The 57,671-nt window shown below is 40.3% G+C and carries 50 protein-coding genes and 1 riboswitch (2 of these 51 cut by a window edge); of the genes, 6 read left to right on the plus strand and 44 right to left on the minus strand.

Annotated features, from left to right (window positions below):
- Nucleotides 1-1,474 carry the 5' portion of a sigma-54-dependent Fis family transcriptional regulator gene (locus tag BW986_RS18905; protein WP_076369628.1) on the minus strand. Its footprint begins 359 nt before the window's first position, so the window shows 1,474 of its 1,833 coding nt (coding positions 1-1,474); the start codon lies at nucleotides 1,472-1,474; its stop codon lies off the left edge, out of view.
- A 508-nt stretch (nucleotides 1,475-1,982) separates the two neighbouring features.
- On the opposite strand from BW986_RS18905, the gene BW986_RS18910 reads away from it, so the two are divergent.
- Entirely contained in the window at nucleotides 1,983-3,464 is a 1,482-nt protein-coding gene (locus tag BW986_RS18910; RefSeq protein WP_076369630.1) for an aldehyde dehydrogenase family protein, read from the plus strand.
- Between the two features lie 193 nt (nucleotides 3,465-3,657).
- Here BW986_RS18910 and BW986_RS18915 read toward each other — a convergent pair whose 3' ends face one another.
- The 4 genes from BW986_RS18915 to BW986_RS18930 all read right to left on the minus strand — a co-directional run bounded on the left by BW986_RS18915 (nucleotide 3,658) and on the right by BW986_RS18930 (nucleotide 8,821).
- Nucleotides 3,658-4,362, minus strand: a complete 705-nt coding sequence (locus BW986_RS18915) for a TerC family protein (protein WP_076369632.1) — start codon at nucleotides 4,360-4,362, stop codon at nucleotides 3,658-3,660.
- A gap of 310 nt (nucleotides 4,363-4,672) precedes the next feature.
- The gene (locus BW986_RS18920) at nucleotides 4,673-6,175 is read right to left on the minus strand and encodes a tagaturonate reductase (protein ID WP_076369634.1); all 1,503 of its coding nucleotides are present in this window, start codon (nucleotides 6,173-6,175) and stop codon (nucleotides 4,673-4,675) included.
- Nucleotides 6,176-6,257: 82 nt separating this feature from the next.
- Complete coding sequence (locus BW986_RS18925; protein WP_076369636.1) at nucleotides 6,258-7,271, minus strand: zinc-binding alcohol dehydrogenase family protein; 1,014 nt, start codon at nucleotides 7,269-7,271, stop codon at nucleotides 6,258-6,260.
- A 44-nt stretch (nucleotides 7,272-7,315) separates the two neighbouring features.
- A complete protein-coding gene (locus BW986_RS18930; RefSeq protein ID WP_076369638.1) occupies nucleotides 7,316-8,821 on the minus strand; it encodes a UxaA family hydrolase in 1,506 nt (501 codons plus the stop codon).
- A gap of 197 nt (nucleotides 8,822-9,018) precedes the next feature.
- Here BW986_RS18930 and BW986_RS18935 point away from each other — a divergent pair, with 197 nt between their 5' ends.
- Complete coding sequence (locus tag BW986_RS18935; protein WP_076369640.1) at nucleotides 9,019-9,888, plus strand: AraC family transcriptional regulator; 870 nt, start codon at nucleotides 9,019-9,021, stop codon at nucleotides 9,886-9,888.
- 99 nt (nucleotides 9,889-9,987) lie between these two features.
- Here BW986_RS18935 and BW986_RS18940 read toward each other — a convergent pair whose 3' ends face one another.
- The 8 genes from BW986_RS18940 to BW986_RS18975 form a co-directional block, all read right to left on the minus strand.
- Nucleotides 9,988-11,229, minus strand: a complete 1,242-nt coding sequence (locus BW986_RS18940) for an MFS transporter (protein ID WP_076369642.1) — start codon at nucleotides 11,227-11,229, stop codon at nucleotides 9,988-9,990.
- Between the two features lie 158 nt (nucleotides 11,230-11,387).
- On the minus strand, nucleotides 11,388-12,389 hold the full coding sequence (locus BW986_RS18945; RefSeq protein ID WP_076369644.1) for a LacI family DNA-binding transcriptional regulator: 1,002 nt from the start codon (nucleotides 12,387-12,389) through the stop codon (nucleotides 11,388-11,390).
- Nucleotides 12,390-12,573: 184 nt separating this feature from the next.
- Entirely contained in the window at nucleotides 12,574-13,410 is an 837-nt protein-coding gene (locus BW986_RS18950; RefSeq protein WP_076369646.1) for an SDR family oxidoreductase, read from the minus strand.
- Nucleotides 13,407-14,483: a mannonate dehydratase gene (gene uxuA, locus BW986_RS18955; RefSeq protein WP_076369648.1), complete on the minus strand. Its 1,077-nt coding sequence runs from the start codon at nucleotides 14,481-14,483 to the stop codon at nucleotides 13,407-13,409. The genes BW986_RS18950 and uxuA overlap by 4 nt, the downstream gene beginning before the upstream one ends.
- Nucleotides 14,484-14,495: 12 nt before the next feature.
- The gene (locus BW986_RS18960; RefSeq protein ID WP_076369650.1) at nucleotides 14,496-15,116 is read right to left on the minus strand and encodes a bifunctional 2-keto-4-hydroxyglutarate aldolase/2-keto-3-deoxy-6-phosphogluconate aldolase; all 621 of its coding nucleotides are present in this window, start codon (nucleotides 15,114-15,116) and stop codon (nucleotides 14,496-14,498) included.
- 13 nt (nucleotides 15,117-15,129) lie between these two features.
- Nucleotides 15,130-16,149 (minus strand): zinc-binding alcohol dehydrogenase family protein, encoded by a 1,020-nt coding sequence (locus BW986_RS18965; protein WP_076369652.1) that lies wholly within the window; start codon nucleotides 16,147-16,149, stop codon nucleotides 15,130-15,132.
- A 9-nt stretch (nucleotides 16,150-16,158) separates the two neighbouring features.
- A complete protein-coding gene (gene allD / locus BW986_RS18970) occupies nucleotides 16,159-17,169 on the minus strand; it encodes an ureidoglycolate dehydrogenase (protein WP_076369654.1) in 1,011 nt (336 codons plus the stop codon).
- 26 nt (nucleotides 17,170-17,195) lie between these two features.
- Entirely contained in the window at nucleotides 17,196-18,152 is a 957-nt protein-coding gene (locus BW986_RS18975) for a sugar kinase (RefSeq protein WP_076369656.1), read from the minus strand.
- 399 nt (nucleotides 18,153-18,551) lie between these two features.
- Between BW986_RS18975 and BW986_RS18980 the strand changes: the two genes are divergently transcribed.
- A complete protein-coding gene (locus BW986_RS18980; RefSeq protein WP_076369658.1) occupies nucleotides 18,552-19,469 on the plus strand; it encodes a DMT family transporter in 918 nt (305 codons plus the stop codon).
- Between the two features lie 389 nt (nucleotides 19,470-19,858).
- Here the strand turns inward: BW986_RS18980 and BW986_RS18985 are convergent, their stop codons facing one another.
- From BW986_RS18985 to BW986_RS19095, 23 genes are all read right to left on the minus strand, one after another.
- Nucleotides 19,859-20,497, minus strand: a complete 639-nt coding sequence (locus tag BW986_RS18985) for an urease accessory protein UreH (RefSeq protein ID WP_142244683.1) — start codon at nucleotides 20,495-20,497, stop codon at nucleotides 19,859-19,861.
- Nucleotides 20,494-20,970, minus strand: a complete 477-nt coding sequence (larC2, locus tag BW986_RS18990) for a nickel pincer cofactor biosynthesis protein LarC2 (RefSeq protein WP_076369662.1) — start codon at nucleotides 20,968-20,970, stop codon at nucleotides 20,494-20,496. Before larC2 ends, BW986_RS18985 begins: the two co-directional genes overlap by 4 nt.
- The gene (larC, locus tag BW986_RS18995) at nucleotides 20,967-21,857 is read right to left on the minus strand and encodes a nickel pincer cofactor biosynthesis protein LarC (protein ID WP_076369938.1); all 891 of its coding nucleotides are present in this window, start codon (nucleotides 21,855-21,857) and stop codon (nucleotides 20,967-20,969) included. The genes larC2 and larC overlap by 4 nt, the downstream gene beginning before the upstream one ends.
- Nucleotides 21,838-22,608, minus strand: a complete 771-nt coding sequence (larB, locus tag BW986_RS19000) for a nickel pincer cofactor biosynthesis protein LarB (protein WP_076369664.1) — start codon at nucleotides 22,606-22,608, stop codon at nucleotides 21,838-21,840. The genes larC and larB overlap by 20 nt, the downstream gene beginning before the upstream one ends.
- Complete coding sequence (larE, locus tag BW986_RS19005; protein WP_076369666.1) at nucleotides 22,605-23,420, minus strand: ATP-dependent sacrificial sulfur transferase LarE; 816 nt, start codon at nucleotides 23,418-23,420, stop codon at nucleotides 22,605-22,607. Before larE ends, larB begins: the two co-directional genes overlap by 4 nt.
- 181 nt (nucleotides 23,421-23,601) lie before the next feature.
- The gene (locus tag BW986_RS19010; protein ID WP_076369940.1) at nucleotides 23,602-24,234 is read right to left on the minus strand and encodes a bifunctional 4-hydroxy-2-oxoglutarate aldolase/2-dehydro-3-deoxy-phosphogluconate aldolase; all 633 of its coding nucleotides are present in this window, start codon (nucleotides 24,232-24,234) and stop codon (nucleotides 23,602-23,604) included.
- Between the two features lie 13 nt (nucleotides 24,235-24,247).
- Nucleotides 24,248-25,204 (minus strand): sugar kinase, encoded by a 957-nt coding sequence (locus BW986_RS19015; RefSeq protein WP_076369668.1) that lies wholly within the window; start codon nucleotides 25,202-25,204, stop codon nucleotides 24,248-24,250.
- A gap of 21 nt (nucleotides 25,205-25,225) precedes the next feature.
- Nucleotides 25,226-26,089, minus strand: a complete 864-nt coding sequence (locus BW986_RS19020; protein ID WP_076369670.1) for a fumarylacetoacetate hydrolase family protein — start codon at nucleotides 26,087-26,089, stop codon at nucleotides 25,226-25,228.
- A 15-nt stretch (nucleotides 26,090-26,104) separates the two neighbouring features.
- Complete coding sequence (locus BW986_RS19025) at nucleotides 26,105-27,064, minus strand: C-terminal binding protein (RefSeq protein ID WP_076369672.1); 960 nt, start codon at nucleotides 27,062-27,064, stop codon at nucleotides 26,105-26,107.
- A gap of 41 nt (nucleotides 27,065-27,105) precedes the next feature.
- The gene (locus BW986_RS19030) at nucleotides 27,106-28,053 is read right to left on the minus strand and encodes a U32 family peptidase (protein ID WP_076369674.1); all 948 of its coding nucleotides are present in this window, start codon (nucleotides 28,051-28,053) and stop codon (nucleotides 27,106-27,108) included.
- On the minus strand, nucleotides 28,050-28,961 hold the full coding sequence (locus BW986_RS19035) for a dihydrodipicolinate synthase family protein (RefSeq protein WP_076369676.1): 912 nt from the start codon (nucleotides 28,959-28,961) through the stop codon (nucleotides 28,050-28,052). The genes BW986_RS19030 and BW986_RS19035 overlap by 4 nt, the downstream gene beginning before the upstream one ends.
- Before the next feature lie 17 nt (nucleotides 28,962-28,978).
- Nucleotides 28,979-30,127: a galactonate dehydratase gene (gene dgoD, locus BW986_RS19040; RefSeq protein WP_076369942.1), complete on the minus strand. Its 1,149-nt coding sequence runs from the start codon at nucleotides 30,125-30,127 to the stop codon at nucleotides 28,979-28,981.
- A 68-nt stretch (nucleotides 30,128-30,195) separates the two neighbouring features.
- Entirely contained in the window at nucleotides 30,196-31,665 is a 1,470-nt protein-coding gene (gene gucD, locus BW986_RS19045; RefSeq protein ID WP_076369944.1) for an alpha-ketoglutaric semialdehyde dehydrogenase GucD, read from the minus strand.
- A gap of 22 nt (nucleotides 31,666-31,687) precedes the next feature.
- Nucleotides 31,688-32,845 (minus strand): UxaA family hydrolase, encoded by a 1,158-nt coding sequence (locus BW986_RS19050; protein ID WP_076369946.1) that lies wholly within the window; start codon nucleotides 32,843-32,845, stop codon nucleotides 31,688-31,690.
- Nucleotides 32,846-32,849: 4 nt separating this feature from the next.
- On the minus strand, nucleotides 32,850-33,149 hold the full coding sequence (locus BW986_RS19055; RefSeq protein WP_076369678.1) for a UxaA family hydrolase: 300 nt from the start codon (nucleotides 33,147-33,149) through the stop codon (nucleotides 32,850-32,852).
- A gap of 11 nt (nucleotides 33,150-33,160) precedes the next feature.
- Entirely contained in the window at nucleotides 33,161-34,048 is an 888-nt protein-coding gene (locus tag BW986_RS19060; RefSeq protein ID WP_076369680.1) for a fumarylacetoacetate hydrolase family protein, read from the minus strand.
- A 31-nt stretch (nucleotides 34,049-34,079) separates the two neighbouring features.
- Entirely contained in the window at nucleotides 34,080-34,847 is a 768-nt protein-coding gene (locus BW986_RS19065) for an IclR family transcriptional regulator (RefSeq protein WP_076369682.1), read from the minus strand.
- 63 nt (nucleotides 34,848-34,910) lie between these two features.
- Nucleotides 34,911-37,115: a dihydroxy-acid dehydratase domain-containing protein gene (locus tag BW986_RS19070; RefSeq protein WP_076369684.1), complete on the minus strand. Its 2,205-nt coding sequence runs from the start codon at nucleotides 37,113-37,115 to the stop codon at nucleotides 34,911-34,913.
- A gap of 61 nt (nucleotides 37,116-37,176) precedes the next feature.
- Nucleotides 37,177-38,427: a nickel pincer cofactor-dependent isomerase, group 22 gene (locus BW986_RS19075; protein ID WP_076369686.1), complete on the minus strand. Its 1,251-nt coding sequence runs from the start codon at nucleotides 38,425-38,427 to the stop codon at nucleotides 37,177-37,179.
- 24 nt (nucleotides 38,428-38,451) lie between these two features.
- Entirely contained in the window at nucleotides 38,452-39,498 is a 1,047-nt protein-coding gene (locus BW986_RS19080; RefSeq protein ID WP_076369688.1) for a TRAP transporter substrate-binding protein, read from the minus strand.
- Nucleotides 39,499-39,557: 59 nt separating this feature from the next.
- On the minus strand, nucleotides 39,558-40,835 hold the full coding sequence (locus BW986_RS19085; protein ID WP_076369690.1) for a TRAP transporter large permease: 1,278 nt from the start codon (nucleotides 40,833-40,835) through the stop codon (nucleotides 39,558-39,560).
- Nucleotides 40,832-41,404, minus strand: coding sequence for a TRAP transporter small permease (locus BW986_RS19090; RefSeq protein WP_081395692.1), 573 nt, complete (start codon nucleotides 41,402-41,404; stop codon nucleotides 40,832-40,834). The genes BW986_RS19085 and BW986_RS19090 overlap by 4 nt, the downstream gene beginning before the upstream one ends.
- A gap of 36 nt (nucleotides 41,405-41,440) precedes the next feature.
- Nucleotides 41,441-42,469 carry a TRAP transporter substrate-binding protein gene (locus BW986_RS19095; RefSeq protein WP_260320898.1) on the minus strand — a complete coding sequence of 343 codons (1,029 nt, stop codon included), beginning with the start codon at nucleotides 42,467-42,469 and terminating at the stop codon, nucleotides 41,441-41,443.
- An 829-nt stretch (nucleotides 42,470-43,298) separates the two neighbouring features.
- Between BW986_RS19095 and BW986_RS19100 the strand changes: the two genes are divergently transcribed.
- Entirely contained in the window at nucleotides 43,299-45,035 is a 1,737-nt protein-coding gene (locus tag BW986_RS19100) for a methyl-accepting chemotaxis protein (protein WP_076369694.1), read from the plus strand.
- 70 nt (nucleotides 45,036-45,105) lie between these two features.
- Here BW986_RS19100 and BW986_RS19105 read toward each other — a convergent pair whose 3' ends face one another.
- The 5 genes from BW986_RS19105 to BW986_RS19125 all read right to left on the minus strand — a co-directional run bounded on the left by BW986_RS19105 (nucleotide 45,106) and on the right by BW986_RS19125 (nucleotide 52,273).
- Nucleotides 45,106-46,065 (minus strand): DUF4822 domain-containing protein, encoded by a 960-nt coding sequence (locus BW986_RS19105; RefSeq protein WP_076369696.1) that lies wholly within the window; start codon nucleotides 46,063-46,065, stop codon nucleotides 45,106-45,108.
- Between the two features lie 82 nt (nucleotides 46,066-46,147).
- The gene (locus tag BW986_RS19110) at nucleotides 46,148-46,849 is read right to left on the minus strand and encodes an ankyrin repeat domain-containing protein (protein ID WP_081395693.1); all 702 of its coding nucleotides are present in this window, start codon (nucleotides 46,847-46,849) and stop codon (nucleotides 46,148-46,150) included.
- Between the two features lie 261 nt (nucleotides 46,850-47,110).
- Nucleotides 47,111-47,797, minus strand: a complete 687-nt coding sequence (locus BW986_RS19115; RefSeq protein WP_076369698.1) for a response regulator transcription factor — start codon at nucleotides 47,795-47,797, stop codon at nucleotides 47,111-47,113.
- A complete protein-coding gene (locus BW986_RS19120; protein ID WP_076369700.1) occupies nucleotides 47,794-49,242 on the minus strand; it encodes a sensor histidine kinase in 1,449 nt (482 codons plus the stop codon). The genes BW986_RS19115 and BW986_RS19120 overlap by 4 nt, the downstream gene beginning before the upstream one ends.
- A 769-nt stretch (nucleotides 49,243-50,011) precedes the next feature.
- Nucleotides 50,012-52,273 (minus strand): metallophosphoesterase, encoded by a 2,262-nt coding sequence (locus tag BW986_RS19125; protein WP_076369702.1) that lies wholly within the window; start codon nucleotides 52,271-52,273, stop codon nucleotides 50,012-50,014.
- A gap of 659 nt (nucleotides 52,274-52,932) precedes the next feature.
- Nucleotides 52,933-53,111: riboswitch (Lysine riboswitch) on the plus strand.
- Between the two features lie 134 nt (nucleotides 53,112-53,245).
- Here BW986_RS19125 and dapA point away from each other — a divergent pair.
- Nucleotides 53,246-54,133 carry a 4-hydroxy-tetrahydrodipicolinate synthase gene (gene dapA, locus BW986_RS19130; protein WP_076369704.1) on the plus strand — a complete coding sequence of 296 codons (888 nt, stop codon included), beginning with the start codon at nucleotides 53,246-53,248 and terminating at the stop codon, nucleotides 54,131-54,133.
- A 372-nt stretch (nucleotides 54,134-54,505) separates the two neighbouring features.
- Here the strand turns inward: dapA and BW986_RS19135 are convergent, their stop codons facing one another.
- On the minus strand, nucleotides 54,506-54,997 hold the full coding sequence (locus BW986_RS19135) for an Lrp/AsnC family transcriptional regulator (protein ID WP_076369706.1): 492 nt from the start codon (nucleotides 54,995-54,997) through the stop codon (nucleotides 54,506-54,508).
- 253 nt (nucleotides 54,998-55,250) lie between these two features.
- Between BW986_RS19135 and BW986_RS19140 the strand changes: the two genes are divergently transcribed.
- The gene (locus BW986_RS19140; RefSeq protein ID WP_076369708.1) at nucleotides 55,251-56,165 is read left to right on the plus strand and encodes a DMT family transporter; all 915 of its coding nucleotides are present in this window, start codon (nucleotides 55,251-55,253) and stop codon (nucleotides 56,163-56,165) included.
- A 134-nt stretch (nucleotides 56,166-56,299) separates the two neighbouring features.
- Here the strand turns inward: BW986_RS19140 and BW986_RS19145 are convergent, their stop codons facing one another.
- Nucleotides 56,300-57,007, minus strand: coding sequence for a DNA alkylation repair protein (locus BW986_RS19145; RefSeq protein ID WP_076369710.1), 708 nt, complete (start codon nucleotides 57,005-57,007; stop codon nucleotides 56,300-56,302).
- A 391-nt stretch (nucleotides 57,008-57,398) separates the two neighbouring features.
- Nucleotides 57,399-57,671: the end of an L-serine ammonia-lyase, iron-sulfur-dependent, subunit alpha gene (gene sdaAA, locus BW986_RS31265; protein ID WP_076369712.1), read on the minus strand. Its footprint extends 1,290 nt past the window's final position; 273 of the gene's 1,563 nt are visible here — the last part of the coding sequence; its start codon lies beyond the right edge, outside the window; it ends in the stop codon at nucleotides 57,399-57,401.

Raw genomic sequence — 57,671 nt, forward strand, 5'->3', positions numbered from 1 at the left:
AAGGTAATTCCGCTAAAATGTATTCTGCTAACAGCAATAAATCTTTGCGACTCCTCAGATTTGGTAGTTTTAAAGATAATCCACAAAGGCGGAAAAATAGGTCTGCACGGAATTCTCCAGCTTCAATTTCTTTTTGTAAGTCTTTGTTGGTGGCGGCAATGACCCTTACATCGATTGGAATGGAAGCATGTCCGCCTACACGCGTCACACATCGTTCCTGAAGCACGCGAAGCAAAGTCGCTTGAGCTTGAAGCGGCATGTCCCCAATTTCATCCAAAAAAAGGGTTCCGCCATCCGCAGCTTCGAACTTCCCCTTATGCCCGCCGCTTTTTGCGCCAGTAAAGGCACCCTTTTCATACCCAAACAACTCACTTTCCAATAAATTTTCGGGAATTGCGCTGCAATTGATGGCGATGAATGGCTTATCACTTCTTAAGCTAAACCCATGAATGGATTGAGCGAACAGTTCTTTTCCCGTTCCGCTTTCTCCTGTAATTAGCAGGCTGATATCAAGCGCTGCAGCTCTTTTGGCAATGGATATGGTTTGATTCATTTGCGGATCGTTACTTAGTATATCTGAAAATTGATAACGATTAGTTGTTACACCATCAATCAATTTTTGTTTTTTTAACCGAACGATCACGGATGACTGATGTTCCATATTTTCGCTAAGGGTTTGCACCAAAAATTCCTGGTCTTTAATTGAAACCCTCTGTTCCAAAACAAGTGGGTCTGTTCCTGATATTATATTCGATACCGGTTTTTTCATTGTGCCGATAACATGTGACGCCGCTATATTGAGATCTGTAACTTTCCCCTCTTTATCAAGGGTAATTAACGGATCAGGGTATGAATCATATATATAATAAAGGTTTTTCTCCCTTTTTTGTGTATGGGACAATAAGAGTGCTTGTTTGATGCTATCAGCCACCCTTTGAACTAAGCTAATGGAAAAAGGATGATAATTCTGTTGATGGCTGCTTAAGTTCAAAACACCAAGCAAATGCCCATCAGGGTGATAAATGGGCGATGCGGCACAAGTGAGGAAATGGTTATCCTGATGAAAGTGTTGACTGCCATGAATCAATACAGGATTTTTCTCTACTATGGCTGTTCCTATTGCATTTGTTCCTTTTGATTCCTCTAGCCAATTGGCCCCTTTCCTTAGGGAAACATTATCAGCATGGCGAATGAAAGCTGGATCCCCAACTGTTTCGATGATATATCCTTCAGGAGCAGCAAGTAATAAAATGGACTCCAAACCATTAATCGAGCGATAAACTTCCTCTAAAATGGGGGAAGAATGATACAGGAGTTCAGCATATCGATCGTGGTATTCGGCCAACTCAAATCCACCAAGCATATCTTCCTTATCCATCATGCTTGGCTGAAGTCCCTTTGAAATGCACCGCTGCCATGATTCTTGAATAAATGCCGGTATGGTACCTTTATCCGCGTTTATATTAACAGACATTGAATAATCCTCCCGTATGTATAATCGAGTAATTCGGCTACTGTTTATTATTCAATTTTTATAAATGAAACACTATATAATTCAAAGTTTCAGAGCATTCAGGGTTCGTTCATTCAGTTTAATTATAACAGAAAATTCAGATATTCACCAAAATGAAAACGCCCTTATGCGAACTGCTAAACTTTTTTGTTCCATATTGGATCACCTGCCTGTTCCAATATGGAACAGTATGGCACATTCCCATATCGCTCTGCCATCTTTTAACTGTTTTCATCGGTTTTTTGTTATGGCATAACTCTTGCATAGTAACATGTCGAGAAATTGATTCCTTTTGTATAAGGGGGGAAAGAATCAAGTAATCCAGTTTTTAAAATATTCTGCCTTACTGCAAGTCAGCCAAAGAGAATTGTATCAAAAACATAAGATCATGCCTGATCCTTTACTTAGAGGAACGCCATTGTCCGAACAGATATCGAATTAAAATTCCAAATGAAAAGGGGTATTATACATGGAACAAACTATTAAACTTAATCCACGAGTGCAAGAATTCTTGAAGGGCACTAAAAAGCTTTTGATTAATGGGGAATTGGTGGAAGCTGCTTCTGGAAAAACCTTTGAAACTCTCGATCCTTCTAACGGCAAGGTTTTAGCTGTTGTGAGTGAAGCAGGTCCGGAAGATGTAGATAAAGCAGTTAAAGCAGCCCGTAAGGCATTCGACGATGGACCTTGGAAAAAAATGAGTGCATCGGAACGTAGCCGCCTCATTTATAAATTAGCGGACCTCATGGAGGAACATAAAGAAGCCTTAGCACAATTGGATACCTTGGATAATGGCAAGCCAATTGGCGAAACAACCAATGCCGATGTCCCCCTTGCAATCGATCACTTCCGTTATTATGCTGGGTGGTCAACTAAGATAGTAGGACAAACAATACCTGTTGCTGGGAATTACTTTAATTATACCCGTCATGAAGCAGTTGGTGTGGTAGGACAAATCATCCCTTGGAATTTCCCTCTTCTTATGGCTGCATGGAAATTAGGAGCAGCCCTTGCAACCGGATGTACGATCGTTTTAAAACCAGCGGAGCAAACGCCGCTTTCAGCATTATATTTAGGTCAATTGGCGCTTGAAGCAGGTTTTCCTCCTGGCGTTCTTAATGTCATCCCTGGGTTTGGGGAAACAGCAGGGTCACCACTTGTAGACCATCCAGATGTCGATAAAATTGCCTTTACCGGTTCAACCTCAGTAGGGAAAATGATCATGCGCCAAGCTTCGGGAACTGTGAAAAAAATCTCGTTGGAGTTAGGCGGGAAATCACCTAATATCATTCTACCGGATGCAGATATGAGTAAAGCCATTCCTGGTGCTTTAATGGGCATCATGTTTAATCAAGGGCAAGTTTGCTGTGCCGGTTCCCGCCTGTATATTCAAAAGAAATCCTATGACAACGTGGTAGCTGACTTAGTGTCTCATGCAAAAAACATTAAACAAGGGGCTGGTCTTGATCCATCCACCCAGATAGGGCCATTGGTTTCCAGTGAACAATTGGAACGCGTGGGCAGTTATATTGAAAAAGGAAGGTCTGAAGGAGCTGAAGTGGTTACCGGGGGCAAATACGGACAAGGAGAGGGTTATTTTGTAACACCTACAATATTTGCAGGCGTTGAAGATGAAATGACAATCGCTAAAGAAGAAATCTTCGGTCCTGTTGTAGCTGCAATGCCTTTTGATGATTTGGATGATGTGATAAACCGTGCAAATAACTCAGAATATGGATTGGCTGCAGGTTTATGGACACAAGATGTAAAAAAAGCCCATTATGTGGCTAATGAATTAAAAGCAGGTACAGTTTGGGTAAACTGCTATAACGCCTTTGATGCAGCTTCTCCATTTGGCGGTTATAAACAAAGTGGAATTGGTCGGGAAATGGGCAGTTATGCATTGGAAAATTATACGGAAGTCAAAAGTGTATGGATTAACTTAAACTAAATAAAAGAGTGAACGCCCGTATGATCGTTTGGCTCAGATATCGTAATTGAAATGCATGTTATTGTTTCCTTGAATATTTACAAAAAGGCTGTACCAAAGTGTGGACTTTGGTACACCTTTTTCTTTTTTTGTATCTTATAGGACTTAAACAAAAAGAGAGACCTTTCATATTCGAAAGGTCTCTTTGTGTCCATTATCCATTACGTTCAATTTGCATTTTTTCTCTGTTTGCTTTTTCTTTTTCGATATTTTTCTGTCTTGAAGTCCCGGCAACCAGGATTCCAATCACCACTATCGCTTCAAATCCATATTTAATGAAGGGATTTGCAAAGTAGTCGTGCATGAAAGGTTCAGCTACGATCATTTTAGAAGCAGTCCAGCCTAGTATTCCCGCACCAATTATTATGATGAATGGGAAGCGTTCTATCAGTTTCAGGATTAATGTGCTTCCATACATCACTACTGGGATGGATACAAGCAAACCGATTACCACTAAAGCGAAGTTACCATGCGATGCACCTGCCACAGCTAGGACGTTATCCAATCCCATCAAAGCATCTGCAATAATGATCGTTTTTATGGCAGCCCACATCGAGTCTGCTGGCTTCACATCATGTTCTTCTTCATCAATAAGGAGCTTATAAGCAATCCATACAAGAAGTAATCCCCCTATTAAATGCAGTCCAGGCACCTCTAAGAGCCAAACGACCAGCAGCGTTGCAATGATCCTTATCACTATTGCCCCGACCGCTCCCCATATAATCACCTTTTTTTGCTGTTCTTTTGGAAGCTTTCTTGCAGCCAATCCAATAAGGATCGCATTATCACCGGCTAGAACCAAATCTATCATAATGATCGCTAAAAGTCCTGAAATGAATTCACCTGTTAAAAAATCCAACACAATTTCCTCCTTTTTTACAAAAATAAAGAGACCTCCGCCATATGATGGCAAAGGTCTCGCTAAGCACTAAATGAATTAGGGCCAATAAAGCCGGTGGATTTCCCACGTAATGACGACTTTATTTCAGGTTATCCCTGACGCTACTCCCCTTTACGGGAATAAAGAATATGTAATTCTTTTAATATCTTTTCATTAGGAAACTACTAAGAAAAAATATCACTCATTCAGTATACCAAAAATACAAATAAAATAAAGAAAAAAATAAGAGATAGGAACAATATTCGTGAACTTAACCTTGCCCAAATCCTTACAACGGATGATTTTTGTCAATCATCCTTTCTAGATATTGGCATAATTCGTTTCCTAGGTTCGGGATATCGCTCAAATCCTTCCCCCATAGATATTGATTACTTAAGATGGCCTCTATCAATTGTCTAAGCGGGATTTCTCCCTGATCATAACGAAGCCATTGTTCCTTGAAAAATTCAATTGTCTTTATATCATCTTTAACGACATAAACTTTTCCCGCAAAGCTTTTACCCATATAACTCCCCTTCACTTCGTGAACCTTATAAAATCGGATCAGGGCCGAAAAACCTCGTACGATACATTCAGGCAGCCTGCCTTGCGCCTTATGATATTCCTCTAAGGTCGGCAGGAGACGAACCTTGAACTTCGAAATGCTATTCAGCGAAATATCGGCCAGGAGATGATGTACAAAAGGATTCTTAAATCGCTCAAGAACACTTTCCCCATATAACATCATCTCTTTTTGATCAAAAGGTAATGAAGGAATTATTTCCTTTTCGATGGCATTGTTCAGAAATTGGTTGAATTCCGGATGATCGATTGCCTGTTTTACTTCTTCCATTCCAGATAAAATCCCTAAAGGAGCCATCAAGGTATGTGAACCATTAAGAATCCGTACCTTCCTCATTTGATAAGGTGTTAAATCTTTTACCCAACGCACATTTAAGCCGGACTGTTGTAAAGGTAGACGTTGATCAATACAAGGGTCACCTTCAATAGCCCATAAATGATAGGGTTCTGCCGTATTTAGCAGAGTATCCTTATATCCCCATGCCGTAAATAGTTTTTCCGACTCATTGGCTGGGAATCCTGTAACGATACGGTCTACAAGCGAGTTTAGGAATAGGTTGTCCCGGTCCACCCACTCCATGAATGGCTTTGGTAAATCCCAATCCCTGCTATGCTTAAGAACACATTGTTTCAATGAATCACCATTTCTCTCTAAAAGCTCACATGGCAGCATGATCAGTCCTTTTTTCGCATCTCCGTTGAAATGGAGATAACGATGATACAAAAAAGCAGTTAGTTTTCCTGGAAAAGATTCAATTGGCTTTCCTTCTTCCAAAGGAATCGGCTGGTATTTGAGCCCCGCTTCAGTCGTGTTGGAAACTACAAATTCCAATTCAGGATTTTCTGATAATGCTAAAAAATCCACCCATTCTTCATATGGATCAATTACCTTCGAAAAAACGGAAATGATCTCCGTTTGTTCCACTTCCTCCCCTTGGTGCAAACCACGTAACATTAATGTATACAGTCCATCTTGCCGTTTCATCTCCTCTATTTTCCTTTTTCCGGCGGGACGAGGCTGGGTAACTGCAATACTTCCCATGAAATGACCTTGTTTATTACATTCATGAATCATCCAATCAAAGAAGCCTCGAAGAAAATTCCCCTCCCCAATCTGCAATACTTTTATGGGAAAATCCAACATATGTGGATATTGGACAGCTTTTATATCCTTACTCAAACTCTTTAGTTGACTTTTATTTATGTTCATGATCAAAGAACCCCTTTCTTATTGAAATATCCAATTCGGAGTGCAATTAAAGAGGTTGCCCTTACGAGAGCATACCTAATGCTTATATTTCGACAATAGCCTTGATCACTTTAGCTTCAGGAGTTAACCACCCTTCAAACTGATTGATCATTTCATCCAAATGTGTGCGGTGTGTAATATACTGGCCCATATCCAGCTTGTCATTCTTCAGCGTATTCACGACATAATCAAAGTCTTCCCTTGTTGCATTACGGCTTCCCATTAATGTAAGCTCTTTACTGTGGAATTCAGGATCATTAAAGGTAATATCCGCTTTAACTAAACCAACATAAATCAGCCTTCCGCCGTGAGCAGGATATTTAAATGAATCCATCATTGACTTAGCATTACCTGTCGCATCAAAAACCACGCTTGGCATATCTCCATTCGTCAATTGGACTAATTTCTCTATTGGATTCTCCAAAACGTTCAAAGTGTAATCGACATTTGCCCATTTGCCAGCAAACGCAAGGCGTTCATCATTTACATCCATTGCGATCACCTTCGCACCCTGTTCTTTAGCGAATGCCATGACTCCCAAGCCAATTGGACCAGCACCAATTACCAGTGCAAATTCCCCTTTATGAATAGCAGCGCGCCTAACTGCGTGAGCCCCTATACTTAAAGGCTCTATCATTGCGGATTGGTCAAGTGTAAGACCTTCTGTTCTCACCAAATGATTATAAGGCACCGTCATCCACTCACTCATGCCTCCTTCAGCATGAACACCCAAAACTTTCATATCCGTACAGCAGTTCGTTTTTCCACTCCTGCAAGCCAGGCATTTTCCACATTCCATATAGGGGATGATCGATACTTGATCTCCGACATTCAGCCCAGATTCATTCTCCGGTATGGATTCAATATAACCGGATAATTCATGTCCAAGTATTCGAGGATAGCTAAAAAAGGGTTGGTTACCACCATAGGCATGAATATCCGTACCGCATATTCCTATGCGGCGGACACGAATCAAAGCTTCTCCTGAGTTTGGAACCGGTTTTTCCGACTCGATCATCTTAAATTCAAAAGGTTGTTCACAAACAATACTTTTCACTGAATAACACTCCTTTTTAATAACTTAATAGATATGTACACCTGTTAGAGAATGACGCCTTCTTTAAAAATGCTTATCTCCCTAAAACCGAATTTTTCATTATTCGTTTGCTTTTTACCAGATGAAAGTTCAAGAATGTATTGGAATAAATCTTCCTTTAATTCCTCGATCTTTCGACCTTCAATCAACTGCCCTGCATTATAATCAATCCAGTGTTTTTTACGATTGGCTAAATCTGAATTCGTTGCTATTTTCACAGTTGGCACCGGTCCGCCAAATGGTGTACCCCTTCCCGTAGTGAACAAAACGATATGTGCACCCGCTGCTGCCAAAGCCGTCACCGAAATCAGGTCATTTCCAGGAGAATTGATTAAATTCAAACCATGCTTCACTACCCGTTCACCATATGGGCTAACATCCACTACAGTGGCATGGCCGCCTTTTTGCGTGCACCCAAGTGATTTTTCCTCCAGCGTACTTATGCCGCCTTCCTTGTTTCCAGGTGAAGGGTTTTCATAAATTTCCTGATCATGGCGAATGAAATACTGTTTGAAATCATTAATAAGGCCAACGATTTTATTAAAGGTTTCTTCATCTCTTGCCCTGTTCATCAATATCGTTTCCGCTCCAAACATCTCAGGAACCTCTGTCAATATCGAGGTACCTCCATTGTCTACAATAAGGTCGGAAACAGCACCAACCAATGGATTAGCGGTAATGCCTGAAAAACCATCAGAACCCCCGCACTTCAAGCCTATTTTCAGCTTTGAAACCGGTACGGGCGTGCGTACGAACCCTTCCGCATACTCCACTAATTCTCCCATCAAACGTAAGCCGCTCTCCAATTCATCTTGAACCTCCTGGGCTTTTAAAAATTTAATGCGATTTGGAGGAAATTCACCAATGACATCTTTAAATGCTTCGATTTGATTGTTCTCACATCCTAATCCTACAACTAAAACCCCTGCTGCATTTGGATGTTGAGCCAAGGCAGCCAAAAGATTCTGTGTATGGGTCAAATCATCTCCCAATTGAGAACAACCGTATGGGTGCGAAAAGTGAAGAACCCCATCTATTTGTCGATCTTTAAACTGCTCATTTCCCATTTTAGCGAGAACTTCACATGTTTTATTGATGCAACCAACCGTGTTGATGATCCAGATTTCATTACGGATACCCACTTCCCCATTTTCACGGATATATCCTTGGAAGGTATGAATTTGACTTGGCTCATTTGTATTTTGACTGCTAGGTTGATAGGAATAATCCAATATACCATGCAAACCGGATGCTAGATTATGAGTGTGAACCCAATCGCCGATGGAGATATCTTCTTTAGCTTTTCCGATCGAGTAGCCGAATTTGATTACATCCTCTCCTCGGTTTACCGGTTTCACTAACATTTTATGCCCTTTAGGAATGTCATCACTTGCCTTGATATGGATCATTCCCCTGTCTTCCGTTTGAATCTGGAGGCTCTGTCCTTTATGAATTCCCTCCAAGGAAATAACAACATCATCATTTGAATGCAATTGAACAAATTTATTCATTTTGTCCCCTCCTTATCATGAGTGAAGACGTTCAAAACCAAACGTCAATCCATTCAGAAAGCCCTTTCATTTTTCGTGTGAATTTTTTAATTTTTAAATCTATTTTAATTTTAACATCAATTTTTGAAATATAAATTGCATATTTTGCTATAAATATACTCATTCTTGTTGTATTATACTTTCAGGAGATGAACGAAATGAAAAAAATTCATAATGCATTAAATCATGATTTACTCTTCCCATTTTCTTTTGTCTATCAGGATACGAAAAGTCCCCAGAATGAATTGTCCGATCATATGCATGACTATTATGAAATTGTTTATGTTTATAACGGTAAGGGGACCTTTTTTATCGGTGATGTGTTTTATGATATGCAGCAAGGGGATGTATTTTTGATCCCTAATAATACGATTCATAGGGCTTTACCCAATAAGGACGACCCTGTTACCTCCACCATTATCTTTTTCAGTCCCACATTGATATACAAAGATATGGTTGATGATTCTTTTTCATATTTACATTTGTTTGACCTGACAAAAAAGAGTAAGAATTATAAAATATCATTGCCGCAAAAGAAACAAGAAAAGATGGAGGAACAGCTACAACTCATCCTGCAAGAAACATCTAGCCAATCAATTGGCTCGAGGCATGCTTGTTTGCTGACCGTTCATCAAATCATACTTGATTTATACCGTACTCGGATAAATGGCAAAGAAGATTTACCAGAGGGCAATAGCTATAGTTCAGAATGGATCAAAGATATTTTAATCTATATCAATGAACATATCGATGAAGCATTGACTTTGACGACTCTTGCACAAAAAGCTTTGGTCAGTCCCGCTCATTTCAGCAGAGTTTTTAAGGAAACGACTGGAATTGGCTTAATAGTATATTTAAATACGAAAAGAATCATCAAGGCAAAGGAACTTTTACTGGAAACGAATCACACCATTGCTCATATTGCTGAAATGTGCGGTTTTGAAAGCATGCCCCAATTTTTTCGCACCTTTAAAAAATACAATGAAAAGACGCCAGCAACATTTCGAAAAGAAAATCGGATGCGGTAAGCATGCCTAGTAAACATGAAAAATATTAATTCATTAAAAATGGAAGTGTCTTCCCTTGATATTCCTTTGGGAGACACTTCCATTCTAACAATCAATCTATTACGCAGGCTTTACTATCGGTCTAACAAAACGGATGACTGCAAGCGATGCAACGATGGCCAATCCACCTGCAAGCAAGAATGCAACTGTGTATGTGCCTGAGGTATCGACAATATATCCTGTTAACGTCGGTCCGATGATTCCTGCTGTATTAGCCAAGAAATGCATAAACCCTCCAACAGATCCAACATTACCAGGGTCGACAACATCGTTGACGATTGCCCAGTAAATGGCACCAGTCAAATATAGGAAGAAGACGGAAAGTGCCACAAGCGTTACCGCACTGACCGTTGTGGATACAAGTCCGGCAAAACCGATACATACCGCCGATAAGAACAAACATGTTACAAGCACGAGCTTACGTGAGAATAAAACACCTTTTTGAGCGAATTTTTTAGAGAAGAAATCCGACACGAATCCACCCAGAGCAAGTCCGATGAATCCAAAAATCCAAGGAATCACAGTAATGATGCTCATATTTTCTACACTTAGGCCGCGTGCATCCACCAAATAGCTTGGGAACCAAGTTAAGAAAAAGAAGAGAATATAGTTGTAAGAAAAAAAGGCTAGAGCTGTAAATAAAACCGTTTTTTGTTTTAAATAAAAGGTGAATTTCACCTTCCCTTCCGATGTTGCCGCTACATAAGATTTCCCCGTATGTTTCTGTTCTTTTGACTCTGCTGGTTTTTCTTTAACGAACTTCCACCAGCAAATCGCCCATATAAGACCAATCACCATTATGGCAATGAAAGAAACTCTCCATCCATATGAGATGGCAATAAATCCAACAATCGGACCTGCTATGGCGCCGCCAAGCGGCGTCCCGCTATTCGTCAAACCAACGACAGATGCCCGTTGATTCGCTGGAAACCAGTTATTCACCATCTTATTGATGGTTGCCGAAAGAGGGCCTTCGCCCATACCAAACAAGATGCGGATGACGATCATACTGGCAAAGCCGACAGCCAATACAAGTGCACCACTGAATAAAGACCAAACGATCATCGCCACAAAAAGCGTAAGCTTTGCACCCCATTTATCGGACGCCATTCCACCAAGGAAATTAAATATGGCATAACCAACTGAAAAGCTACTAAAAATAATCCCCATCTGTGTTGCTGTTAAGGATAAATCATCTTGGATGAACGGAGCTGCAATGGACAGTGCAGATCGGTCCAGATAATTAATCACCCCTGCCAAGAACAAGAAAACGATAACCATTCCTCTACCATTTGAAAACATAAAGTACCCCCCTATTCGTTTCTATAAATGCAGCAGCATCTTTGGAAACGTTTCCATTTAATAACCAAGAGTAAAGCCTATATGACCTTTAACTAAATCGGTTTAGAATTCCCGTAAAAAAAGCGCTTTCTTTTTCACAGGAATTCTTACAACCGGTTCTAGCAGGAATTCCTTGCAAGCAAAGTCGGTGTCAAGCGATGAACGCTTGTATCCTCTTTTCCTGTTTTATTGATTTGACTAAGCAGTAACTCTGCTGCCAAGTTGGCCATTTCAATGGCTGGCTGATTAACCGTTGTGATGGTCGGTGTATAGAAACTGGCATAGGGTACATCATCGATTCCTATTACCGCTATGTCATCAGGTATACTGATTTCGTGCTGTTTCATATAACGCAACACTTCATTAAGTACGATATCATTTCCTGCCAATATGGCGCGAGGCGGCTTTTCCAATTCGAAAAATTCTGAAAGCGCAACCGGAATTTCATCTGCGTTCACTGTTTTAATATATTCTGAATTGAATGGTATCCCATGTGACGCGAGGGAATCCTTGTACCCTTGAATCCGTTCGATACGGGGACTGATATCGCGTATGATTGAAGTGGTTATGATTGCAATGGTTTCATAACCCTTTTCAATAAACCTGTCGATCGCTAATTTGGAAGCAAGGTGATTATCGAGCATGACAGTTGCAATATCCAATTCTTCGATCGTCCTATCCATGAATACAATCGGGAAATGATCACTCTTCATACGTTGATATAAATCAAGATTGTCCCCTGTGGGGAAAATGATGATCCCATCCACTTGTTTAGCTCTTAGCATTTCAATATAATTCTTTTCCTTTTCAGGATTGTCATCTGCATTGCATACGATAATATGGAACCCTTGTTCGTAAAAGTAGTTTTCTATAGCTCTAATAACTTGCGTTGAAAACGTATGAAGGATATTGGCAACCACTACCCCAACGGTAAAAGTGGATTTTTGCTTTAAACTGCGTGCTATTATATTAGGCTGATAGTTTAACTCTTCTATTGTTTCTTCAATCTTTTTCCTGGTTTTTTCACTCATATATTCGTAACGTTTGTTAAGGTATTGGGAAACTGTGCTTTTAGATACTTTAGCGTGATTGGCGACATCAGTAATTGTAATGGTTTTCAATTCATTCATTCCTGTCGTATGGTTTCAAATCTCTAATACCAAAATGGCTTAGATATATAAGGAATATTCTAATATAATAAGGAAAGCTTTACAATCACCTTCTGATGCAGTAAAAAGTCAATTTCCCATACCGTGGAACAAATTTAATCACGGTCACTTGTTTACCTTTTTATTGGACCTGAATTCAGACACCTGAGTATGCCATGAAACCACCATCGACTGGTACCGTAATTCCTGTGACAAAGCCCGAATAGGATTCATCAACGAGCCAAAGCAAGGTACCAAGTAAATCTTCAGGCTGCCCAAAGCGCTTCATAGGTGTTGAAGTAATGATTTTATTAGATCTTGCCGTCAGGCTGCCATCTTCATTAAGCAGAAGATCCCGATTTTGCTTCGTTAAAAAGAATCCTGGAGCAATGGCATTCACCCGTAAACCTTCCTCGGCAAAATGAACAGCCATCCACATGGTAAAATTATTTATTGAAGCTTTGGCAGCACTATATGCTGGTACTTTAGTCATTGGAGAGTAGGCGCTCATGGAAGATACATTTACTATGACTGGTGCTTCCACTTGCAATAACTCTTTCCCAAAAACCTGACTGGCCAAAAATGTACCGGTGAAATTACTGGCAAAAACCTGGGAGAAACCATCTTCATCCAAATCAAAAAAGGATTTTCCTTCTGCTTCTTCCCCATATTTCTCTGGAGCTGTAATGGCATCAGGGTGATTGCCTCCTGCACCATTTATTAATAGATCCACTCTTCCGAACGATTCTATTATTTTCCCTTTTGCATTTTCCAATGAGGTTCTATCCAAAACGTCTGCCGCGATGGATATCGCAGTACCCCCAGTTTGTTCAATGAGTTCGACCACTTCTTGCCCTTTTTCCGCCGTTCTGTTCAATATGGCTATCTTGACACCATGACGGGCCAATTCCACCGCCATTTTAGAACATAAAACACCGCTGCCTCCAGTGATCACTGCCACCCTGTTCGATAAGTTTTCATGAATGGGAATCATGATTTTTCACCTAATTTAGTAGCTTCATATGCATCCCATAATCCGAGCAAATACATGATTCCCAATGCTCGGTCATATAAACCGTAACCTGGGCGGCAAACTTCACCCCATATATGGCGGCCATGATCCGGTCTGACATAACCAGTATAATTTTGCTTATTCAATTCTTCCACAACGCCCTGTATATTGATCGATCCATCCTGGGTATGATGGGATGTTTCCACAAAGTCACCGTTTTCATAAATCTTCACATTGCGTATATGGGAGAATGGCGAACGGTTTGCATACTTTTTAGCCACCTGGACCATATCATTTTCAGGGTTTGCCCCCATCGATCCTGTACACAAGGTAAACGCATTCGATGGTGAATCCGAAATCGAAATCAGTTTTTCATAGCTCGACTCTCCGGTGATGATTCTTGGCAAGCCAAAAATGGACCATGGCGGATCATCCGGGTGTATTGCCATTTTTATACCGCAAGCCTCGGCAACAGGTAATATTTCTTTTAGGAATATTTCAAGATTCGCCCATAGCTGCTCTTCGTCCACAGTTTTGTAAGCTTCGAATAATTCAGAAATTCGATCCATCTTTTCTGGTTCCCAACCTGGTAAAGTTAAATCTGAAGCTTCCGTTACAGTACGAATTAAATCTTGCGGATCTAACGTATCCACTTTCGCCTTTTCATAAAACAGGGCAGTTGAGCCATCTTCCAAAGGATGGAACATTTCCGTCCGAGTCCAATCAAAGATCGGCATGAAGTTATAACAAATGACTTTCACTCCAGCTTCTGAAAGATTCCGGATCGTCTCTTTGTATTTCTCTATATATATCATGCGCTCTTCGTTACCCAATTTAATCGATTCATGGACGTTTACACTCTCTACGACATCCGTGTGAAAACCAAATGATTGGATATACTCAATTTCTTCTTGAATTTCTTCCTTTTCCCAAACCTCACCAACAGGTTTTTGGTGAAGTGCCCAGACAATCCCTTTCACTCCAGGAATCTGTTTAATGTGCTCCAACGTAACGGTATCATTGTCTTTCCCGTACCATCTAAATGTAATGTTCATCATGCACCTCCATTATTCCGCAATTTTTTGCATGTATTTTCGGCTTAATTCCACTGCGGCTTCATAGCCGCCATTTTGATAGGCTTTGTTCAAGTCACTGCCGATCCCGATTGCTACCGCGCCTGCATTCAGCCAGTCCTTCATGTTATCCAAATTAATTCCGCCAGTTGGCATGATTCTTACATTGGGCAATGGACCATTAACCGACTTGATGAAAGAAGGCTTAAAATGGTTTGCCGGAAATAACTTCAAAACATCACAACCTGCTTCCAATGATGTAGCCATTTCTCTAATTGTCATGCATCCAGGCATATAGGGAATGCCGTATCGATTGCAAAGTTCGGCTACGCCATTGACAAAATAGGGACTGACGATAAATTTGGCGCCAGCTAAAATCGCATGCCGAGCCGTTTCAGAATCAAGTACAGAACCTGCTCCCAATAGTGCATCCGTATTTTGCAGTTCTTTGAAAGCTTCTTCAATTCCCGGTGTTGTATAAGTCAATTCGATTGCCTGAATCCCGCCTTCCACAGCTGCTTTAGATAGTTGCGCCGCCTCCTTTGCATCCTGTCCCCGGATAACAGCTACAACTTTCGTTTCCGTTATTCGATGTATGATTGAATGTTTATCCATAACTCCTACCCCCTTAATTAAAAACGATGATCGCTTTTCGAACTTGTTCGGGATGATTTTCAACAAAATTAAATGCTTCCTGGATATCATCGAGCGAAAATGTATGGGTAACTAAACCTTCATGTCTGAGTTTTCCTTCATTTAAAAGTTTTACCACTTTTGGGAACTGATCGGTTTGCAATCTAGACCCTTTCACCGATACTTCCTTTTTTGTGATTGGTAACTGGGAAACCGCTGAAGGACGTTCATCAAAACCGAGTACGACAATCCGCCCCGCCGTTGACACGACATCGAAGGACAATTCAAATGTCATCGGCAAGCATACTGCATCAATGACGACGTTGGCCCCTTCGCCATTTGTCCATTCTTCCACTCGTTTTTGAACATCTTCTTTTCCCGCATGGACGGTGATATCGGCGCCGCTTTCTTTAGCGAATTCCAAACGCTCATCACTTAAATCCGTGATCATCACTGATGCTCCTTGAAGCTTTGCCATCTTTAATATGCAAATCCCAATAGGCCCAGCTCCCTGGATAAGCACTGTTTCCCCTTCCTCCACTTCGCCCCTCCATACGGCCTGTGCGCCGATAGTGTATGGCTCAGCCAATACTATTTCTTCCCAAGCTAAAGCGGAATCCACAACATGTAATTGTTTCTCCGGAAGGACGAACCATTCCCTCATTCCACCATCTTCATGCACGCCAAAAACGGACAGTTTTTCACAAACATTTTGGCGGCCTTTGCGGCAGGCATAACACTCCCCGCAATAACTGATGGGCTCAATAACAACGTGGTCCCCCACTTTTATGCCCGAGACACCTTGACCTATCTCCACAACCTCTCCCGCTACTTCATGCCCAACGACTCGCGGCAGTGTAGCAAGAGGATTCGTACCATGGTAAATATGCATATCCGATCCGCAAATCCCGACTCTTTTTACTTTTACAAGGACATCCGTCGAGTTCGAAATCCGTGGTTTTTCTACTTCTTGAATGATAAGTTCATGAGGTTGCCGTACTTGAACCGCTTTCATTTCTCCCACCTACTTTGTAAGAAATTCATAAACACTTGATGCTATCGTAATGCCTTGTTTCAGGTTTTTTTCTTCATTGATTTGTTCAATCTCACCCGGTACATATACGCGATCAAACCCTGGAGCAGGTTCAACCTGTTGCAGCTCTTCGATCATTTGATCCATTTGCTCTAAAAATATATCAGTATCCGTAAAGAACGAAGGATTAATTACACAAAAATAATGTCCCAGCTTCCTTTTCTTATCAAGGTCGTCATACATTTTCCCAATGTGCGGACCAAATGCCGCACCGGCCAATAATCCAGAAAACACATCCACAATTACGGATAGACCATAGCCTTTCGGGCCACCGAAAGTGGAAAGGGAAACGACTTTATTCGGGTCTGTGACATTAGCTCCATTTTCATCCACTCCCCATCCTTCAGGGATTTCCTTTCCTTCTTCGCGTGCCTGGAGGATTTTCCCCAGCGCAACATTGGATGTTGCCATATCAAGAATAAAGGGTTTCTTCGTTTTGGCAGGAACACCGTAAGCGATTGGGTTGGTACCAAGAAATGATGTTTTTCCTCCGAACGGGACCACAATTTTATCGGTATGTGACATCGCGATGCCAATTAACTTTGCATCAGCGGCTTTTTGAACGAAATAGCTTAGTGCTCCGCAATGGCTGCTATTAAAAACTGTCACCATGCCAACACCGTTATCTCTAGCCATTTCGATTGCATGGTCCATGGCCACGTCGCTAATCACATGCCCAAAACCATCATCTCCATCAACAACACCGGTAACTGGCCCAGTCTTTTGGAAGGAAATCTGGGCATCGGGATTTATGCCTCCTGCCTGTAAACGGTTCACATAATGCTCTGTTCGCAAAACACCATGGGAATTGACATTTCTGAGATCGGCATGAACCAATACTTCCGCGATTTTCCCGGCATTTTCTTCATTTAAACCCACTTTGGTCAGCTGTTGTATGACCAAGCGTTTTGCTTCCTCCGCTTGTATTGTTACTGTTGCCACTTTCTCCCCTCATTTCTTTCAGTAATCTATCTTTCTATAACAGCCTCATTCTGTATGAAAGGCATTACATCTTCCAAATAAGGTAATCCTTCATTGTCCCCTGCAACAGTGGTGACAAGAGCTCCTACACCATTTGCGAATGTCAATCTTTCATCAATAGATAGGCCATGTAGATATCCGTAAATATACCCGGCATCATAACCATCTCCCGCACCAACAGTATCAACAGGTATAACCGGGAATGCTTCTTTTTCATGCCATTCACTTTTGGTATATAGTTTTGAACCATGTTTCCCGTCCTTAATGACAAGCTGATCAATATCATTCACATTTGCGAATGCCGCCAAAGATTCTTTTGTGTCAGTTCCGGTGATCAATCTAATTTCATCCAAACCTGTAAGCAAAATATCAACATATGGAAAAACATCATAATAAACTGATCTTGCTTCGTCGATGGACCATAGCTTTAAGCGGATATTCGGATCAAAAGAAACAGGTATATTTTTTTGTTTTGCAATATCCATTACCCTCTTGGCAATATCCACATTTTTGGGATCTATGGCCAAAAATACTCCAGTAAGGTGGACTATATCAATCTCTTCAAACATATTCTCTGTTATATCTCCCGGGTTTAAAGTTAAAATGGGAGATTGATAGCGGTAATAAAATGTCTTTCCGGAACCATCTTCCCGGATTTCTTTAAAGTTAAGAGATGTTGGATATCCATTTACATAGGCAACATCACTCATGTCCACGCCTTCCCCGCGAGCGAAATTATATATAACTTTACCGAACTCATCCTTGCCCAAGCGGCTTATCCATTTTGCCCGCATGCCAAGCCTTGCACAGCCAATCGCAAAATTCAGTTCAGCGCCTCCTACTTTTCGCTCAAAACGGTTAACGAATCTTAAAGGTCCTGTCTCTTCCGGATTTAGCGTAATCATGGCGTCGCCAAGCGTTAAAACACCATATTTTGATGACAATACAGTACCTCCTTCTTTCGAACAATCACAAATAAAAAACATTTGATCATATCACTTTCATTACACATCATTGCTAAATCGATTTAGTAAAATACTAAACCGGTTTAGTAAATCATAAGGAAATTGTAAATGAAAACCCTATCAAAAACAATAGAAAAGTTTGATAATTTTTAATTTTATTTTTATTCGCTGTTTTTTCAATTTATTTTTCAGCCAAACTAATGATAAAAAACCTTATTGCGGTAAAGCGAAAAGGAATTATTCCTTCCCTCTTTTTTAATGATTAAGAGTTTCTGATTTTTCATCCTCGGGCTTTCCATCAAATTTACTCTTTGCTATTAATTTGGAGAAAGTTGTATAATATATCAATTGTTAAATAAGTTTGAAAGGTTGTTTGGAATGAGTTTTTTGAAGATATACATCTTACTTACCGGAATAATGATTACATGGGGGTTAAATGTCTCGGTTATTAAAATTTTAGTTGCGAATACACAGCCCGTAACAATAACCTCTTTGAGAATTTTTACTGCTTCTCTTATAGTCATTCTTATCCTTTTCTTCTTTGGACTAATACGCCTTCCTAAAAAAAGTGAACTTTTTTACGTTTTTGGAGGAGCACTTTTGAGTGTCGTTTTTCATCATTATTTTTTAGCTGAGGGATTGACGAAGACTTCTGCATCGAATGCTGGACTGATTTTGGGCATGGGGCCAATCTTGACTGTCATCTTGACCATGATATTCTTTCGGAAAAAACCCACTTTAATCAGGCTTTTGGGCTTTATATGCGGTGCCCTGGGTGTGAGTTTTACCGTTATGGCAGGAAGTGGAGGACTCCATTCTATTAATCTGGGGGATGTGGATATTTTACTTTCCATACTTTCACAGGCATTAAGTTTCATTCTTATCAATAAAGCCTCAAAAACAATGGATCCACGATTACTAACCGGCTACATGATGCTGATCGGGTCTTTTATCCTTTTTGCCATCAGCTTATGGAAGGAACCAGAGGGCTTATCTTCACTGGCAGCTGCACCGACCTCCATCTGGGGAGCTTTCATTTTCTCCGCCATTTTTGCCACTGCCCTCGGGCACATGAGCTATAATTATGCCATTGGTAAGGTAGGCGCAGCCGAATCATCCATTTTTCTTAACTTAAACACCTTATTCTCTTTGTTAGGGGCAGCCTTTTTCCTTAATGAAGCCATTGTACCTGCACATTTCATTGGACTTATCTTCATTGTTTCGGGGGTATTGCTTGGCTCCGGTGCAGTTGAAATATGGATTCTTCAAAGGAAAAATAAACGTATTTCTGCCTAGCGGCAACGACAACCCCTGGGTTCAGGTAAGGTTCTTTGTACCAGAATAAGAGACCCTATGACACTACCATCCCAATCGCTTAGGAGTTTCATAGGGTCTTATTATATATTGTCAACCCTCTCCTCCATCTACAAGATGATTATAAACCCTATAATAATACTTGCAGAATACTAATTGGAGATTCATATCCGTTACAATATACCCCTAAATGTACATGGACATGTGTCCATTAAAGTGTGCCCATTATGACAAGCCTTTTTTGTCAGCTGTGGCCCTGTTCTTTCTGAGAAACCTCGTTGAAGACTTATTGTTTGAGGAATCAATAAATATAAAAAGACTGTCTATGGGTCACAGACAGCCTAAGATTCCATTCATGCTTATAAATTAAATCAATTAGCCCAGATTGCAAACAAACCTTCTGTTACACCCAAATTGTATATATAATAAAGTCCGAATGCAAAACTTAAAGCTCCCGCCATTTTGATGAAGATTCGGTTTAAAACGATGTCCTTACCATTCAAAGCAAACGGTATGCCTAGTAAAGTTGTAAAGCACAGCATTCCAATAATCGTCCCTGCGCCAAAAATAATGATATAGATGGATCCTTCGCCTATACCGGTTACGGTCGACATAGTTAGAATGACCATTGCGGCACTGCCCGCGAGACCATGGACGAACCCAATTAAAGCAGACACCAAAAAAGGACGAAATCTATCTTTGTCGTTCGTGATATTAGGGCGAGCTTTAAATAAACTTTTCGCCCCTAGCATAACTAGCATAATACCAACGCCGAATTCCAGCGTCATGCTTAACGACTCTGGAATTTCCCCTTTCATCCAAATGAATAGCATACCTATAAAAAACAGCGTACATGTATGGCCTATTCCCCAATACACTCCCGTTAGAGTGGACCGCGATAATTTTTTCGTTTTTCCTGCCGTGGTTGCTACCGCAATAACATGATCAGGCTCTAACGAATGCTTTATTCCCAATATGAATCCTAATGTAAGAATCGACACCAAGCTCATTTCTCTTCCACCTCCCCGAGACACTTCCATACTTCTTCATACACCCTTTTAAGAGGTATATTGTTCTGTACGGCAATTTTACGGCAATCCTCATATTCAGGTGCCTGCTGTATGGGTTGGCCCTCATGGAACCCTCTCTTTATCGTCACTTTCCCCCATTGTGTGTCTATATGTAAAAAAGATCGTTCGAGCCTGTGCACGGTAAGAGGATAGTAGCGTATACCGAGAGTTGTCGTTTCAGCAAATAATATCTTCTTGATTTTCGAAATCACCTGCTGTGAACAGAGAAGTTGCAATAACACCCCCGGTCGATTTTTTTTCATGAAGATTGGTGTATAAAATACATCATTTGCTCCTGATTCAAACAACAAATCCATTACATGACCAAGCCATTCACCGGAAATATCATCTAGATTCACTTCCATTTTTACCATTTGTCCATCAAGATGCTCATGATCAGGTGGGCGCTTCATTGGATCTCCCCTATAATAATGCGAAGGACGTTCGGATGATTTTCAAATGTTTTTGTCCCCGCACCATAGCCAATCGATTCGACAGTCATGGCTGGAAGCGAGCCAAATTTTTCAGCTAAAACCGCTGCGATGGCAGCACCGGTCGGCGTTGCTAATTCAGAACGAATAACGTTTGAGGCAATCGGTACCCCCTTTAATATTTCAAGTGTGGCAGGTGCAGGAACCGGGTATATTCCGTGATCTATATGTATATGTCCAGATCCCGTTGGAATGGCTGATGACTGAACTGATTCAATATCTAGCTGATCGATTAAAATTGCAGCCCCGATTATATCTATTATTGAATCTATAGCTCCTACCTCATGAAAGTGAACTTTATCAAGCGGAAGCCCGTGTATGTGCCCTTCCGCTTCACCAATCTTCTTAAATATGGCGAGTGACATGTTTGTTACCGATTCATTAAGGTTAGCCTCTTTGATAGCTTCTACAATTTGTTTGTAGGTGCGGCTACCATGATGATTGTGATGTACATGGCTATGGTTGGGTTCGGTTCCATGACTGTGGCTGTGTTCATGTCCATGACTGTGGCTATGTTCATGTCCATGACTGTGGCTGTGTTCATGTCCATGACTGTGGCTGTGTTCATGTCCATGACTGTGGCCATGTTCATGTGGTTGCTCTGATTTACTGGTAAGAATGACATCAAATTTAGTACTCGTAATGCCATTTTTAACAACTTTCCCCCATGACAGAGTATATTCTTCATCCATGTTTAGCTTTTTTAACTCTTCTTCCATTTGTAAAGGGTCTGCACCTGCATCAATCAACGCACCAATAACCATATCTCCGCTTATGCCGGAAAAGCAGTCAAAATATAATGTCCTCATCATCATTGATCTCCTTTTTATGTACAAGTTTGTATATAATCGCTGCATTGTAGGCTGCACCAAATCCATTATCGATGTTCACCACACTTACACCTGATGCGCATGAATTAAGCATTGATAAAAGTGCCGATAAACCGTTAAAATTGGCACCGTAACCGATACTTGTCGGAACAGCAATAATTGGATTCGTGACAAGGCCTCCTAGCACACTTGGGAGTGCCCCTTCCATCCCCGCTACACAAACTGATACGGTAGCCCCTCGTATCTCGTCTATATTATCAAGGAGGCGGTGCAGCCCAGCAACACCAACATCGTATATACGCCTGATTGGAATACCAAGTGTTTCGGCCGTCACGGCAGCTTCTTCAGCAACGGACAAATCTGATGTCCCGGCGCACACAATTGCAATATATGAACCAACGGATTTTGGCTTTTCTTTAACCCAAGCAAGTGTCCTGGCCATATCGTTATACTCAAATTCACTACATTCTTTTTGTACATATACTGCTTTTTCCCGAGAAATTCGGGTCACAAGCACAGAATCATTCCTTGTCCGAAGTGATTGTACAATCGTTAAAATTTGCTCAGCCGTTTTCCCTTCTCCAAACACAATTTCGGGAAAGCCTTGTCTCCTTTTTCGATGATGATCAATTTTTACAAACCCTAAATTCTCATATGATGCAAGTTTTTCCTTTGCTTCCGCTGCTGTCAATGAACCATTTTGAACCTGCTCTAAAATATCGTCGATCATAACATTTCTTCCTTTTTTAGCGCTATATTCATACTTCCGCTTGTATAGCCCGTGAGATCCAATGATACATACTTATAACCAAATTGCTTCAGTCGTTTCGTGATCGCCACATGGTATTGGAGCACTCGAGGCATATCGACGGGTTCAACTTCAATTCGGGCAGTATCCTCATGCGTCCTGACTCTTACCTGATGAATATCCAATGATTTTAAGTAAGCTTCTGATTTATCCACTTTCGTCAACTTTTCCTTCGTAATGATATCGCCGTATGCTATGCGTGAAGATAGGCATGCGAATGATGGTTTATCCCAGGTTGGCAAACCGGCTTGCTTGGACAATACTCTTATTTCTTCTTTGAATAAACCGGCTTCCAGAAGAGGTCCCCTGATTCCTTTTTCTTTAGCTGCTTTCATGCCTGGGCGAAATTCGTTAGCATCATCAGCGATGACTCCATAAATTATATTATTAAATCCATATTCTTCAAGAATTGGAAGCAGGTGGTCAAATAAACTACTTTTACAAAAGTAACAGCGATTCTGATTATTTTCTGTATATCCAGGAATGGCCAACTCCGAAGTTTGAATGACTCGATGTTTGGCACCAATCCATTTTGATAGCATATTGGCATCCTTCAACTCACTCGACGGATAGGTTTCCGAATCTGCTGTAATGGCTAACACATTATCATAACCTAGAGTATCAATAGCAACCTTTAGCAAAAAAGTGCTGTCCACCCCTCCTGAAAAAGCGACAACAACCGACTCCATTTTTTGGAGAATACCCTGCAGATTTCTGTACTTTTCTAGTAACATAGCACTTTTCCCCTTTCTGGATTGTCTGAATTTATCCATAGTTCACCAGCTAACACCCTTGATGGACTATAAAGGATTGAACGAGATACATCAAATTGATAGGAAAGGAGGAAATAACACTCAGTCATACTTTCATTCCCAGTGCTTATTTAACCGTAATTCATATAGGCGAAGGATTGCTTTAGCTTCTTTGTACGATAGCTGAAAATTTTTTTGCCGTTTCTGCCAGCCTGATGTAATCTCCATCTGTAATCAATTTCGTAGGATTGATCAATGAACCACCAACTCCCGCTGCGATGGCCCCTGCCTTAAAAAAAGATGCGAGGTTGTCAAGGCTGACACCGCCAGTTGGCATAAGGGGAATGTGAGGAAGCGGTCCTTTAAGATTTTTAAAATAGCTAACACCAAGTGCATCTGCCGGAAAAACTTTGATAATGTCAGCTCCATGCTCATAAGCAGTCAATATTTCGGTTGGTGTGAGTGCACCAGGGATACTAATAACGCCATAGCGCTTCGCCATTTTAATCGTTTTGACATTGACGGTTGGAGAAAAGATAAATTCCGCCCCTGCCATGATGACCGCACGGGCCGTTTCAGGATCCAAAACCGTACCGGCACCCGCTATGATATCATCACCGAACTCCTCTTTAACCCTTTCAATTAAAAGACACACTTTGGGAGTTTCCACTGTTATTTCAAGTGTTCGGATGCCGCCCTCTTTCAGGGCTCTGGCGATAGGTATAATTTGATCTGGGCGTGCACCGCGAATGACCGCAACCAGCTTCCTATGTTTAAGCTCTTCAAGTTTAGTCATTTTTTCCACCTTTCTACCTCCTCACATCATCAGCGCCGCCACTCATGAACAAATCGAGGTCGGCACGGACCGGCAAACCCTCAACATCGCCATTTACCATCGTTGCCATTGCTCCCATGGCATTTCCACGCCTTGCAGCTTCATCTAGCGGCAGTCCATCAAGCAGGCCGGAAAGTACACCGGATGCAAAGGCATCACCAGCACCGATGGGATCTACGACCCGTTCCACATAGAATCCGGGAACGTATGTTTTTGGTACAGACGGGGCTGAAATTAAAGAGCCCTCTTTGCCCAATTTAAGTAAAACTGTTTCAACACCGAGTTCATGAAAATGATCGGCAAACATCTCCGGAGTGTGGGAACCGAATAAAAATTCAGCTTCGGCCACCCCAGGCATGACGATATCACTTTTCGAGGCGTACTTTGTTATGATGTGACGTGCTTCATTTTCATCCGGCCATATTTTTAAGCGAATATTCGGATCGAAGACGATTTTTGTTCCAGTTTCTTTAGCAATGCGGATCGCTTTATCCAAGAGCAACTGACACGAATTCCCTAGTGCAGGGGTAATTCCGGTAATATGGAGATAAGCTGCGTCTTGGATGGCAAGATCAGTAAGTAATTCCGCTGTCATTTTGCTAGCTGCCGAATCTTTCCGGTAATAATAAACTCTAGTATCATTCAGCCGTCTGAATTCTTTAAAAAAGACTCCGGTAGGCGCATCAGGGTCTCTTGTTACATAAGAGACATCAACGCCTTCTCCGCGAATGAAAGATTGCATGGCATCGCCAAATTCATCCTCGCCGAGACGGCTGATCCAGCGTGACCTATGACCGAGTCGGCATAACCCTATCGCGACATTGGATTCCGCACCGCCAAACTTCATTGAAAAAGATCGGGCGTGGCGAAGTGGACCTTCTTCATTCGGGGTAAACACTGTCATTGTTTCTCCGATGGTTACAACATCCATGTCATCACCTTCTTTCTCTTGTCATGCTATTACGTGATTAGAAAGCGTACCGATCTTCTCAATGCTGATGTTCATCCGGTCACCGTTTTTCAACCAGATTTTCGGATTCCTTCCCATTCCAACGCCTGGTGGCGTGCCAGTTGCAATCAAATCACCTGGCATTAGTGTCATGGACTGTGATAAAAATGATATGATTTTCGGAACCGTAAAAATTAGGTTGCTTGTATTTGAATCCTGCATAATTTCACCGTTTAATTCAAGCGAAATCGCTAGATTGTGGGGGTCCCCCACATCATCTTTTGTCACGATAACAGGACCAAATGGAGCAAATGTATCCGCCGTTTTGCCTCTCGACCACTGGCCATCCTGAAATTGCAAGTCTCGGGCGCTAATATCATTCATAATTGTATAGCCAAAGATGTAGTCATTCGCCTCTTCTTCTGATACATGTTTCGCTTCTCTTCCAATGACAAACGCAAGCTCTGCTTCAAAGTCGACCGCGGTTGAATTAATGGGAATTTCAATCGCATCATGATGGCCGGCAATGGCATTTGCATATTTTGAAAAAATGACTGGTGATTCAGGGGGCTCCATCCCCGTTTCCTTGCAATGATCAAAATAGTTAAGTCCTACGCAAATGATTTTATCCGGCTTTGCGATTGGCGGCAGGATTTTTACTTCTGACAGATTGAATATTGCATCGTCATTAACCCGTTGCTCAATTAACTGTTCAGCACGTGTTATCAACTCGCTGCTTCGTTCTATGAATTTTTTCATGCAAGCCGGAAATTCTTCTGGACCAAGAGCCGTTAAACTAATAATTTGATCATTTTTAACAAGACCGATGTGTTGTTCGGTTTGTACGGAAAAAGTCGCTATTTTCATATTTTTTCCCCTTTCCTAAGTCAATGCGTATGGTGTTATTTCTCCGTTTAAGACCTGAACGATATTTCTCGCTGCCTTTTGACGAAGTTCAACCATTGCTTCCTCTGAATACCAGGCACTGTGCGGCGTAATGATGACATTATCCATTGTGAGCAGCGGGCTATCGGTGCTGACCGGCTCATTCTCTGTCACATCAAGTGCTGCACCTGCAATTACCCCTTTTTCAAGTGCATCAGAAAGTGCTTTTTCATCGATTATCGGTCCACGTGCCGTGTTAATGATAACCGCATTTCTCTTCATTTGTTTAAGGCGCTCCTCATTGATCAGATGGTATGTATCATCAATTAAGGGCACATGGATCGACAAATAATCGGCTTCTGCTATAATTTCGTCGAGCTCCATTTTTTGAACCCCAACCGCAGCCATGTCTGCCGCCGATACGAAAGGATCGTATGCAGCAGTTTTAAAGCCGAGCGGTCTCACCTTTTCAATGAAACGGCGCGGAATCCGTCCAAAGCCTAGAACCCCAACAGTTTGCTCGTTAAATCGATGAATCGGGACACACACCTTAAAGTCCCAGTTACCTTTTTTCACTTCATTGTTTAACAATGTCACTTTCCGCGCCGAAGAAAGTAAAAGTGCCAATGCATGATTCGATACTTCTTCCATGCCATAATCCGGTACATTGGCGACAGTAATCCCCTTTTCCTTAGCCGCATTGAGATCAATTGTATTGACGCCAACACCGTAACGGGAAATGATTTTGGTGTTTTCAAGCGAATCAATAACTCGGCGTGAGATAGGAGCGTATTGATTTAAAATTGCATCCACTTCTTTTGCCTGCCCCATTACTTCTTCTTCAGTTTTGCATTGCGCTTTGATGAATTCGATTTCCAGACCGCTTTCTTGAAAAATCTCTTCTTCATATTTCAAATGTTCAAATTCGTAATCCGTTATTAATATTTTAAAGGACATTTGGGCTCAACTCCCTTTTAGTAATAAATACGTTAATATCATTATTTAACTGCTGCCTTTTCAATTTTCGCAATTCCAAGTCCTTTTGCACCGAGTTTCGATGTTTTTGCTTCTGGATAGTATCGTTCGATCATTTGAATACCAATTGCGGCACGGCGTACACGTTCCTTTGTGAGTGAGATGTTCGTACTTTCCCATTGTTTCCCTGATGGATATACATCTGGGTGATTACGAAGACCGAATTTGATGTAGACAGGCGCCAATACACGGATTATTTCCGGTATTTCATAATAGCGAAGAAAGCCGCCGAAGGTATCCGGAACTTCAACGTATAAATCAATCGGAATGTCTATTGATTGTCGGATCGCTGCAAGTTTAGACAGCGTTAATGCAGGTGGCACGTTGTAGGTATCCGCACCGATGTCTTCCATTAATTTGACGGATACTGGATTGGCTGAACCCATTTGAACCGATACTTTAACAACAAAGTCTTCCGGAAGCTGTCCGTATTTTTTCATTTCTTTCGTTAAAAGAAGGAGACCTTCATCCGCAACTAACGCACCGCGAAGGCCTAGTGCAGCCCCTCTTTTCAGGTCTTCCATGGCATAAACAAGCTGATCGGAGCCCTCATGGCGAATTCCCTGAGATTTGCCTCCTGTCGTAAGCGGTCCTGCACTGACATCCCAAGAACCCCTGGGACCGACAAACAAACTCAGCTCCATGCCTCGCTCTGCTGTCATTTTACACATTTCTTTAATTTCTTCATCGGTTTGAAGCATGATGCCACTGCCTTGAGATATTCGGTGAATAGTCAAACCGAGCCGGTCAATTTCTTTCAATGTTTCTTTCAGTGCTATCGGACCTTCTACGCTTGGGAGTTCAATGCGGTATTGAGCACCGTCTGGAAATGTTTTCGTTGATGTAGGAAGTTCTTTAAGATCAGTTGATGGGTATCCTAATTGTTCGAGCAAGTCTCGTGATTCTTTCATTTTTGGACGCCTTCTTTCAAATTTATATTTTTTAAAAGAGCAGCTACTTTGTCACTCAAATCAGCAGGGTATACATCGCAGGGTGCACGGTGTCCAGCCGAAACGTCAAACCAGCGCTGATGAACCGCTTCTTTCATGGCAGTAAAAAATGTCGGACCGTAATTGTATACATCCATCAGTTTTGAAATCACTTGATGATTTTTCTGTGCTTCAGCAAGGTCACCTTTATGATACGATTGATATAAATCAACGGAAATTTCCGGTGCAAAAACAGCGCTTCCATTAATACTTCCTGCTGCACCAATCATTTGAGCCGGAAGCAAGTGCTCGTCAAAAGCCGAGAAGACTCGGAAATCACTGCGAACTTTCTTCACTTCCGCAAGCACTTGACGAAGGTGCCCGAAATCACTGACCGTCTCTTTAATACCAGCAATGTTTGAATGATCTTCAGCTAATTTTTTTATCAATTCGATTGATAAATTTTGACCTGTCAGAAGCGGGATATTATAAATGAAAACTTGCAGATTAGTATGATTCGCTACACTGGAAAAATGTCGGTATAATTGCTCGTCAGACAGCTTCCAGTAATACGGGTTGACTACGAGAACGCCGTTCGCTCCATGCTCTTCTGCATAAGAAGTCAGTTCTTGCACCTCTTTCAATGCGGTATGCCCGACCCCAACCATGACAGGCACTCGTCCGTTAATATGCTTTATCATTTCGTGTACATATAATTTTCTTTCTTCTGTTGTAAGCGATGAGAACTCACCTGAACTTCCCATCAATAAAATACCGTCTATATTCCGTGAGATTAATAGGTCGATATAGCTTCTGTTCAGCGCCATATCTAAATTCCCCGATTCATCAAATAAAGTGACTACCGGTGGAATGATGCCATGAAAGTCCATTGTTTTTCCTCCTTTTATTACCATTCAGCGATGCTCCCGTCTTCATTACGCCAAATTGGGTTTTTCCAATCATGTCCGGTTTCTGCTGCCTGCTTCACTTTTTCCTCATCAATTTCCACCCCAAGACCCGGTTTATCCGGAATGTTCACATAACCATTTTCATAGTCGAATAATTCTGGATTTTTCATATAATCGAGAATGTCCATGCCTTCGTTGTAATGAATACCAAGGCTTTGCTCTTGAATTATGAAATTCGGTGTCGTTGCGTCCAAATGAATTGATGAAGCGAGAGTCATCGGACCGAGCGGGCAGTGGGGAGCGATCGCTACATCATACGATTCTGCCATCGCGGCAATTTTTTTCCCTTCTAAAATACCACCTGTGTGGGATAGATCCGGCTGAATAATATCGACATAGCCATCTTGAAGAAGCTGCTTAAAGCCCCAGCGTGTATACATCCTTTCACCCGTCGCAATCGGACACGTAGTATGCCAGGCAATCTCACGAAGTGCTTCATTATTTTCCGGCAGCACCGGCTCTTCAATGAACATTGGATGGTACGGTTCAAGTTCTTTCACAATCGCCTTTGCCATCGTTTTATGAATCCTTCCATGAAAATCCACACCAATGCCAAAGTCTTTGCCAACAGCTTCCCTAATTGAAGCAACGCGTTCGATGACCGCCTCTACTTTCGAAAAGCTATCGATGTAATTCATTTCTTCTGATGCGTTCATTTTGACAGCAAGGAAGCCCTCTTTCTGTTTTTCGATTGCAGCTGCAACGACATCCACTGGCCGATCTCCTCCGACCCATGAGTACACTTTAATTTTTTCGCGTGCTTTGCCGCCGAGCATTTGGAATACAGGAATATTGAAGTATTTTCCTTTTATATCCCATAGTGCCTGCTCAATGCCAGAAATGGCACTCATTAAAATTGGCCCCCCACGGTAAAATCCACCTCGATAAAGTGTTTGCCAGATGTCTTCAATGTCGTTCGGATTTCTCCCGATCAAATAATCGGTCAATTCGTTAACAGCTGCTTTAACCGTTTCCGCACGCCCTTCCACGACAGGCTCTCCCCAGCCGGAAATACCTTCATCTGTATCGATTTTTAAAAACAGCCAGCGGGGTGGAACTTTGTATAAAGAAATTTTTTTGATTTTCATCAAGCACCTCGCATTGTTTTTTTGGAAGAAAGAGAGGTTTTCAAACATGGCAACCTCTCTTTCTCTTATTAAGAACCTTTAATGAAAACTGTTTTTATGGCTGTATAAAATTCTTTCGCTGCTTCACCTTGCTCTCGCGAACCCGTGCTCGATGCTTTCATGCCTCCGAATGGGGCTTGCAACTCAACGCCCGCGCTTTCTGCGTTTATACGGACAAGCCCTGCCTCAATTTCATCGATGAAATCCAAAATCGAGCTAATATTTGATGTGAAGATTGATGCACTCAATCCGTATTTCGTATTATTTGCCATGTCAATCGCCTCGGCAAGATCGGTTGCTTTCATAAGCCCGATAACCGGTCCAAAAATTTCTGCCTGTGCTATCACCATATCCGTCGTCACGCCTTCAAAAATCGCAGGTGTAATGAAAAAGCCCCCATCATAGTCTCCGCCAGTTAATATCTCCCCGCCATGTATGAGTTTTGCTCCCTCCTGCTTGCCTTTTTCAATGTACTCTTTCACCGTATTGAACTGGCTTTCGCTTGCACATGGGCCCATCCAAATTCCTTCTTGAAGGCCGTTGCCAACCGTTATTTTCGCTGCTGCTTCTACCAGTTTTTGTTTAAATACATCATAGACCGAGGATTCAACAACAACACGGCTTGAAGCTGTGCATTTTTGGCCGGAGGAACGAAATCCACCGTTGATGACCGCTTCGACTGCTTGGTCGATGTTTGCATCTTTCGTCACGATGACTGGATTCTTGCCTCCCATTTCAAGCTGATATTTTATCCCGCGGGCGGAAGCTGATTTTGCGACGCTCTGACCGACACTTTCAGAACCGGTAAACGTGATTGCATTTAAAAGCGGATGATCGATGAGCCCTTGGCCAATGATCGATCCTTTACCGGTAATGAAATTCAAAACACCCTCAGGGAAGCCTGCTTTGGTAAAGCATTCCATGACTTTGGCTGCTGTAACGGCACCTTCCGTAGCGGGTTTCCATACGATTGTATTGCCATATACAAGAGCTGGAGCCATTTTCCAGATGGGAATTGCAACCGGGAAGTTCCATGGCGTGATTATCCCGACTACACCAAGTGGGGAGCGTTTTGTAAACATTAGGGCATCTTTATCGGATGATGGTATAACATCGCCGTCTTTCCGCATCCCTTCCCCAGCATAGTAACGGAGGATTGCAACGCCTCGTGCAGTTTCGCCTTTTGCTTCAGGTAACGTTTTACCCATTTCGCGAGTCATGGTTTCGGCAATTTCATCTAGATTTTCTTCCAATATATTCGCCGTTTTGAAAAGGATTTGTCCACGTGCAGACTGCCCGAGCCTGCGCCATTCCCTCTTTGCCTTATCCGCAGAAGCCACAGCTTCGTTCAAGTCATTTTCTGTTGAGCTTTGTACGTAGCCAACCGGTTCTTTGTCCGCAGGATTAATGCTTTCGATTGTATTTCCAGAAGATGCATTCACCCACTCATTATTAATGAAATTCTTATATGTTTTCGTTGCAAATGTAGTTGATATCATAATCTTTAGCTCCTTTTTCGTTTTAGAATGTTGGTCCAATTCTCCAAATACCAAAGTCATGCTGCTTTAAGATCTCCGCTTTTGTTAGTTTTCCGTTTGAAACATGCTGAATTTCTTCCATGATGCGCCTTCCCACTTCATCAACGGTTTCTAAACCATCAACAATCGAACCGGCATTTAAATCCATATTTTCATTCATCCTGTCAAACATTGGAGTATTAGTTGAGATTTTTATGACAGGTGTTATAGGAGAACCTGTAGGCGTCCCTCTTCCACTTGTAAAGAGAACGATTTGGGCGCCGCCTGCGACCATTCCCGTCAATTGCTCAATATCATGGCCAGGCGTATCCATCCAGACGAGCCCTTTTTTTGTGGGCACCTGGGCATAATCAATGACTTCTTCCAGTCTGGTTGTGCCTGATTTTGTCGCTGCACCCAATGATTTTTCTTCGAGTGAGCTGAGACCTCCCTCAATGTTTCCCGGACTTGGATTTCCGGTACGGATATCTACGCCCATTTGAATCGAGCGGTCTTCCATCATTTTAATAACCGCATAAGCTTTTTTGGCTACCTGGTCGTTTGCCGCCCGGTTAGCGATCAAATGCTCTGCACCGATGAGTTCAGTCGTTTCCGCTAATATTGCGGTTCCCCCCTGCTGAACAATTAAATCACTTGTACGTCCGACAGCCGGATTTGCCGATAAGCCGGAGCATGCATCCGACCCACCGCATTCCGTGCCGACAATCAGCTCGCTGAAATCACATAATTCCCGTTGCACCATCGAGGCATCCTGGACCATTTTGACAGCAATTTTAGCTACTTCGGCAATGGTTTGAAGAGTGCCTCCATGTTCCTGAATCGATACAGTTTCCACTGGTTTACCGCATTTAGCAATTTCATCTCCCATACGGTGCGCCTGATGTGTTTCACAGCCAAGGCCGAGTACTATGACACCATATACATTTGGATTCATCCCCATTCCCGCATAGGTTCTGGCCGTTTGATCAAAATCAGAGCCCACTTGCGCACAGCCATGCTGATGAATGAATGTGACGGTTCCGCTCACCAATTCTGTGACTCGCTGTGCAGTTTGGGTTGCGCATGTTATCGTTGGCAAAATCAGTACATGATTCCGGACTCCGACGCGGCCATCCTGACGGCGGTAGCCCCAAAACTGCATTTTTTCATTCAGCAATTTTGTCACCCCTTCCTCTTTTACCTTCTAAATTGTGTACATGAACATGTGCACCAGCGGGAATAAAAGCTGAGGCTGCACCTATGACTTCCCCATATTTAATTATGTCTGCTCCTTGTTCGATGGCTTTGACTGCGAACTTATGTCCAAAACGAATCGGTTCAAGAATGGGTACGACAATTTCTTCAAGCTCTGCCTTCACAACCACTGATGTGTTTGCAGGGATTTCGGATAAAGCGACAGCTACACTATCTTTCGTACTTAAGTAAAGTGTTTTATACTCGCCCATTTTGTCACCCCTTAAATTGTTTGAACTGCTTTACTTTGGATAACCGGGTTGTTTAATACTCCAATCCCTGGTATTTCGATTTCGATTCGGTCATCGCCTTTCAATGTAAATTCATTTGGCGGAACCACGCATGTACCTGTAAGTAGCACTGATCCGTCAAAAACAGTGTTATCTAAGACTAAATAGTCGACAAGCTCCTCCAATTTTCGTTTCAGTTGGTTTACTTTCGCTTCACCTTCAAATACTTTTTCTTCATTTCGATAAATACGGCACATGATTTTAAGCTCATATGGATCCGGAACTGCCTCTTTTAACAAGATGGCCGGTCCAATGGAGCAAGAGTTTTTCCATACTTTTGCCTGTGGAAGATAAAGCGGATTTTCACCTTCAATATCACGGCAGCTCATGTCATTACCGGCGATATATCCGAGGACCGTTCCCTCTTTATCGATGACAAGACCAAGCTCCGGCTCCGGAATTTGCCATTTTGAATCTGAACGCAAGTATACCGGATCATTCGGGCCAACGGTTCTTGCTGCAGTCGATTTAAAGAAAATCTCAGGACGCACTGCATCATAAACTTTGTCATAGAAAGTTTGGCGGTCCAGCTTTCCTTGTGTCGCTTCGTAGTTACGTGCTTCCTTGCTTTTCTTATATGTAACGCCAGATGCCCATACTTCCGGTGCGTCGATAGGAGTTGTTAATTGAAGACCTTCCAATGGCCGTTTTTCCCCTTCGGCGATAATTTGTTTTACAATGCCAAACGCCGTTCTGTTATCATGGCGTGCCGTTGTAATCAACGACATAAAATCCGTAAATGGAAGGTCCACCACATAGTTTTCGTTTGTCACGGCAGCAAGTTGTTTCTTATTTTCTTTTACATAGCGAATAATTCTCATTTTCTAGTTCCTCCTAAATGGCAGGCCTCATTTATATTTTTTGATATTCATAACCGAGCTCCTGCGAAATTTTACTGCTGCATTCCTTTAATAGACGTACATAATACTCATGTGTTTCTTCATTTACTTTCGAAGCAGGCATCGATACACTCATTGCAGCGATTACCTTTCCTGAATAATCTTTTATCGGTACGGCAAGACAGTAAATCCCTGGTTCGTTTTCTTCATTATCCATTGAATAGCCATTAGTGCGTGCTTTTTCGATTTCTGCTAAAAACTGCTCCTTGGATCTAATCGATTTTTCGGTCGGCCCCGTATAATCATAACCGTCCAAGAGCAAATCAAGTTCACTATCCGTTTTGGTTGCAACAAGGGATTTGCCAACTGCACTCGTATGAATCGGAACACGTCGTCCAATACGGGAATAGAGGACCGTTACCCCAGTGCCCTCCACTTTATCGACATAAACACCTTCCTGCCCGTCTAATATGACAAGGTGCAGCGTTAAATTCGTTGTTGCTGAAAGCCATTCAAGGTGTTTTCTTGCTACGTTGCGCAAATCGAGATGGGTCACAACAACGCTTCCCCTCTCCAATAGCTTTAATCCTAACGAGTATTTTCCATTTTCTTCGCCTTGAGAAATATAGTGATGCTCCTGTAAGGTTTTTAATAGTGAATGAACCGTACTTTTATGTAAATTCATTCGCTTGCTTATCTCTGTGATAGTTAGTTCGCGCTCACGCTCATCAAATAAATCCAATATTTTCAAGGCACGCTCCACCGATTGGATGATAGGCATCGTTCCTCACTCCTTTTATAATTCTGTCTACCTTTATCTTATCGGATTTATGACGAGCATTCCTCACTTTATTTCAACTTTTTTTCCTTGGAGTAAGATATCCTGTTCATAATCAAGGACCGCATCCTCAATGACAGCGATTGGAACAACACCATTTGCTGCATCTGTATGTCCAAACATCCTGTTGCTGGCCGCAACCATTTTTTGTCTAACTTTCATCCGCTGCTTTCGTTCAGCTGCCAATGATTGTCTTTCTTCTATAAAATGATCCGCAAAATCATGAACAACCTTTCCTGAATATAGTTGAGTAGCATCTACAAAATCAATCCGTCGATCACGAAGCTGAAGGTGGATTACATCCCCTGATTTTAGTAAACCAATGCCGCCGCCTTCATACGATTCCGGTGTCATATGTCCTATAGCAGCACCATATGTGACTCCTGAATAGCGGCCGTCGCTAATGATTGTAGCGATTTTTTTCATAACACGATTTGCATTGATGTGTTGCATTGGTGTAAACATTTCCGGCATTCCGAATGCTACTGGCCCCTGCCCTGAGATAATGACCGCAATTTTCAATGTGCCTTCTTCAACCATCCTGTCAAATAATTCCCCATAGGAAGCATTTTTTAGAAGAGACCATTCCTGCTCATTGTTGTATTTAAGAGATTCGAGCAATAAATTATGTTCAAAAAGCTTTTGCTCTTTTATTTTTGAAAGCAGATTTGAATCGAGCAGGCTTTTATTTGCATCATCTTCATTTTCGTAATAAAGGACAAATGCCAGCTTATCATCGAATTGGTCAAGCTGCGGTGTCGGCATTCCGCTGATTTTTACAACGGCGCTTTCAAAGAAGTTTCCTTTTAATACATCAACACCGCTGAATCCACGGCGTGGAGTGGATAAAATGACCTGATTTTTCTTTACGTTAACCGCTTTTAGGCTACTTGTAATCGCAAGACGTTCTTTCCAGGTTTTTGCTGCGACAGTCGGCGCATCCTGATCCATTGGTACACCATTCTCGATAAGTTCATAAAAAAGTGTTTCCATTCCCCTGCTTGTCCCACTGCAACACTGCATCGCAAGTGAATAAATGTCCCTTCCTTCTGTCAAACTGTAATCAAATAAATCAGGAATTGGGTGTGAATGATGAATGCGGTCAAGTTCCCATAAGCTGAATTTGAATCCTGCATAAAGCATGCCGGCGACAATATGCATCATTAAGTTAGTAGAACCACCCGAAGCGCTGTGAATACGGATTGCATTTTTTATGTTCGCAGCGACAATGTTGGCCACGCCGTAACGCTCTTCGTTTATCATTCCGGCAAAGCTATCAAGAACCGAATTAATCTGGCGTTGTGTTGGTGGATCGGTTAACAGCTCCACGGCTGGATGAACGAGACCCATGCCTGCCACTAAATGACGTGAACTATTCCCCGTACCATTGAAGGCACATACACCTCCCTGCCCGTCACATGTTGCGACAGCAAGTCTCATTTCAAAATATTTATGCTGCTCCTTCGTCAATATTCCTCGTTCATAGGCCCGTTCAAACACGCCCTGGAATGCAGTATTCGATGAACATTGCAATATATATGCCATTGTATCTCGTAAATCAACGGCTACATCATTAGCTCCTTTACTTTCCGCTTTTTTCGCGAGAGTTTCCAATTCCTCGATCACGTCAGCTGGAATCGAGCCGCCTTCTAATACGTGAGCAGGTGCAAATGTTGCGAAAAAGGGTGCTTCACCACGGTTTCGGCGAACACGATCCACATGTGCGAGTGCACTTACAACACCAAGAGGCTGCTTATCACACCCTTGAATGACGAATGCACCGTGATAACTGTGAGCTTCTAGCTGGTTGACAACCATTTGTGCAACCGCGTTTCGGCTCTGGAGAGAGTAACTCATCCCTTGATTGTTTTGCGCAGTTCCATCACACATTACCGGTGTCGAGAAATGAAACGGCACGCCGCCGTTTTGCCAGATGCGAATTGCTGCCCGTGCCGACGTTTGGTAATCCATTATATGGGCCGGATGATCGGACGAACCACCGATAATTGCGATACGAGGGGCATTCCTCTCTAGCCGCATATAAATTTCCTCAAGCGTCCAATCAGGCTTCCCCCCTTCATATGTGGAGCCAAGCGTCAGCTTCGAACGGTCCAACAGACCCGCAACCGTAATGGGTTCATTTGCTTTTCCCTGTACATTATCGCGGTAAGGGTTAATTTCGTTATCGATTAGTGGATATAGGTGTGTCATTTCAGCACTCCTTTGATTTCAAATGAATTCTTCCATTCTCTAAAAATATTAAAGAAGGTTTTTAGTCTAGTGCCAATTCTTCTGGTTCTGAAAGGATCTCTATATTTTTGTTTTTTGAAGCTTCTTCCATCATGCTTTCAGAAATCCAAATTTCACCGATTTCAAGCGTGTTTTGTATTCTTACAACTCTCACTTTATTCAAATCGAAGGCATTGCACGTTTTAATAGCGGCTTTAACAGCCAATTCCTGCGTATCTAAAAACATCGGGAGCTTTACTACATCTGTCACTGTGCTTGTGAGTGCATTGGCGTAGCCTTTTTCCCACTCAATTTCATTCATGACGGCCTTCGTCGTCATATCAGCCATCCCGATGCCGTTTGCATTACCGTGAGTTTTTTCAGTAAGCCCAAGTACAACGGTCCGTTTAACGTCCGGCCCCCCGGTGGCATATGGAGTGGCGAAGTTACCCGTAATATTCGGATCCATTCCATCCCCCGAAATGTCCTTTCCGAGTTCATTTACAATAAGTACGTCCATCGAATCGAAATGTATTTTTGGCATCAATGATTTTGCTTCAAGCAATAGTCCCGGCTCCGCTTCCTCCAGTTCCTCTGCAGGGACTGCGACGATTTTCGCTGGTTTATCATAGGCATTTTCAATAGTCGCAAGACCAAATATGATAGGAGCTTTTGTTAAGGAAATCTTCGCCATCTCAGGGACATGTTCCGCCATATACTTAAAGCTGTATGCATGTGCAGCTTCGGCTCCCTTTTGCTTGCCTAAACCGATTGTAATCATTTTCATTAGTCCGCTTTCAACCGGTCCACGAAATGCCGTATGTGGTTTTATCCGATTAATGACTATGATTTTATCCGATTCATATGCAAGCTTATCAATATAGACAGGGAGCCCATTTGGCAATTCATCCAGTTTAATAACTTCCATCGATGAAAGTATTGGCGCTCCAACCGATTCTTCTGAAATACCCAGCTGAAGCAACACATCGATTTGCCCTTCCGCTGTAGCACCCCCATGGCTTCCCATTGCAGGGACGATAAAAGGATCGCCGCCAGCCTCCATAACGGCCGCCACCGTTTCTCTTACTAATATAGGAAGGTCCGCTACCCCTCTGCTTCCTACTGCAATTGCCACCCTGTCATCTTCATTTATTCTTGATAAGACACCTGCTTCTTTTATCGCCTTCTTCACCTCACCAGCTACATCAGCGATTTGAGGTGTACGAAATTTCTGCCTCACTTTGACCATTTTCGGTAATTGGATTTCACGCAAAAGTTCAGAGATAATATCCATTTTCCATCCTCCAAACAGTCTGGATTATTTACTGCGTACTTTTTCAACTTCTTTCATCATTTCCTCAACAAGATCCGGTCCGAATTTTTGAGCATATTCTTCAGTCACTGGCTGGATGACTTTCTTCATTTTTTCCACTTCCTCCGGCTCTACTTCATTGATTTTCATTCCTTCTTCTTTTAGATACTTAAGTGCTTTTTCATTTTCTTTTTGGTTAACTTCCCGTTGATACTTTCCAGCCTCTTGTGCGGCCTCACCCATGATTTCTTGCTCTTGTTCTGATAAATCATCCCAGAACTTTTTACTGACAAGGAATACAAATGGTGTATAAACATGATTCGTTAGACTTAAGTATTCTTGCACTTCATTATATTTTTGCGTTTGAATTGTTGCGAGTGGGTTCTCCTGCCCATCAACAGTACCAGTTTCCAACGCAGTAAATACTTCAGAGAAGGCCATCGGCGATGGATTCGCCCCTAACTTTGAAAATGCATCTAAATGCACTTCATTTTGCATGGTACGAAGTTTCAGACCTTTGAAATCATCAGCCGTTTTAACGGGATGTTTACTATTGGTTATGTTTCGGAAGCCGTTTTCCCAGTATCCCAAACCTACTAAATCATGTTCCGGTAATTTATCCAAAAGTTTTTTGCCTACTGTACCATCAAGTACTGTATAAGCTTCCTCTTCATTATTAAAGACAAATGGGAAGTCATAAATTCCAAATTCCTTAATCATCCCCACAAGTGGTGAGGTTGAAGGAACAGTTACTTCCTGTAAACCGCCTTGAAGTGCTTCCGTCATTTTCTGATCATCTCCAAGGGTGGCATCAAAAAAGTTTTGGACTTTCATTTTCCCCCCGCTTTTTTCTTCAACCAGTTCTTTAAATTTCTCCATTCCTTTTCCTTGTGGATGCATTTTACTATTTCCGATTCCTGCTTTGATTGTTCTTTTCTGAATACCGTCAGCTGAAGCGCTTTCATTTTGTCCGCTTCCGCAAGCACTTAATAGTAGTAATGAAGGCAGTAAAACTCCAACCGCCAAACGTTTGAACAAATTATTCATTTTCATTTTCCTCCTAATAAATTAAGATGGGTATCGGAATACAGACCAATTACTTGATAAATCCGTTAGGAAGTAAACCATTCTAGAGGAACAAGCACTAAGGAAGGAAACAAAATCAACAAGATCAATACAATTACTTCAACGAGCAAGAATGGCCAAATCCCCTTCATGATATCTTCCATACTGATCTTACTTATGCCGCACATGACATTTAAAACGGTTCCGACAGGTGGTGTAAGTAAGCCGATGGCGTTATTCAGGATAAACAGGACACCAAAGTAAACTGGATCAATACCTGCAGCGACCACCAGTGGCATCAAGACAGGTGTTAGAATAAGGATAGTCGGCGTCATATCCATAGCAGTTCCAACTACGATAACCAATAGGTTTATCATGATTAATAGAAGGAATGGATGATCCATAAATGGCTCCAGCAATCCAATTACCTGACCAGGTAAATCGGCTACAGTTATCAGCCAGGATGACACGAGTGCTGCAGCGACCAGAAACATGACAACACTCGTCATTTTTCCAGCATGAACAAAGACCTCATACAAATCTTTCACTTTCATCTCGCGATAGATTACTAGACCGACAAATATTGCATAGACTGCAGCCACCACTGCCGCTTCAGTCGGTGTAAATAAACCGAATTTCAATCCACCAATGATAATGACGGGCAGGAATAGAGCCCAAATGCCTTGACGAAGAGAAGTAAATATTTCTTTTGCTGAAGCTCGGCGGTTAACGGCGACTTTATCTTTTCGTGCAACAATGGCCCAGGTAACCGTAAGTCCAACCGCTAGTAAAATACCTGGAACGATTCCTGCCATGAACAGCTTTGTAATGGACACACCACTCGCGACACCGAAAATGATAAAGCCAATACTTGGCGGAATGATCGGGGCAATGATGCCACCTGATGCAATCAACCCACTTGACCGGTTCACATCATAACCGGACTTCACCATCATTGGAATTAATATAGCCCCAAGCGCTGCCGTATCGGCAACAGCAGATCCCGATAAACTCGCAAACAACACACTCGCAATGATCGCAACATAGCCAAGGCCTCCCTTGATATGGCCAACCAATTTCATTGCCATCTCAACGATACGGCGTGATAGACCGCCCCGATTCATCGCCTCTCCTGCCAGCATAAAGAACGGTATGGCCATTAGAGGAAAGTTATCCGCGCCACTGATTAGGTTTTGTGCGATAATTTGACTATCAAAAATACCAAGAAAATACATAAGCACTACGCTACTGACAAGTAAGGCAAATGCAATAGGTATTCCAAGTCCCATGGCTCCCAGTAAAGATCCGACAAATACACCTATCATCCCTGCTTCTCCTCCTTAATTATCCTAATATCTGACTCAAATTCATCAGCATGGAGGGAAATTAGCTCTTCTGACTCACTTATCATCACTAATTCTTCGTCTTTAATTTTATTGAAGAAAATCCGATACAAGTTGAATATGATCATGCTGCCCATTGAAACACTTACAAGAATACCTGTCCCATATACAAATGCCAGTGGCATTCCAGTGGCCGGTGCAGCACTATCAATGTTTATCATGGTCATTTTCCAGCTTCCATCCAGGATTAAGAGAAGAACGAATAACATCATCAAATCACTAATAACCAGTACCACTTTTTTCATCTTATTCGGGAGCCGTTTAATGACCATGTCGACACCTAAGTGTTCTTTGTTTTTGAAAGCTCCGATGGCGCCGAGGAACGTCAACCAAATAAAGAGATACCTTGACATTTCCTCTGACCAAGTAATCCCTGAATTAAAGAAATAACGAAGAACTACATTACCAAACACGAGTACGACCATTATTGCTAAAGCAGCTGCCATAATAATGTTTAACGAATTTTCTAAGATTCTGGATATTTTATTCACCTATACATCTCCCCCTTCCTATCTGGAGCGCCTGCTTCATTCTGCTTTTATTTTTCCGACGAGCTCCTCGGCCCAGTCATTTTCCTCAAAGACTTCATCATAAACAGGTTGAGATGCCTTTAACATTTGTTCTGAAAAGTCTTCGTCAGGCGTAGTGAATTTGATTCCATTATCCTTAAGATATGCTTTGTCATCTTCATAACTTTTTTCCATCAATTCAAACTCATATGCTGCCGACTCTTTTGCGGCTTTTTGAATGATTTTTTGTTGCTCCTTTGTTAGCCCTTTATAGAATTTGCTATTGATAATGTAAATATTGGGGCTGAACATATGCTTGGATTCCAGTACATCACTTTGAACTTCATTCCACCCCGAGGATCTCAGCGTGGCAATGGGATTATCTTGAGCATCAACTACCTTTTGTTCAAGTGCGGTAAAAACTTCTGAAATAGGTAATGGGCTAACGTTCGCCCCCAATGATTCACCTAGTTTTATGTAATTCGGGATGTTCGGCATTCTGAGTCGAAGTCCATCAAAGTCTTTCATACTCTTAATTGGACGATTACTCGAAAACATCCTAAATCCGTTTGCACTCCATGCAAGTGGTGTCACTCCATGTTTTGGATCAAGCTCTTTTGTCAATTCCTCTCCTATAGGTCCATTCAATACCTTCTTTACATGACCGTAATCCCTAAAAAGGAAGGGCCATTCAGGAACACCCATTTTAGGAATGTCCGACTGCATAATTAGTCCTGGAACACCCATTTCGATCGTTCCATTTCTGACTCCGTCGTAAAATTCTTTTTCTGCACCTAATGTACTGTTCGCATAAATCCGCACCTCTAGTTCACCATTACTCTCCTTTTCAACGATTTTTTTGAATTTTTCTTTCAAGGCAATGTTTTGAGGATGATTTTCAGCAAAATAATGCGCCACTTTAATCGTTTTCTTTTCAACTCCAGATCCACTGGTTTTTTCTCCCTCTCCTCCACCACATCCTGATAAAAGGAATCCCATTGCTAATGCCAAGCTTGTGGAGAATACAAAAAGCTTTCTTTTTTTCAATAAAAACCCTCCCAAAAGTTTTTTTGTAAGCGTTATCATTTATCGCTGATCTTATAACTTCTCCTCACCCTTGTATAAGCCAAAATTAAATTATTTTATAATATAAAACTCCGTTTTTGTTTTATTCGGAGTAAGGAAAACACTTCACCTCTAATTACGTTTTTCAAGTTGATTCATGACTTTTTAAACGATTACTTTTAATAAAATGAAGGGTTAATTTGTTCTATAATATAAAACTCGGTTTTTAAATTTAAAATCTTACGTTGATTATAAGCTTCCATTTTTACTAATGTCAAACCATTTTTTTGAATTTTATAACAACTTAACAAATCCTCTATTTCACTAAATAATATTTAGAGATTCAACATTTAATAACTTCATCCTTTCCAATAAAGATTTATAGAATCAGAACGTAAAAGATGAAATTTATTTTTTTCTATACTAGGATAGAAAATCATACAAAGCCAGGTTCTCTTAAAATACATTCCTTTACTCTTTTTAATTGTATTTCCTGCTGAAAAAGCCTGTCTTTAAGAATTTATTTTTCTTATTTGGTTTAATTTTTTCCTTGTTATAAGTTTATTACCCCTTCCATTCCTTCAAAAGATATATTCCATTTTTAAAGGTTTATATCTTTTTTTCTCTTTTGAAAAATTACAATCCATATTTAATATTGAGATCATTTCATTATGAACCTCTCATACAAGTTAAAGACGAAAGGTATAAAAACTCCAACCGAAGGTTTTAAAAAGGTCTCATTAAATATAGTTACTTATTACCGATATATAAAACATGGTTAATATATAACACGGGGAAGGAATAAACAAAGATGAATAAACTCAGTTCGAAAATAGCTTTTGTTCTTTTAACAGGCATGGTCATTACATTAATTGGAAGTTTACTATTGATGTATAAAAGTACGAATGATACGGTTGAGAAAACTATCGCTATGAGCAGCTTAGACATAGCAAGCAACATCTCTCAAGGAATAAATCCAACATCTTATGCTGATTTTTTAAGTAATCAATCCGAAACCTCTACATATTGGGAGATACGCGAACAATTAGACGATTATAGACAAAAAACTGGAGCATTGTATGTATATACAGTGGGGATTAACGAAAATAGCGAAAAAGTCCATATTCTTATAGATGGAATGGGTATGGGAGATAAAAAAGCATCTCCCATTTTAACACCCACAACCGCAACTTCATATCAGGATGTAGAAAGCGTCATGAAGGGAAAGGTTTCTACCACTTCCATCGTTCATGATCCAGAATATGGTGACTATTTATCCGTTTTTGTTCCCATCAAGAAAGGGGACGAGGTCATCGGAATACTTGGGGTGGATATTGATGCCAGCAAAGTCGACGCTACGGCCAGCAAGGTTCTGGGTGGCATCCTTCCCCTGACCATAATAATCAATGTAATCTTAATGGCGATCGTAGTTGGTGCCTTAATATGGTTCTTGACTAGAAAGTTAAGCCCCCTTCTCAAGGTCAGCTTGGCTGCAAAAGAAATATCAAATGGAAATTTATTAACAGCCAATAAACTGGTTGGCAACATAAAAGTAAACGGGAACGACGAAATCAAGGTTTTAGTGAAATCCTTTGAAGAAATGATTACCAATACAATTATGATCGTCAACTCCATGAAAAGCTCATCTTACCAGCTTTTGGAGTCATCAAGTGATATCGAACACAAAATCAAAGAAATGGATACTTCCACACAATATATAGTTAATGGCATTCAGCAAGTCGCAGGAGCTGCGGAAGTACAATTGCACAGAAGTGAAGAATCATCGAGGGTCATCGAGGAAATGACCATAGGGATACAAAGAATTGCCGAAGCTTCTTCAGAAGTCAGCGAACAGACAAATCATGTTTCAACTAGAATGTCCATTGGAAATAAAGATATAAATGAACTCTCAAATCAAATACTGCAAGTAAAAGATGTGATGCTGCAAACAAGTTCAAAAATAAAGAAATTGGACGAACAAGCTAATGAGATTGTGAATATTGTACATTTAATTACAGGAATTGCCGAGCAAACAAACCTGCTATCACTAAATGCGGCAATTGAAGCTGCTAGGGCCGGTGAACAGGGTAAAGGTTTTGCGGTGGTATCGAACGAGGTACGGAAATTGGCAGTCGGTACGAAGGAATCTGCCACCAATATACAAGAGTCCCTACTACATTTTAAATCCATCATAAATGAGTCAGTGAAAATGATGGAAACTGGAACTAAAGAGGTAGAGGAAGGGACAAAATTCGTCCTGAATACAAGAGAAACTTTTAAACAGACCATAAAATCTTTTGAGCATGTTAGTGATCAGATTCAAGAAATATCAGCCATTACAGAGCAAATGGCAGCAAGTTCCCAGGAAATCAATGCTTCGATAGAAGATTTTGCAGGGTTAACAAGGGAAACTGCAGTAGCTTCAAGGCAAGTGGCACAATCAACAGATCAACAAGCGAAATCCATGGAGGACATTTCTTTCTCTACCTCCTCGATGGTAAAGCTCGCTAATGACCTGGAAACATCCGTTGAACAGTTTAACGCGTAAACATCTTGAAACACTATTCTATTACTATATTAAGAAAGGGATTTTGCTATAATGCAAAATCCCTTTCTTTTTATTTAGTTGATTTTAGTTTCAAATCACCCTCATAAGGTATATGTTCAACCGTTATCGTTATATCTTTTCCCTCTTTATCTTTACCGATTCGTTTATAAGTGAATTTTTGTTCATTAAGCTCTGTAAGTTCAAGAACTGCACCATACTTATTTTCCCCTTGTGAAGCAAGGGCTCTTATCTTATTTCCATGAACAACATCGTAATAGCCGTAATCACCACGGCTTTCACCGGTTTTAGCATCAAAAAATTCATACTTATTTGTTTTATCATCATATTTTGCCAGTCCTAAATAATTCGAGTTATAGCTTGATACATCATTTCCCTTTTCATCCAACGCCACTGTTCCTTGCCATATGGTGCTGGATAAAATTTTGTCTCCATCAACGTCTGTATCTACTTCCCCAGTGTAAGTTTCCAAAGTCTTATCTGGATCAGTAAAAGAAAGTTCTGTTTCAGTATAAGGAATATGATCAACAAACACTTCTACATCATTACCATTAGCATCTTTTCCCATTCTTTTATAGGTAAACATATCCTCATTCAGTTCTGTTATTTCAACAACGGCTTGGTAACCCATTGATTCTGAAATTAACACTCGCATCTTTCCATTTGTGATAAAGAAAGTACCTTTATCACCTCGACTTTTTTTAGTATTTTTATCAAAAAATTCATATCTCGATGAATCATCATCATACTTCGCTAGACCAATAAAGTTTGCATTCTCCTTAGTTAAGTCATTATTATGCTTATCATAAACTTTTGTTCCTTGCCAATTCGTGCCACTAAGAATTTTAGTCATTTCCTGTCCTGCGGTTAACTTATGTTCTTGTTTACTCTCTTTAGCAGGTTGTTCATGCTTCTGAGCACTTTGAATGCCTTGTGCGTTTGTGTTGCATCCTGTTAAGGCCAATGTTAATCCAAGTAGTATAGATGATGAAATTTTTGCTTTTTTGTTCATTTTTTCGTCTCCTCAATTATATTATGGTTGTGATTATTTAGTAGTGAAATGACATTTCAAATTGCAAGTATCGGCGATCCGGTTATTTTGCTCCTGCGGATAGTAAAATTTGTTCAATCTCTTTAAACCCTTTCTCGCGGGCATGTTGTAAAGGTGTCAGACTACCATTATCAGGGATGTTGACATCTGCCCCATGATCTATTAGCAATTTCACTGTTTCCTGCTGTTTTCCATCACCATTATTCAAAATGATAGCTTCTAGTAAAGCTGTCCAGCCGAGATCATTTACATGATTCACATCAATATCGGTTTTAGTAAGGAGTTCTTTAATAACCTCGACATATCCATGTTCCGAAGCAGGGATTAAAGCCGTTCCTCCATAACGGTTGGTAATAGACGGGTCGGCACCTGCTTCAATTGCTAATTTAAGTATATCTACATAACCTTCAGCACCGGCATACAAGAAGGGGCTATTTTTCATGTCATCCTGAATGTTGACGTCTGCACCCGCTTCAATAAGGATTTTTGCAGTCTCTACATCATTGTTATAAGTCGCAATCATAGTTGCGGTTCGTCCTTCCGGGTCCTGTGTATTAAGATCAGCACCTTGCTCTATCAAACTTCTTATTCTATCCGTTTCATTTCGTTCTACAGCTTGAATCAGTTGTTCATTCATTCCCTTTCCTGTCTCCTTTTCTTGTTTATTTATCCCTGCTTCGTTATCTGGGACACAGCCTTGAAGGATGAAAAGGCATCCGATGACAATCGTTAGCCGTCTCAACATGAAACACACCATCCTTTCCCCATTTGTACATCATCTGCCCGCACCAAAAGGGCTTGTTCTAAGCTTTTTTAGGTTGCATGAGGATTTTATCTCCCTTTTATTTTTAGTAGCTTGCTTACTTATTCCGTCTTCATTATATTAGTGCCTAATCTTAAACTCCCTCTAAACAATTTCTTAAAAAATGATTAATTTATTCATAAAATTTCTTAATGTTTATAAAAAAATCCCGCCACCTTCGTGACGGGTCTTAAACCATACTATTTAAACATTAAAGCGATACCCTGCTCCCCAAACGGTTTCCAAAAATTTAGGATGTGCGGGATCCCTTTCAATTTTTTCACGTAGTTTCCTGATATGGACGGTGACAGTCGAAACATCTGCAGCCGATTCCAATCCCCAAATATTTTCATAAAGCTGTTCTTTGCTTAATACTTGATTCGGATGCATGACAAAAAACACTAGAGTATCGAATTCCTTTGTTGTAAACGGGACCATCTCTCCGTTTATGTGAACTCGACGTGCAGACTTATCTATTGAAATGCCATGAACATAGATTGAATTGGATTTGGGGTGACTTCCTGATAAACGTTCATAACGCGCTAAATGCGCTTTTACTCTTGCAACTAGTTCACTTGGACTAAAGGGCTTTGTAATATAATCATCTGCCCCTAAACCAAGCCCACGAATTTTATCAATATCTTCCTTTTTGGCGGATACAAACAATATCGGAATATTATGGACAGCACGTATTTGTTTGCATATCTCAAATCCATTCAATCCTGGAAGCATGATGTCCAAAATGATTAAATGATAATTTCCTTGAAGGGCCTGTCGGAGACCTGCATCACCAGTATGTTGAATATCGACACTAAAATCATTTATTTCCAAATAATCCCTTTGTAATTCAGCAATACTGACTTCGTCTTCAATAAGTAATATCTTTTTCACTTTTCCTCACCTTTCTTTATGGAAAAGAAGACACTTGTACCTTTTCCTATCTCGCTAGTGGCCCAAATATCTCCTCCATGTTCGCCGATAATTTTTTTTGCGATCGCAAGTCCTAAACCACTTCCACCTGTCAGAGAATTTCTAGATTGCTCAGCACGATAAAAGCGGTTAAAAATATAAGGCAAAGCAGAAGACTCTATTCCATAGCCATTATCAGTTACTTGTACTACCACATCATACAATCCTTCATGCAGTGAAATGGAAATGTGTTTTTCCTCTTTATTCATATACTTTACACAATTACTGATTAGGTTGGCCAATACACGTTTTAGTTTCTCTCTATCCGCTGTCACGTATATCGGTTTATGCAGCTGTTGAAGTTCAATCTGGATTCCTTGTTGAAGTAAATCCAGTTGAAGTTCATCTACGTAGTCTTTTAAATATTTATCTAGTCTGACCGATTCAAAAGTGAAAGGTTCTTTTTTTAAATCCAGCTTGGAAAATAAAAACAATTCATCTATCAATGAATCCATATCCCTTGCTTTTAGGTATACAGTCGATAAGTACTTGTCCATTTTCTGCGGGGTGTTTGCTACTCCGTCTTTTATCCCCTCAACATATCCCATAATCGAAGTGATCGGTGTCTTTAAATCATGAGAAATATTGGAAAGAAGTTCTTTGCGATTTTCCTCATACTGAAGCTGAAGGTTTACGGACTCTTTTAACTTTTTTCTCATTTCCTCAAACTCCCTATTCAATTGTCCGATTTCATCATTCGAAGTCGCTTTGATTTCAAAGTTTAAATCTCCTGATTTTATACGCTCTGCGCCTTCTTTAAGTACTGAGATAGGTTTGATGATGCTTCTTGAAACTAAATAATTCAAAAGTCCAATAATCATTACAAGCAGTAATAACAATAGCGCGAATAAAATGGGAAATGACTCGCGAGTCAGCTCGGCATAGGAACTTGCCTTTCTCAATACAAAAACACTTCCTTCACTTTTATCCGAAAAATAAAAATCAAACTTCACATATGTGAAAAAGGAGTCTTTCATTCTGATTGTGTCCCGCGTATTGATGTTCGTCTCTTCGAACATGGGAAGTGATTGAACCAAGCCTAGCTTATCAAGTGTGGGGGACGTATACTCTATGTTATTACCTTTTCTAACGACAATCTTAATATCTCTATGTTCAATCTTCTTCAGCTGTTCTTCGTTCAGAAGCTGCTCTGGATTATTTTTTGCCAAAAGCTTTAAATCGAGAAACACACTTTCTTCTACTGCAGTCAAAGGTTTTTGGAGATAAGATTTTTTGTATAAATGCTCTATCGATTTTATATCACCTGTTATTGCAAAAATAAGTAAAAATCCAGCTGCTAAAAATAAAGTGATAGAAATAAGAATTACGCCAACGTAGGACAACAGAAATCTCATTTTAATTGACAAATATTTTCACCCCATATCGATCTCTCTTTTACTCTTTTATAGAAAAGTTCACCGTTTATCTGCTGTTCTTGCATGAAAAATGTTTCCCACGATAATTTTTCTTAGAACTAAAAAAAACATATCACACAAATCTTAAAATTTTCTAAAATACATAGAAAAAAAATCCTATTCAATTGTCGGTCTACAGTTTTTTTATTTAGGCTCTTTTAGTAAAGATTGTTGTTTTAAAAACGAAACGATTTAAGGTTGATTGGAACGCAAGTGCGGGACTCCTGCGGGAGAGCGGGACAGGTGAGACCCCACAGGCGTTCACGCCGAGGAGGCTCACCGCCCGCCCCGTGGAAAGCGAGCATCTTGGAGGGGAAATCAACCACACCGCATTATTTGGTAAATAGCAACAAAGTATGCGAAAACAGCCTTTATTTAAAAAACGTTCCTGTTGTTTTCAGAAATCCGCTCCCTTTCCGCGACTGTCCGCCAAGCCTCCTCGCCGCAAGCTTCTCTGTGGTCTCGGCTAGCTAGTTTTTTGTTAAAATATTGGTTTTTCATCTTACCTTTTATAATAATGGAATGGTTTATAAATTATCCAGGAGTTAAATAAAGTTGCCCTTCAATGTTATTTAAATTAATAACTATATCTCCATTTTGATGTATTATCTTAACAAAGATACGAAATAAATGAGTGATAAACAAAGAAAAAGCGAACTTACCTCATAAGGAAAGTCCGCTTTTTACTAATACAAATTTTTTAAAAAGTTCACCTGTTCTTTCATACATTTGGTGAAACGATCAGTTGGTCATCCAATCTAATATCGTCAATCGACCAAAACCAATTATTTTTAGCATTATGCATTCTCCATTGTATTTTCATCGAAGAAGCACCTTCAGGAACCTTAATCGATTTAACTTCATACTTATTCAAAACATATCCATTTTTATTATCGGAATCAGCTTTATTGTCATAAACGAGAACTTGTTGTTTTTCCCCATTATCAAAGACAGCAGTCACTTCAGCTGTTTGCGTTCCTTCTTGTTTATAATGGGATGCAAATCCTAAGTATAGATCTTTTGCACCATCAACTTTTACAGAAGGTGAAGTTAATGTACTATCAAAAAAGCCCTTTGATGATGGTGAACCGTTATCATCCCATTCATCAGGATCCGCTACAGCTATAACACCTTGCCCAAGCTCAAATTTGTTACGATCTTGGTCTTCTGCTTTTGTCCAAAAGTCCTTTGTTGTGAAACTCCAACCTTGCCACTCCTCTGTACCAGTTGGCATATTTGAGCCATTTGTAACCGACCAGCCGTTAGGAGCTGTATGGCTCCAACCGAGAATGGAACTTGGAATGTTTTCATTCACTGCTGGCTTTAATGCAGACTCTAATAGGTCAAAACTTTCTCCAAGCATCATGTTTACGAATACATTTATATTCTTGGAGCCAATTTTTTGGCCGCCTTCGTAAGCTGTAATCGTGAATTGTGATGAATCGGAACTTTCCTTACTAGGTGTAGCTTTTATTGCCAACGTTTTTTCTTCAGTTCCTGAAAGCTCATACTCAAGTTCGGTGTGCTCCACACTCCAATCTTCAGGAGCAGCAACTTTAATTTTCCCTTTCACACTGCCATTTCCATAATTTTTCATCTTCACTTGAAGTGTAGTCGATTCACCTGAGGTTACTAAAGGAGGGGAAGCTTGTGCTGAGACCACTTCCAGGGCTTTTGTCTGACCTTCAGCCAGTAACCCCTTTTTACTGCTATTGTTAAATGAATCTAGTGCTTGTACCTTAATTTCATAATCCGTACCTGGCTTAAGACCAGCTACAGGGAACTCTAAATTCTTTGGAACAGGATCAATATAGAATTCAGAAAATGCGATGAAGTCTGCGTCTAACTCCCCAGTTTCCTTATTTTTGGCTGTAATGTGATATGAATGTACGAGCATGTTATCTTTTGCTTGTGGAAATGTAACATTTAAACTTTTTAGTGTCGATTTTTCTTTTACAATCGAAGCCTTGTCTTTAACTGCAAAAACCGGTGGTAACTGATCTCGATCGTCTGTATATTTAAAGTTATTTTTTTTAGAAGGATTTTTGATTACCCATGGTTTTCCTGCCCAATCGTCTTTATGAAAGTCACGTTTTTTAATGACAACTTCATTATTATAAACTTCTACAATCATACCTTGACTAATATCCCGATATCCTTCTGGATGAAACCCTTGAAGTTTGCCCGGCTCTAATTCCAAATAACTTACAGAAGACGTGCCAACTGACGTAAAGTCTTTTTGATGAATCGTTCTAGGGTCTTCAAGTGGATAATGAGAATGGCCTGAAAATGTAATAACCTGTGGATGTTTCTTTAAGGTATCATATAAAAGTTCTTTATTTTCCTGAGTTCCCCATAAGTCACTTCCATACACAGTGTCTTTAATGTGTTGATGAAGAAAAACAAAGATTGGTTGGTCCGGATTCTCTTTTTCTGCTGCAGCTAACTTTTCGCCAAGCCAGTTAATTTGATTAACAGAATACAAACCATGCGTATTCCCATTTTCCGGACTTAACGTAATAAAATCATATCCATTTACTTTTTTATGATAGTAAAGAGAATCCATTCCTGTTTTCTCGAGAAAACGATCTTGTGCTTTTTCTACTGAAAGTCCATTCCAATAATCATGGTTTCCCATTGTAAACATGGATTGGACATCGCCTTGTTTCTTTTCATTATAAATGGAGAAGAACTTATCATACTCAGTAGCGTATCCATAGTCCGTTAAATCCCCAACGACAACAAAAGCATCCTGTTTAGGCGCAGCTTTGTTTAATTGATCCATGGCTGTTCTAAACTTGTTCATATCAGCAGATGATCCATCATCTATATGTACATCACTGATTACAGGAAAAACGAGCTCCGGTTTACGTTTATTATCAGAATTTGAAGATTCCGAGAATACTTGTACACTTGATAAAGAAGTTGTTAATCCTACCGTTACAACTGTCAACATTGCAGCAAATTTATTTTTCGCTTTCAAAATCAATTCCTCCTATTTATCGTTTAGCCGCTTTAATTATGTAAGTATTTTGAAAAAAGACAAATATCCTCCTTATTTTTAAATTTTTATGTGTTTTACCAATTAAAATAGTAACTTTACATTATTAATAAAATATAGGTTCAGTGTAATTTAAATATTAATAAATCAATAAAGGCCTATGGCCAATATTCGTTCCATACACTTTTGGCTCGTTTTTGGTATTGATTTGCCTTTGCTTGATGGGAATGGGGAACTATCCCTTAACTACGTAGTCATCCGAATTATGGTTATATTTATACATTTGGTAAATGATTCCATATTATATAGAAATACCAATTTTCATATGGTAAATTACAGAAGAATGAAAGGAGAGAGGTTATTATAAAAGGCTCTTTTCGTAAAGATTGTTGTTTTTAAAACGAAACGATTTAAGGTTGATTGGAGCGGAAGCGCGAGACTCCACAGGAGTTCACGCCGAGAGGCTCACCGCCCGCCCCGCGGAAAGCGAGCATTGGAAGGGAAATCAACCACACCGCATTACTTGGTGAATAGCAACAAAGTATGCGAAAACAGCCTTATAAAAAAATTGTCCTTGCAATAAGAAGGATTCCTTGTTATATTACAGTCAATTAAATATTTTCTTACTTCATACTTTTTGAAGTGAGGATAGAGGAGCAAAGACCATTAGTACACATTTTGAGGAGAATGAGATCCTATGACTTTTGTGGAAAGGGGAATTTGCCGAAGCGGAAAGAATCTCATGTTCTTGAAGCTGGTTCTGCTATTGAATAAATGCAGGACTGTCATATAGGAAACTATATGGAGGGCTATCTTATGCGCGGAAACATTTTTTTGATAAATATTGTTTCTACTGCAGCAGCGAATCCTCGTTGTTGCTTTTTTGCGTTTACTCCTGAATCGCCCTAACCACCTCTGAATTTTTATAAAAATTATACAAAAGGGTGTGAAGTTATGAATTTTGGCCAAGTTTTAACCGCAATGGTTACCCCGTTTAATCATAATGATGAGGTTGATTTCAATGCTACGAGAACTTTAGTAAATTATTTAATTGCTAATGGTTCTGATGGATTAGTAATAGCTGGTACAACTGGAGAGTCTCCTACATTAACTGCAGAAGAGAAAGTGGATTTATTCAAAATTGTTGTAGAAGTTGTTGATGGAAGAGTTCCAGTCATAGCTGGAACTGGCTCAAATAACACGAAGGCTTCCATCAGCTTAACAAAACAGGCAGAGGCGGCAGGAGTCGACGGAATCATGCTCGTTACCCCATACTATAACAAGCCGTCTCAAGAAGGATTATTTCAGCACTTTAGTGCCATTGCCCATTCAACATCTTTACCGGTAATGCTTTATAATATCCCAGGACGAAGTGTTGTGAACATGTCAGTAGAGACGATTGTTAGCCTCTCAAAAATCAACAATATCGTGGCAGTAAAAGAAGCAAGTGGTGACTTAGATGCCATGGCACAAATCATAAGCAAAACAGCTAGCGATTTTACATTGTACAGCGGCGATGATGGGCTAACATTACCGGTTTTAGCCATCGGTGGAACAGGTGTTGTTTCGGTTGCTTCACACATAATTGGTAATGAAATGCAAGAAATGATCAATAGCTTTAAAAATGGTGATGTCCATGGTGCTGCCACTGCACATCGTAGACTTCTTCCAATTATGAAAGCATTATTTACTGCACCAAGCCCAGCACCGGTAAAATCAGCATTAAATATGCGGGGGGTAAATGTTGGAGGTGTCCGCTTACCAATGGTCCCTTTAAACAATGAAGAAAAAAGTGCACTACAAATAGCTCTACAATCTAGTAAAGTATATAACTTAATTTAAGTAAAATTAGAGAAAGATATTTTCATGAATGAATTATAATCGATTTATAGTTCAACTTAGAAATGGATTTATATCTACTTATATAATTTGATGATGAATAAATGGCCTTTGTTCTCTTTGAGCAAAGGCTATTTTTTTGATAAGTTTTTTTATCCACCCCCCTTTTATTTCATGGCCTGAAAGTTGCTGTCCTTCATTTTGATCCTTGCTGTAGACTTGTATGTTTCCAAACTTACGGACTTCATTTTTTTATTCCATCTTCTATTTTTCTCTCTCTTGTTCTATCAAAAACCGTTCGTAAAAGTGAATACAAAATCATTATCGTCCGAAAAGTATTTTAAAACTGTACTTACAGTTAAAAATAGGTAACTTTTACGAACGGGACTTTTCTTCCCATATAGGCAACACTGTTGAATATTTAATTTCTCTGAGAGCTAGGCTAGTTTGAATTCTTGTTATGCCTAGTTTATTTAACTTTCTAATAAATGTTTCCAATTCCTTCCGATCTTTGTTAGCCACTTTTAAAAGATAATCATACTCACCTGTTAAACAATGGCACTCTAATACTTCTGACATAGATGCTAATGCCTTCTCCAAAACTTCCAGTTTTTCAGCTTGATGTATATCCGTACTCATAAAAATAAAACATAATAAATCAAAACCTAGCTTCTCCTGGTTTAAAATTGCTACTTGTCCATTAATAAATCCTTCATTTTCCAAACGTTTTATCCTTGAATGTATAGCTGGCGGAGATAACTTGACGCGCTTTGCAAGCTCAGTATTGCTTAACTGTGCATCCTTTTGTAGTAAATCTAAAATTTGAATATCAACATTATCCAGAACCTTGCTTACGATAGATTCCACTTATAATCACTCCTTTTACAATTGTTCCAAAAACGGTATCATCCCAATAACGAAACTTAATTTAATTCTGTATATTAGCAATATTTTTTAATATTATTTTAAGTTTCCTCTATTATACAAAATAATATATAAAGTAATGAACTAAAATGTTAAAATTAGTAGTAATTAATTATGAAAATTGAAATGTCATTGTGCACAATGGCTTCGATCTTTTTTCACTTAAACTGTGAAAGATGAAAAGGAGCAAAAAGATATGCAATATTATTATTTTTCGTTATTACTTTTAACAAGTTTATTATGGGGTGGAAACTTTGTCTTAGGAAAATCGCTTGTCGGTCATGCTTCTCCGATGACGTTGACGAGTTTAAGGTGGATTATTGCCATTAGTTGTCTTTTGCCAATTGTATGGTGGAAAGAAAGAAAGATATTTCCCCCTCGAAGTGCAATCCTTCCTTTATTTTTGATGGGAATTACTGGTGTGGCTCTATTTAATCTATTACAATTTGCAGCATTAGAGAAAACATCCGCCACTAATGTTGGATTAATATCCACATTAAACATGATATCAATTGCTGTTTTTTCATTTTTCTTTTTAAAAGAAAGAATTAATATTCTACAAATGTTTTCTATGTTTTTTTCGCTTATTGGCGTAATACTTGTACTTTCAAAAGGAAATATTGATCTATTCCTTTCATTACGTTTTAATACAGGAGATTTATATATGATGGCTGCTGTATGCGTTTGGGGAATATATTCCGTTTGTAGCAAATGGGCAATGATAACAACAACACCCATGATGTCTACATTATATTCTGGTATATTTGGACTTATAGTTCTTCTTCCGTTTAATTTTTCTAATTTTACAGTGTCTAATATAAATGCTTCTTTCATACAATCTATTTTATATACAGGCGTTATCTCAACTGTAGCATGTATGGTACTTTGGAACATTGGTGTACAAAAATTAGGTGCAACAACATCAGGTATTTTCTTGAATTTTAATCCTATTTTCACTGCAGTTTTAGCCTATCTATTATTAGGTGAAAAAATGACTTGGGTACAAGGAATTGGTAGTGGTATTGTGATTATAGGCTGTTATTTGTTCTCACATTTTAAAGCGAAGGTGATTTTCAAAAAGAATTCTAGACAAACGCAGATTCAAGCATGATTTTTATTCAAAGTCTATAAACGTAATATCTCTCGTGATTAATTTTCTAAATATACTTAAAAGCCTGATCCAAGGTGGATACAGGCTCGTCTGTTCAAAAACTTCCGGATAAGGAATTAATAAAAAAGTGCTATTTAACATCTTACATATTTGCGTTTAAAACCAAGCCTTCCTTTATCGACTTCTTTTTGAATACTTTCGTAAGCATTTAGAAAACTGCTTTTTTTCTTGTCCCGTTTGACTTCTACTATTCCTATTGCCTTTGCAGTCTCGACTGCCTTTTCATGGAGTGGCAAATATGAAATCCCCACGGTGTATAGAAAATTATTCATAGCGGATTTCGTTCGTTCCGGCGAATCGTGAATCGTATTTTTCACATTATCAAGCATATTGGAAATCTTACTTTCTGAAAATTCAACGTCTAGCCGATTCCCTAAAAGCCAGCAGTAGCAGCTCCAGCCCGCTGACATTCTCAGATCTTCACCGCTTGCGATCCATTTATCAGAAACTTCTTGTGCAATATCTGACTCTGCTAAAGTTACGGCCACTACATAATCGGACAGCATATAAAAATACGCAGCATCCATCCAACGATCATAATCCGACTCAGTCATGGCTTTTGGGTCTGCAATAATGCCCGCAAAGTACATTGCATCGTAGTTCCCCGTGGAATAAAGCTCTTCAGCTAAACGGTTACTTATTTTTATTTTCTTTGCAATTGGTTTCATAGCGCCTGTAGCCACTCCAAAAAGCGGCTCATGCGCACCATTGGATATGTACATTTTTTTAGTTCGTTCCTTGCCAAGGGCTTCAAGTTCCTGCATGACCATCTCTAAATTCATCGCTTAGCACTTCCTTCTTTTCGGAGTTTTCCCACTAATAATTTGCCCATCAAATATATCACCATTATCCTATAACAAACTACCATTTGTCAGCAAAAACTACCGTCTTAACTCATGAGTATTACGCAGGAATCGACTTAATATTGCCGACTTTTTTTAATTGAATTAACTTAAATTCGTACTTTCACCTACGCTAAAAACACAACTGAGGAACATATTAGAAAAACTTTCATGTAAAATAAACAACCTTCCTTTCGCTTGCTTAAGTTTATAGACAAAAAGCATTCGGAACGAATTAATTCCGAATGCCTTTTTTTGAATTTAATCGAATACCATGCTTTTTTGCATCAGCGGAAATACGATGCGAGCTTAAAGGGTAATTATTAGGTAATTACTTAGTTTGAACCAAGATAATTTCGTCAATAATCGGAATCTCTCTTTTTAATAAGGATAGGAGAGTGTCTTCGATTGTATTGTCGATTTCACAAATGGTTATTGCAGCACCATTGATTTTGGAACGTTCATTGGCCATTCGGGCTATATTGAACCCGTTTTGATAAAGAATATCCGATAATTCGGCAATAACCCCTTTTTGGTCGGAATGGCGAATCACAAGTGTTGGCCGTTCTCCTGAAAATTTAAATGGATATTCATCAAATTCCTG

Origin of the sequence: Peribacillus simplex (assembly GCF_900156045.1) — a bacterium.
In the GTDB taxonomy this organism is placed as follows: domain Bacteria; phylum Bacillota; class Bacilli; order Bacillales; family DSM-1321; genus Peribacillus; species Peribacillus simplex_D.

Bases quoted from the DNA above. Each gene is read 5' to 3' on its own strand.
- larC2 (WP_076369662.1), bottom strand. From the start codon at position 20,970: ATGAAGCGCCCACCTGATCATGAGCATCTTGATGGACAAATGGTAAAA.
- BW986_RS19080 (WP_076369688.1), bottom strand. From the start codon at position 39,498: ATGAAAATGAATAATTTGTTCAAACGTTTGGCGGTTGGAGTTTTACTG.
- BW986_RS18940 (WP_076369642.1), bottom strand. From the start codon at position 11,229: ATGTTTTCAAATGGTAGAGGAATGGTTATCGTTTTCTTGTTCTTGGCA.
- BW986_RS18960 (WP_076369650.1), bottom strand. From the start codon at position 15,116: ATGGATAAACATTCAATCATACATCGAATAACGGAAACGAAAGTTGTA.
- BW986_RS19085 (WP_076369690.1), bottom strand. From the start codon at position 40,835: ATGATAGGTGTATTTGTCGGATCTTTACTGGGAGCCATGGGACTTGGA.
- BW986_RS18950 (WP_076369646.1), bottom strand. From the start codon at position 13,410: ATGATTCCCATTCATGAAAACTTATCGAACAGGGTGGCAGTGATCACT.
- BW986_RS19100 (WP_076369694.1), top strand. From the start codon at position 43,299: ATGAATAAACTCAGTTCGAAAATAGCTTTTGTTCTTTTAACAGGCATG.
- BW986_RS19050 (WP_076369946.1), bottom strand. From the start codon at position 32,845: ATGCAGTTTTGGGGCTACCGCCGTCAGGATGGCCGCGTCGGAGTCCGG.
- BW986_RS19015 (WP_076369668.1), bottom strand. From the start codon at position 25,204: ATGGATGTTGTAACCATCGGAGAAACAATGACAGTGTTTACCCCGAAT.
- BW986_RS18910 (WP_076369630.1), top strand. From the start codon at position 1,983: ATGGAACAAACTATTAAACTTAATCCACGAGTGCAAGAATTCTTGAAG.
- BW986_RS18930 (WP_076369638.1), bottom strand. From the start codon at position 8,821: ATGAATAAATTTGTTCAATTGCATTCAAATGATGATGTTGTTATTTCC.
- larE (WP_076369666.1), bottom strand. From the start codon at position 23,420: ATGTTACTAGAAAAGTACAGAAATCTGCAGGGTATTCTCCAAAAAATG.
- dapA (WP_076369704.1), top strand. From the start codon at position 53,246: ATGAATTTTGGCCAAGTTTTAACCGCAATGGTTACCCCGTTTAATCAT.
- BW986_RS19110 (WP_081395693.1), bottom strand. From the start codon at position 46,849: ATGTTGAGACGGCTAACGATTGTCATCGGATGCCTTTTCATCCTTCAA.
- BW986_RS18935 (WP_076369640.1), top strand. From the start codon at position 9,019: ATGAAAAAAATTCATAATGCATTAAATCATGATTTACTCTTCCCATTT.
- BW986_RS19010 (WP_076369940.1), bottom strand. From the start codon at position 24,234: ATGACTAAACTTGAAGAGCTTAAACATAGGAAGCTGGTTGCGGTCATT.
- BW986_RS19070 (WP_076369684.1), bottom strand. From the start codon at position 37,115: ATGACACACCTATATCCACTAATCGATAACGAAATTAACCCTTACCGC.
- BW986_RS19140 (WP_076369708.1), top strand. From the start codon at position 55,251: ATGCAATATTATTATTTTTCGTTATTACTTTTAACAAGTTTATTATGG.
- BW986_RS18965 (WP_076369652.1), bottom strand. From the start codon at position 16,149: ATGAAAGCGGTTCAAGTACGGCAACCTCATGAACTTATCATTCAAGAA.
- BW986_RS19105 (WP_076369696.1), bottom strand. From the start codon at position 46,065: ATGAACAAAAAAGCAAAAATTTCATCATCTATACTACTTGGATTAACA.
- uxuA (WP_076369648.1), bottom strand. From the start codon at position 14,483: ATGAACATTACATTTAGATGGTACGGGAAAGACAATGATACCGTTACG.
- BW986_RS19065 (WP_076369682.1), bottom strand. From the start codon at position 34,847: ATGCCTATCATCCAATCGGTGGAGCGTGCCTTGAAAATATTGGATTTA.
- gucD (WP_076369944.1), bottom strand. From the start codon at position 31,665: ATGATATCAACTACATTTGCAACGAAAACATATAAGAATTTCATTAAT.
- BW986_RS19035 (WP_076369676.1), bottom strand. From the start codon at position 28,961: ATGGACTTTCATGGCATCATTCCACCGGTAGTCACTTTATTTGATGAA.
- larB (WP_076369664.1), bottom strand. From the start codon at position 22,608: ATGATCGACGATATTTTAGAGCAGGTTCAAAATGGTTCATTGACAGCA.
- larC (WP_076369938.1), bottom strand. From the start codon at position 21,857: ATGAGGACATTATATTTTGACTGCTTTTCCGGCATAAGCGGAGATATG.
- BW986_RS18980 (WP_076369658.1), top strand. From the start codon at position 18,552: ATGAGTTTTTTGAAGATATACATCTTACTTACCGGAATAATGATTACA.
- BW986_RS18985 (WP_142244683.1), bottom strand. From the start codon at position 20,497: ATGAGCTTGGTGTCGATTCTTACATTAGGATTCATATTGGGAATAAAG.
- dgoD (WP_076369942.1), bottom strand. From the start codon at position 30,127: ATGAAAATCAAAAAAATTTCTTTATACAAAGTTCCACCCCGCTGGCTG.
- BW986_RS19020 (WP_076369670.1), bottom strand. From the start codon at position 26,089: ATGAAAATAGCGACTTTTTCCGTACAAACCGAACAACACATCGGTCTT.
- BW986_RS19060 (WP_076369680.1), bottom strand. From the start codon at position 34,048: ATGAGAATTATTCGCTATGTAAAAGAAAATAAGAAACAACTTGCTGCC.
- BW986_RS18920 (WP_076369634.1), bottom strand. From the start codon at position 6,175: ATGAACATAAATAAAAGTCAACTAAAGAGTTTGAGTAAGGATATAAAA.
- BW986_RS19030 (WP_076369674.1), bottom strand. From the start codon at position 28,053: ATGAAAGAATCACGAGACTTGCTCGAACAATTAGGATACCCATCAACT.
- BW986_RS19145 (WP_076369710.1), bottom strand. From the start codon at position 57,007: ATGAATTTAGAGATGGTCATGCAGGAACTTGAAGCCCTTGGCAAGGAA.
- BW986_RS19025 (WP_076369672.1), bottom strand. From the start codon at position 27,064: ATGTCCTTTAAAATATTAATAACGGATTACGAATTTGAACATTTGAAA.
- BW986_RS19075 (WP_076369686.1), bottom strand. From the start codon at position 38,427: ATGGATATTATCTCTGAACTTTTGCGTGAAATCCAATTACCGAAAATG.
- BW986_RS19055 (WP_076369678.1), bottom strand. From the start codon at position 33,149: ATGGGCGAGTATAAAACACTTTACTTAAGTACGAAAGATAGTGTAGCT.